We start from the raw sequence: 57,671 nt of genomic DNA on the forward strand, positions 1-57,671 counted from the left end.
CCGAACTCCACGACGCCTTCGTCTCCCTCGCCTGCAGCCTCATCTGCTACAGACGCCTCAAGAAAGCCCGCTCATGATCGTGTTACGAGCTCTTACGATCAACTGTTGTCCCACACAGATCCGCTCGGCCACATCAGTCGCTTCACGTATGACGAGAACGGTCGGCTGACCGTGGTGGAACGACCGGACGGACGCCAGGCGACAGCGGAGCATAACGAGCTCGGGCTGCCGGCGAGGATCATTGGCACCGATGGAACCGTGATCCGTCAGACCTTCGACGAGCGAGGCAACCGTACGTCCGTCATTGACGGGGCGGGTGCAAAGACGACGTTCTCCTACGATCAGGCAGGGAATCTCTGCTCCATGACGGATGCCCTTGGTCACATCTCCGTCATGGGGTCTGACCGAGCGGGGCTCACTGCCGAGATCACTGATCCTCTTGGGGCGACCACGCGGTGCGAGCGAGATATGTTCGGCCGCCTCGTGTCGCTCATCGCCCCCTTCGGAACAGTCACCCATTTCGAGTGGACTGTCGAGGGTAAGATCGCCCGTCACGTCGAACCGGACGGAAGTAAGCAATCCTGGGTCTACGACGGAGAGGGCAATTGTCTTGCCCACACCGATGCCATGGGTGGTGTCTCCACATTCGAGTACGCGGATTTCGATCTGTTGGTGGCGCGCACCGGTCCGGACGGTGCGCGCTACGAGTTTAGTCACGACACAAACCTCGAGCTCACTCAAGTCACCAACCCTCAAGGCCTGACCTGGAACTACGAGTACGACCCGACAGGGCGGGTGGTCGCGGAGAGAGATTTCGACAATCGAGTAATCAGGTACACCTATGACTTGGCTGGTCGCCTCTCGTCCCGAACGAATGGCATCGGGCAGACGATTCGATATGACCACAATTCCCTGGGTCAGCTGATTAGCAAGGACGTGGATGGCAACAGGTCCACGTTCGAGTACGACATCTTCGACGAGTTGGCCATCGCATCCGGTCCAGAGTCGGTCTTGACTCGCCTCCGTGACCGGTTCGGTCGCCTCAGGTCTGAGACTGTGAACGAGCGCACGCTTTCCTTCGAGTATGACGCCCTTGGTCGCCATGTCGGGAGGCGAACGCCAAGTGGGGCCATTAGTTCATGGGCCTATGATGCGGCAGGTCGTCGCAGCGAGCTCACGACCTCCGGTCGCTCGCTCACATTCGAACGCGACGTTGCTGGGCAAGAAACGGCGCGGCACATCGGCGGGACGGTCACGCTCAGGCACGCATTCGACGTGATGGGGCGGATGACCGATCAGTGGGTCACGGGGCAGGGGTGCACTCTTCAGCACCGCGCCTTCACGTACCGGCCCGACGGAAACGTGGTAAGAATCGATGACCAACTCGCCGGCAGCAGAAGCTTTGAGCTCGACCCGCTGGGCCGAGTCACGGCCGTCAAGGCCGTGAACTGGGCCGAGCGGTACACGTACGATGCGGCAGGCAACCAGACCTCGGCGTCATGGCCTGCTGCGCACCCTTGGCAGGAAGCAACCGGCGCGCGTACCTATTCCGGTACACACATCACCAGGGCCGGCAACATGCGGTACCGGCACGACGGGCAAGGGCGGGTGGTGTTCCGGCAGAAGACGTACTTGTCCCGCAGGCCGGATACTTGGCGGTATGAGTGGGATGCTGAGGACCGACTCGCCTCCGTCATCACACCGAATGGTGCGATATGGCGTTACCAATATGACGCGCTGGGTCGCCGGACAGCGAAAAAAAGGTTGACCCCCGACGGTCAAACCGTCCTGGAACAGGTCGTTTTTTCTTGGGACGACACTACTCTCTGCGAACAGGTGGCCAGTGGTGGGGACCTGCCTTTTCCTGTCACGATCACTTGGGATCACGATGGCTTGAATCCGATTTCGCAGACGGAACGGGTTCGCGTAGCCGAGGCGTCGCAAGAAGAAATCGAGGAACGATTCTTCTCCATAGTCACCGACCTGGTCGGAACTCCAAGTGAGCTCATCGACGAGTCAGGCAATGTGGCTTGGAGAGCGAGGGCCACTCTATGGGGCACGACCAGCTGGGCGACTGCAAGTAGTACATACACGCCGCTTCGCTTCCCCGGCCAATATTTCGACCCAGAAACCGCCCTCAACTACAACTATTTTCGCTATTATGATCCCGAGACCGCCCGGTATCTGACGCCGGACCCGTTGGGACTTGCACCCGCCCCCACCTCCCATTCGTACGTATCCAACCCTCACGCCTGGACGGACCCGCTCGGGCTCAAGCGGTGCAAGACGAAGAAGGCGACCGAGGACCTCAATTGGAACGAGAAGAGTCGTCCGACTTTTGGTCATACTTTCAGTGAACATGGAGCGGGTGCCAAGAACACTCAGAGCCTGATCGACCGCGCTCGCAGCACTGGCAACGAGCAGGGGCAGTGGTTGGACAACCCCGAGGTCGTAGAGTTTTTGAAATCCCACCATGACCCTAACGGGGGTGTCCGGGAGGTCCCCATACCCAAGGGCTTGGGGCAAGTTATCAAGCCAGATGGGAAGATCGTGGAGCCAACTCACGTCCGCTTGGTTCCCATGCCTGATGGATCATATAGGTCAGCATTCCCCATCGTGAAAGAAGGGTAAATGAAGCTTCGCATGTCTGTCACTCCCCCTGCAGGGAGATTGCGCCCAACTCCTGATCTTGAAATCGCGGACGACTATGAATCCTTGGTCATGGAAGTTTGTAAAATCTTGTCCGAGACCGACTGTCATTTCTTGATCAGCGGATTCGGGCAAGATGATTGGCCGGTGGATATTTCCTATGACCTTTCTTCTGTGATCGAACAGTTGCCAGCGGCAATTGTGGACCTGCAGCGAGGATCGCAGGCTGAAATCGATCTGTACGGACAGGGGGTTGAGCGCCGATTGAGCTTCATCCCATCCGGTGGTCTGGTAGAGATCCGATGCGTATCAGGGACAAAGTGGAGCCCGGACCCAGAAATGGAGACTGCGTCCCGCAGTGACGTTCTGGAACTCCTTACGGGATTGGCGCGAGACTTCAGAATCGCTGTGCAGAAGGCTCTCCCTGATCTCGTGGCGCAGAGTCCATTTGCCACCTGGTAGGAGTGGCTCGTGAATCTGACAACCCCAGGCTCCTACCCCCCCGTTACCGTCTTCATTGGCTCCGAAATGGGGCCTCCGACCTTCGGGTCCGGCATGACTTCCCCCTTGTTGTTGATGATCCGGGGGGTGGTGTCACCGGGCCCGGAGGCATCGACGGACCGCTGATGAGGGGCTTGAGCACCGGCTTCACCCGAGCCAGAAGAGCTCTCCGTAACGTGGGTGTGGCAGCTCGGTGCCGAGGCAAGGCCGGACGAAAGCGTGAGCGGAGGGGCCTGCATGTGATCGACGCCGGCGGCATCGACGTCTTCCTCGGCCTGGACGTCGGCAAAGGCGAACACCACGCCACCGCCGTCACGTCGGCCGGAACGAAAGCCTTCGACAAGCGCCTGCCCAACACCGAACCCAAGCTCCGCGAGCTGTTCGCGATGCTCCAGGCCAAGCACGGAACCGTGCTCGTCGTGGTCGACCAGCCGGCCTCGATCGGCGCCCTGCCGCTGGCGGTCGCGAAGGACATGGGCTGCTCGGTCGCCTATCTGCCGGGGCTGACGATGCGGCGGATCGCCGACCTCTACTCGGGTGAGGTCAAGACGGACGCGAAGGACGCGTTCATCATCGCCGATGCGGCCGCGCGATGCCCCTCACGCTGCTGGAGCGGTTCGGGTCACCGGCCCAAATACGCAAAGCAGGCCGGCGGCGGCTGGTCACGTTGCTACGGCCGAAGGCGCCGAGGATGGCCGAACGGCTCGTCGAGGACATCTTCGCTGCCGTGGACGAGCAGACTGTCACCGTTCCGGGCACCGAGGCGGCCGCACTGATCGTCCCGAGCCTCGCCGCCTCACTGGCGGCGGTCCTCGGCCAGCGCAAACTGCTGGCGGGGCGGATCGAGGAACTCCTGGAAGCTCACCCTCTTTCGAAGGTCCTGACGTCGATGCCGGGAGTCGGCGGCAGGACCGGTGCCCGCACCTGATCGAGGTCGGCGACGGCAGCACCTTCCCGACCGCCGGCCACCTCGCCGCCTACGCGGGCCTCGCCCCGGCGACCCGGAGCTCGGGCTCCTCGATCCGCGGCGAACAGCCTTCCAGGAGAGGAAACATACAGCTCAAACCGGCCTTCTTCCTCTCCGCGTTCGCCGCCCTGGGCGACCCGGCATCGCGGGCCTACTACGACAAGAAGATCGCCCAGGGTAAGCACCACACCCAGGCCCTGCTCTGCCTCGCCCGACGACGGGCCGACGTTCTCTTCGCGATGCTCCGCGAGGAACCTTCTACGAACCCCGACCCGTCCGAGCGACTTGAGACCTGCTTGCCTTCCGCCCAAGCCCATGGTCGGCTTCGGGCATGGGGGACGAGAATTCCGAGCACCTGGCACTCATTCGTCGCTGGCTCGCGGGTGGAATCGTCAACAACACCGTCGGCATCAAGATCGTCGGCGGCCCTTTCAACGGGCGGACCAAAATCGTCGAGCTCAGCCAGGCAGGACTGCCGCCCGCTGGCTTCCGAGGCCGCCCCGGCCGAGCATCAGGACCCTGGAATCCCGCAGCCAAACACACCTACCCGGCAGTCCGAGCCCCAGACACCTCTGCGGGCTGGATCTACGAATACGCCGAGGCCGACACCACCGCAGAAGGCTGACGCCGCCGAGTCTCCACCACCCCGCAGAGACTTGCCCGAACCCATAGGGGCACCCCCCCGCAAGCCGCTGCGCGACGAGGACACGTCCGTACACATCGGCCCCGGCCACCCGCACAGACTGGTCGACGACCCGGCAGTGCGGCACGCTTCAGCGGTGGCTGGCGCGCGGAGGCGACCGCCGACTGGTGCTTCCGCGCGTCTGCCGCTCCTGTCTCCAGCAGTGTGCAGGTCTGCCGCCGGCACCTGTCGAGCAGGGCTGACCCACCGCGGCCGTGACGCTCGTTTGGCACTCCGGGAGCATGGATGCTGCTCCTCGGGAGCGGTCAAACCCCGTCTGACCTGCATGTTCTCTTACTGTCACTTCCGGTGGCGTGTTTCCGATGACGCACCATGTGGAGTGCGTGGCCATTCTGGAGCCTGCCGAGAAGGGCGTCTGACCCGCTGCTTTGTGTTTCAGGTGGCCGATTCGACTTGTTTTCGCTCGTGAGATGAGTCGGCTGGGGTTCGCTTGTGCAGAATGGTCTGAGCTGCAGTTTCAAGGGCTGACGCGGGTCTCGCGGGCGATGTGGCGATGCGGAATGCAGAATTTTGACGCTCCGAGGACGCTCGAATCGGAAGTCCTCACGGCTCTCTGTGGCCCGGGCCGTCGGAACGGAGGCAGGACTCCGGCTCAGGCGTCCTCCTGCACCTCCCAGCGGCGGCGCGGGCTGGTCGCACGCACCTTGGAACCGAGGGGACGGCCTGACCGGGCCACAAAGGGCCGCGCCGTGGTCCGGGGTCTTGAGCGGCTGGTATCACCTCGCCGCATAGATACCAGTCAGGTATCATCGCTGTATGGCGATGACACTCCGACTCCCCGACGACCTTGACGCGAAGCTTACCGAGCGTGCTCGTCGGGAGCGCCGCAGCAAGCAGGAGCTTGCCATTGAGGCCATCCGTGAGGCCCAGAATCGGGCCGAACTGAAGGTCGACGACGTCCTGGCCGAGCTCATGGACAGCGATGCGGAGATCCTGGACTACCTGAAGTGACCGAAGTGCGCTACATCCAGATCGACGAGATTCTGGCCATCGCCCGCACGGTCAACGGTACCGAGCACAGCGTGCGTGACATGGGGCTTCTGGTGTCAGCTGTCGAACGGCCCCGGACCAACGTGTTCGGGGCCGAGCTGTATCCCACGCTGCACGAGAAGGCGGCGGCACTGCTGCACTCCGTTGCCCGCAATCACGCGCTGATCGACGGCAACAAGCGCACGGCCTGGCTCGCCATGCGCGTCTTCCTGCGATTCAACGGCGTCAGCGCCAGCACCGTCCCGCCACCCGTCTCCGTTGCCGGCCCGTTCGTCGAGGAAGTCGCACAGGACAACATCGATGTACCGGTCATCGCCAAGCGCCTGGCGACCTGGTTCCCCGTTTCCTGACGTTTCACGTCGTGCTGGTCCGGGGTGGAACGAGGTTTTGCGTGCGGTGCTGACTCCTGGCAGTCCGCCGGGCGTGCTGGTCGGGATCCCATCCTGGGGGCGTCCGTTCAGCGGGTTGATGCGTATGGCGGCAAGCATCTGCAGGATTTTCGAGGAGGCAGAGGGTCCGCTCGCCTTCGGTGGTTCGCACACCGTGCATCGCTGCGATGACGGAATGAAGGAGGGAGTCCAGCACGTCGGTAGTAGATCGGAAATGGCGTCCCAGGAACGCCTTCCCGCCTGAGGCGGCGGTCAAGGGAGGCTTTGGCGGTCTCATCCTCACCAACCTCCGCCCCTCCTTTCTCAGCGGTCACGGAACGCGCCGTCCGTGTCCCTCGCGCGCCCCTTGTGCGCACTGAGCCGGTCCTTTGAGAGGGCCATGCTCTTCACGTTCCTGCCCGATGGCGATCCTCTGGTCGAGAACACCCGCAAGGCGGACTGGATCAAGCGCGAGCAGAAGGTCACTGTCATGATCAGCAATCCGCCGGATCGGGAGAGAGCCGAGGGGGAGGGCGGCTGGGTGGAGAAAGGCCGCGAGGGGGATGACAGAGCACCTCTGCTCGATGCCTTCCGCCTCGGGGGTAGGAACGGAGTGCACGAGAACAAGCTCAAGAACTTGTACGTCTACTTCTGGCGCTGGGCCACCTTCAAGGTTTTTGAGCAGCACGGTTCCGAGTCGGACCGCGGAATCATCGCCTTCATCAGTACCGCGGGCTTCCTCAGCGGGCCTGGTTTCGAAGGGATGAGGAAGTATCTGCGTGAGACTTGTTCGGAGGGCTGGATCATCGACCTCAGCCCTGAGGGTATCCAGCCGCCGGCGCGGACACGCCTCTTCGAAGGTGTGCAGCAGCCCTTGGCGATCGCCGTGTTCGTCCGCAGCAGGGCCGAGACCACACCCGCCCACATCAGGTACGTCGCCCTTGACGGCAGCACTCGCGAGGAGAAGTACACGCAGCTCGAAGTCCTTGGGCCGGACAGCGATCAGTGGCGGTCGGTGCGCCAGGCCGCCCGGGCCCCGTTCATGCCCGCGGCTCAGGGAGCCTGGGACACATATCCCGCGTTGGACGATCTGCTGCCGTGGAAAGTGCCTGGCATACTGCCGAAGCGCACATGGGTCTACTCTCCGGACTCCGACACGCTGCGTTCCCGGTGGCGGAGACTGACCGCCGAGACGGATGTCGCCGAGAAGCGCGCCCTGTTCAGGGAAACCCACAGCCGTACCATCGACCGACAGGTCAAACCGCTCCCAGGCTCGGCACAGCCACAGCGGCCGATGCTGGAGGCGGGCCCCGAGTGTCCGGAGCCGGTGCGTTTCGCCTTCCGCCCCTTTGACCGGCACTGGATCATCCCGGACAACAGGGTCCTCGACAGATGCTCGCCACAACTGTGGGAGAGCCAGGCCGAGGGACAGATCCACATCGTGGAGCAGCACTCCGATCGTTTCGGCGACGGCCCCGCCACGCTGTTCACGGCGCTCATGCCGGATATGGATCACTTCGCCGGCTGGGGAGGCGGCAGAGTGATTCCCCTTCTGCAGAGGGACGGCACCCCCAACGTGGCCCCCGGCCTTCTCCAGCACCTTCGCAACTCCTTCGGTGGGCTGCTTGCCACCGCTGAGGACTTGGCCGCGTACGTCGCCGCGATCACGGCTCACCCAGGATTCCGCTCCCGCTTTGACGACGAACTCATGACCAACGGCGTCCGCGTGCCTCTCACGGGCGACGCCGCCCTGTGGTCGGAGGCGCTGCACATCGGGCGGAAGGTGATCTGGGCCTCCACCTTCGGAGAGAGGCTCGTGGACCCGGTGGTGGGGAGGCCCGGCGGACCCCAGGAGGTCTGGACGACCGCTCAGCTGGCGATCACATACCAGAGACAGGTCGGCAGGGACGAACTACCCGAGAGATTTGTCTACGACCCTGACCGTCTGGAACTCCACTTCGGCCAAGGCGTTTTCGGGCCCGTGACTCAACACATGCGGGATTATCAGGTCAGCGGACAGAACGTTCTCGACGGCTGGCTGAAACGCAGGACGGGACCGCCGTCTCGCAGGGCCGTCAGCCAGCTGGACCGCATCCGGCCCGAGCGGTGGCTGCCTGCCTGGAGCGAAGAACTCCAGTACGTGCTGGCCGTCCTGTGGCATCTGGTCGAGCTGCAGTCGGCTCAGAACGAGCTGCTCGACCGTGTTCTCAGGGCACCGCTGGTCAGCATCGGCGAGTTGCAACGCCGGAACGTCCTGCCGGTCCCGGACACCGCCCGTCGTTCCGCGCCCGCACCACTACAGACCGACCTCATCCCCGGGACCGAGGGAATCGAGGCGCGCGAGCCGCACGCCGTAAGGCCACTCACCGCAGAAAGGAGTTCTCCGGCCGGCACTCCCACGCGGCCACGGAGTAGCAGGAATTCCGGCGCCACGCAGTCGTCCCGCAGACAGCGACGAGATCCGTAGAGCCCTTGATGACGGTGACGCGTCTGCTCACGGACTGGACCCTGTTCCTGTTCCTGCTCCTGCACGGAGACGAGGAGCGGACCGTCGTCGCCGTCGAGCCTGAAAGGGCACCGGGCCATGAGACCGCCCGATTCTTGCTGGTTGAACCGCTGTTCCGTGACTCGCCCCTGAATGTCAGCGCTGCCCTCTACGGTGGAGATCCGGATGCCGCCGAGGCAGCGGGGGAAGGGCGACAGGCGTGCGCAGGGTGCCACCGGAGATGTTCCGGTTCACGACAGTGGAGAGGTCTGACCTGTACGGGGCGGTGCTGGACGTCTTCGGCATGGCCGGCGAGCACCTGGAGACGGCGCTCGGGCTCGACGCGGTGCGAGAGCGGCTACGCGGGGTCGGCTGGGTGGCGGCGGTCGAGAATGAGGATCTGCATGAGGCGCTCAGGAGACTCGTGCAGTGGGAGCTCCTGGATGTGGTGCACAACCACGCGGAGAACTACCGCACGGCCGAGGAATATGAACGGCGCAACCTGCAATATTCGCTGACCCGCCAGGGCGAGGCCGCTCTCGCTGGCCTGCGGCACGCACTTGAGGTGCTCGCCTCCACGGGCGCGCTGCAGACGGCCGTACTGGAGGCGATCGCCGACCGGCTCGACGAACTGTGCCTGCTCTCCGGCGAACCCGCGTCGGCTGATCGACGGATCTTCAGCACGCTGCGGGAGCTGGAGGGGCATCTGGACGCTCTGGTGGAGAACACCAAGGCGTTCAACGGCGAACTGCAGCGCCTCTTGCGCGCCGAGGGCGCGGATCTGGAGGTGTTCCGCGAGGTCAAGGCTGCCACGGTCGCATATCTGCAGGAGTTCCTGGTCAACCTCGACCGGCGCGGGCAGGCGGTCGCCGCTGCCGTGGCCAGGGTGGAGGAGCGAGGGACCGCCGTACTGCGCGAGCGGGCCCTGCGCGGGGCAGAGCTCCCGCCGGTGGCCGGTGAGGATCCCGCGGCCGGCTGGCTGGAGAGCAGGCGGGCGCGCTGGGCGGGCCTGCGTGCGTGGTTCCTGGCGGACGACGGTGCCCGACCTCGGATCGAGCAGCTGCACGACATTGCCCGGCGGGCCATCGTCTCGCTCCTGCAGGTTCTGGAGCGGATCAATGAGTCGAGGCGCCGCTCGTCCAGCGCCGTGCAGGACTTTCGGGAACTGGCACGCTGGTTCGCGGCGGCCCCCGCGGAAGAGGACCTGCACCGGCTGTGGTCGGCGGCCTTCGGGCTCGGTTCGGCCCGCCATGCTCATCTCGCCCACTCCGACCCCGAGTTGATCCCGTCGTCCCATTCCTGGTCCGAGGCCCCACCGGTGGAGGTGTCGGCGCTGCTGCGGACCAGCGGACGGACAGAGCGGTTCACACGCACGGCCAAGGTGCGGGACGTTGCGGCTGTCAGGGCGGACCGCGCCGAGCGGGCTCGCCTGGAGCGAGCCGAACTCGTACTCGCCTGGCAGGTGCTGGAGACAGACGGACCTGTTCGTCTGTCCTCCTTCGGCACGTTGGACCCCGCTGTCTTCGACCGTTTGCTCGATCTGTTTGGCCGTGCCCTGGCCGCCCGGCCGGACACGAGCGGCTTGAGGCGCGCCACGACGGGAGACGGCCGGGTGGAGATCGCCCTGGCACCGCCTTCGGATGAGCGCACCGCCGTACTGCACACCGCGAAGGGCTCGCTGACTGGACCGGACTACGTCGTCCACATCACAGCGGCGGGTGGAGCGAGGGTCTCCTCGGCCCTTTGTGCCACGCCGCAGGAGGCCGCAGGATGAGCACCCTTGCCAACCAACTGGCCGCCGCGGAACGGGAGGAGGTCGCCTGCGCCGTACGGCTCCTCCTGGCCCGCCCCCTGCTTACCGAGACCGCCGACCCGACTGGCTTCGAACTGGTACGGCGCCGTCGCGAGTCGCTTGCCCAGTGGTTCGACTACACCTGCGGCTGGAGCCTGGTGGTGGAGCCCCGCCGCGGTTACGCCCGCCTCACCAAGGTGCGCGCCAACCCGGACGGCTCCCGCCCGGTTCGTAGGGCGCGTTCCGGACGCGCTCCGTTCGACCGTCTGCGTTACGTACTGCTGTGCGTGACCGCGGCCGAGTTGCTGTCGATGCCGACGACCACTATTGGCATGCTCGCCGACCGCGTCGTGCAGGCCACGGCGGCCGACCGGGCACTGGGCGCGTTCGACCCGGTCCACAAGCCGGAGCGGATGGCATTCGTCGATGTCCTGAAGTTGCTGGAGTCGTACGACGTGCTGCGCGCGGTGGATGGTACGACCGAGGCGTACGTCGAGTCCGCGGAGGCCAAGGTCCTCTACCGCGTGGACACCACCCTGCTGATGCGATTGCCCGCCGCGCCCATCGGCGCCTCCCGACTCGCCGTGCCCCCGGACGAGGTGCCCGCGCGGTTCGAGGAACTCCTCACCGGCCTGACACGGGAGCGCCGCTATGGCGGCGCGGTCGGCGACGGGACGCACAGCGAGAGCGCCGCCACTGATGCACAACGCAATCTGAGGCTACGCCACTCGGTACTGCGTCGCCTCTTCGATGACCCCGTGCTGTACCGGGCCGACCTCGCCGAGGACGAGCTGGCCTACGTCTCGTCTCTCACTGGACGTCAGATCCTGCGTCGCTCGGTCGAACAAGCCGGCTTCCTCTTGGAGGAACGCGCGGAGGGCTTCCTGCTCGTGGACCCGGATGGGATCGCCACGGATGTCCGCTTCCCCGACGACACCTCCACTGCCAGGGTTGCCGCACTGCTCCTTCTGGAGCCGCTCTGCGCCGCCCCCGCCGGACTGCTGCCCGAACAGCTCGCCGAGGCCGGAGCGGCTCTGCTGCGCCGCTTCCCACGCTGGGCCAAGGCGTATCAGTCCGAGGACGGCGCGGCCCGGCTCTCCGATGATGCGGTACGCGTCCTGCGTGACGTCGGGCTCGTCTGCGCGGCTGGGGGGCGTGTCGTGGCATGCCCGGCCGCGTACCGCTATCGCTTGACGAAGACGACGAGTACGGATCCGGATGACAAGCTCGGACCGGGGTGGAACGTGAGCCGGCGCGAGAGGGCAGGCGCCGTGGTTTCCGGTGGAGATACGGCAGAAGGGGATCAGCAGTGAGTGTGACGGAGCTTCCGGTCCCGCGGCGGCCCGAGTCTGCTGAGTCGCCTGCGACACCGGCAACGGCGGTGGATGCGGCCCGCAGCCGCTGGCAGCCGCACCGCGCGGGCATCCTCAACGTCTGGCGCTACTACGACGAGACCTTCACTTTCCATCAGGGCCGCCTGCTGCTCCGCGGCCAGAACGGTTCGGGCAAGTCCAAGGCCCTTGAGCTTCTGCTGCCTTTCCTCTTCGACGCCAGCCTGCGCCCCAACCGCTTGTCCACGTTCGGTGGTTCGGAACGCACCATGCACTGGAACCTGCTCGGCGAAGGCGCCTCCGGCAAGACTCGTGTCGGGTATGTGTGGATGGAGTTCCGCCGCGTCGGCGACGATGGCGCCGAGCGGTGGTTCGGTTGCGGTGCGCGTCTGCAGGCCAGTGTGCACACCAGCGGGGTCCACGCTGACTACTTCACCACCGGCTCCAGGATCGCCCACCCCGCCGGCTTGCTTCTTGTCAACGAGGCGGGACAGCCGCTGACACGCGCAGCGCTGGTCGAGGCCGTGCGCGACCGCGGCGACGTCCATGCCTCGGCCACCGACTACCGCACTGCCGTACGACGTGAGTTGTTCGCCGGCATGGGGGAGCAGCGTTATGAGTCGTTGTTGTCCGCCTTGCTCCAGTTGCGCCAGCCCAAACTGTCCGAACGGCTCGATCCCTCCCTGCTCTCCACCCTGTTGTCACGCGCCCTTCCCCCATTGGACGAAGGAGAGATCGCTGAACTCGCCGAAGGCTTCGAGCGGCTGGACCGCCAGCGCGAACACCTCAAACGGCTCGACGACGAGGTGACAGCGGCACAGACCGTTGCATCCCGGCAGCGCGCCTACGCACGACGTGTCCTGCGTGCCGGCTCGGCCGCGCTGATCTCGGCGACCACGGAGATGGACGACCTCACCCGCGCCGCCCGCCAGAGCGCCGAGGAACTCGAACAGGCGCTGACAGAAAGGGACTTCGCTCAAGTCCAGCGCGAGGAACAGGAACTGCGCGTGCACGCCCTGGAGGAGACCGTCGAGGGGCTGCGCGAGCGCGACGCGTACAAGCAGGGCGAGGAACTCGACCGGCTCCGCCGTCGTACGGAAGAAGCGGCAGCTGTCGCCGGGCGACAGCGTGCCACTGCGCAGGCCACTCAGATCAGCGCGGAGGAGGACCAGAGGTACACCGACGAGGCGGCGGCCCAGGCCCGCACCTTCGACGAGCACGCGCGCGAAGCCGCCGAGGAAGCACGCCGGTCGGCCCGGGCGGCCGGTATGGAGTCGATCCATCATGAGGTGAAGACGCTTCTCGACGCGAATTCCATAGTGACCCTTGCAGACAGCCCGGACCACGAGGCCGGTGGGCGTCGGCCCTTGGGTTCCGCAGGTACACGCACGGCGGGCGAGAACGGGGCACGACCGGCCCGCAGGCTGCTGCGGGGCGCGGTCACCGCCCGACGCCGGCAGGTCGCCCTCATCACCGAAGCGATGGACGACCACGACCGCGCGGTACGCGACCGGCGTGCCGCCGAGAGTCTGCTGGACGACGCCCGTACCCGGCTTGCGGAGGCGATCGCCCGGCGGGACGAAGCGTCCCAAACCTGGGACGGTGCCCTTGCCGTACAAGCGGAACGGCTCTTCGCCTGGGCCGACGACTGCGCGGAACTCCGCATTGCCGACGCTGGGGAACTGGCGGCCAGAGCCGCGTTCGAGGCCGAGGTGACGGCACTGGTCGAAGCCGCCGCACGCCCGCTGGAACAAGAGATCGCCACAGCGGAGGCCACCGCGCGAGCGGCATGCAGGGAGCTGCGGGACGAGCGGAGCCGACTTGAGGAGGAAGTTCGACGGCTGAGCGACGAGACCGACCTGCCGCCTTTGCCCCCTCCCACCCGCACCGCCGTCCGCACTGCGACGGCGGGCGCACCCTTGTGGCGACTGGTCGCCTTCCACGAAGGTGTTCCGCTTCCCGTTCAGGCTGCGGTGGAGGCGGCACTGGAGGCATCGGGCCTCCTGGATGCCTGGGTCAACCCCTACGACGGGATCACGCTGTCGGGGCACGACACCCGAGCCGAGGCGGCCCTGGCCAGGGCCGCATCGGGGCCCAGTCTACTGAAGGTGCTGAAACCCGAGGAGGACATCCCCGTCCCGGTCGACACCGTGACCCGTATCCTCGCCGGTGTCGCGTACGGCACTTCACTGCCCGGCGGTCACCCCGCTGCCGTCTCTGCCGACGGTGCCTGGCGTCTCGCGCTCGCCACCGGAACGTGGAGCAAGCAGGAACCTGCCTACATCGGTGCCCCCGCGCGGCAACGGGCCCGGCAGCGCAGGATCGGTGAACTGACCGAGCACATCAGCGAGACGAACGCCTCCCTCGTCGCGCTCGACGACCAACTGCGCGGCCTCGGCGCTCGCCGCGCCCGGCTGGACGCGGACCGCGCGGCGCGACCCGACCACCGGGAACTTGACGCCCTTCGACGCGACTGGGACCGAGCCGAGGAGAAGGTGGCTGCCCGGGACGATGCCGTGCGCGACGCGGCAGCCCATTTGGCCTGGTGCGAGACCGAGGTGGCAGGCGCCCTGCGCACGCTCAGCCGTCGGGCCGCGGAACACGGACTACCCACCGATCGCGACCGGTTGCATGAGCTCTCCTCCGATATCGACAGGTTCAGGGACACCGCCGACAGTTGGGTGGACGCCCGTCTCACCGCGACCGCTGCCGCTGACAGGGCTCGTCAGATCACCGCGCAGGCAGACCGCTCGCGCCGAGCCGCCGAGGAACAGTCCGAGAGCGCCGCTGCCGCCGAAGCCGAGGCTGCGGGGCTGAAGGCGCGCCTGGAGGCGGTGGAGGCCACCGTCGGCGAGGACTACCGGCAGATCGTGGCACGCGTCGCCGAGGCGCGTGCCGAACTGCGGCGCTGCCGTGAGGAGGTGGGCCGGGCGGCCGATCTCCTCCTGCGCCTCGAAGGCCGTATCGGAGGACTGCGGGCAACCAGCGGCCAGGACGCCGAACGACGGGAACAAGCCGTCGCCACCCGGGACCGCGCGGCGCACCGGTTCCGGCACCTGTGTCTGGTGGGGTTCGCGGAGGATGCGGGTATCGCACCGAATCTCGAATCCGGAGACGGCGCGAAGGCCACTTTGGAGGCCGCCCGTGCCACAGCGGCGAACTGGCCCGGCATCCCGCATGCCCCACGCAACCTGGGCGATGCCGCGACCCGCCTTTCCGAAGCGGTCCACGAAGCCCGCCAGCGCCTCGGTGCCCGTGCCGACCTGGATCTGGAGCCCGACGACGACATCCAGCTGTTCACCGCCACCCTGGACGGTATGCGGGTGGGGGCGACGGGCCTCCTCACCACGCTCGCCCAGGAGCGCGATCGCAGTAGTGACGACATCACCACCGCCGAGCGGAGCCTCTTCGACCAGATCCTCACCGGCGACATCCGTCGTCACCTCGCCGCCCGCATCCGTCAGGCCGCGGAACTCGTCGACCGCATGAACGGGCACCTGGAGGGGGTTCGTACCGCCTCCAACGTCGCCGTCCAGCTCGTCTGGGACGTCCGTCCGGATCTCCCGGAGGGTACCCGCACCGCCCGTCAGCTGCTGCTCAAGGACCCCGGCCGGGTCAACGAGACCGACCGGGAAGCCCTTCACGCTTTCTTCCGGGCCCGTATCGAGGAGGCCAAGGGCAGCGACACGGCCGCGAGCTGGGAGGAGCAGCTCGGCGAGGTGCTCGACTACACCGCTTGGCACCGCTTCACCGTGCGCCTCGATCGGGCGAACGGAACCGGCTGGCAGCCGTTGACGAAGAAGCTGCACGGCGCGCTCTCCGGAGGAGAGAAGGCCATCGCGCTGCACCTGCCGCTCTTTGCCGCCGTCGCGGCCCACTACGAGGCCGTGCCGCTGGCACCCCGCCCCATCCTGCTCGACGAGGTCTTCGTCGGCGTCGACGCCGTCAACCGCGGACAGGTCTTCGCCCTGCTCACCGCACTCGACCTTGATCTCATGGTCACCTCCGACCACGAGTGGTGCACCTACGGCGAACTACCTGGCATCGCTGTCCACCAACTCCTCACCGACGGGGACGACGACGCTGTCACCAGCGCTCGCTTCGTCTGGAACGGCACCGATTTGGAGGCGGGATGACCCACACCGAACCGGCCCTGGGTGAACGCACCCTGCGCCGTCCCGAGCTCCGCTCGCTCTGGCAGACGGTCCACAGCCGACTGTCCTCCGGCCGCCCCGTCACACGGGTGCGCCTCGGACCGCTTGATGAAGCTCAGCGCGAGGCTCTCGCCGACCTTCTGGGGCTGGACCGCCTGCCGGATCCTCACCCTTCCGTCTCGCTGGCCCGCCTGGAAGAGGCTGTCACCGAGCTGTCCGGCTTCTCGGTGCGTGAAACCGTCACCGAACTCGTAGGCCCCCTCGACGACCGCGCGACAGAACGACGCCGTAAGGAAGACGAACGTGCCGAGCTGTGGGCATGGTTGGACGGTCATGCCACCGTGCGGGCCCAGCCCGCGCTTGCCGACTGGACCGCGTCGTGCCGAGCCTCCGGTATGGTCGGTGGCTCACCGGAACTGACCCGAAACCTGCTCGCAGACGCGTTGACGGTGCTCGCGGAACTCCCGGCCCAGGCCGAGCCCCTGCCCGTCTTCGCTGCCCGGGTCCTGAAGGGCGACTCCCACGCACTCGACGACGGTACCCGCCTGTCCACACTCGTCCTTCGTGCTCTGGCGACTCTTCACGACACCGCCGCTCCGGAGTCCGCGGCGGACCGGCGCGCTCTGTGGACTCGCGCGGGCGTCGCCGACGACGACCTGTCGTCCACCGTTCTTGTCGCTGGACTACGCCCGGCCGGTGAAGGTCCGCTTGCCCGTGTGGCCCGTGTCTGTGCCGAGGCCGGTCAGGCCGTCAGCCTCACCCTCGCCCAACTACGGTCCCCGGGCGAGTTGACCCTCGCCTCCGATCCCGCACCTGTCGTCCACTCCGTTGAGAACCCCAGCATCCTGGCTCTGGCCGTGCGCCGCTTCGGCCCGGACTGTCCGCCGCTCGTGTGCACATCCGGCTGGCCCAACAGCGCGGCCATCCACCTCATCCGCCTTCTCTCGGATCAGGGCGCCATCCTCCGCTACCACGGCGACTTCGATGGCGAAGGCATCCGCATCGCCGCTTATCTTCTGGACAAGACGCCGGCTCGCCCCTGGCGCATGACGGCGGCGGACTACCGGTCCGCAGTCGCCCGCACACCACACGGACCTGAGCCCGGCCGACTCACCGAGGCTCCCTGGGATCCAGAGCTGACCCGTGCGATGGCCGAACACGGTACTGCCGTGGTCGAGGAACTGGTGGCCGGCGTCCTGTTGGCGGATCTGGCCGATGCGACTGGTTGAGGGAGCTGGTCCGGCCAGTCGTGACGCCCATTTGACGCTCTGGGCGCCCCCATGCTGCTCGGCGAGCTGAGAAAGCTGCTCTGATAGGAGGCATACATCGGCGAGCAGCGCCTCGTCGCCGAGCTGATGCACGGTCCCGTCGCGGTGCCGGGAGGGTGCCCGGCGCCCCGAGGCGAACAGGTACGCCGGTGCGGCCCCCGGCCCGCTGTTCGAGGAGTCGGGCCACCTCGAAGGCGAGCGTGGCACCCATGCTGTGCCCGAACAGCGCCAACGGCCGGTCGGCCAGCGGAGCGATCGACTCGTAGACCTGCCGGGCCAGTTCGTCGAGGCTCTCCACACCCTTTTCCTGCCAACGGTCCTGACGTCCCGGATACTGCACGGCGAGTACGTCGAGGTCCGCCGAGAGCGCCCGGGAGAGCGGGAAGAAGAAGCTGGCCGCCCCGCCCGCGTGGGGCAGGCAGACCGGCCGGACCGCCCGGTCGGGCGCCGGGTGGAAGCGCCGCAGCCACAGCGCGTGATACCGGCCCTCGTGCGGTTCGGGCGTCGTCATGCCGGATCGGCCCCCTTCGTTGTTCGGCGATCGCGCGGCGGCGGGCGGGCCCTGTGTGCAGGACAGCTGACGGGGCGTTACGGGCGCGCCGCGACGGCTATCGAGGGCAGGGCCCCGGTGCCCTGGACGCTGATGAGGCCGTCCCGGCCCGGGGGCAGGTAGCGGACCAGGCAGCCGGCGGGCCGGTCGTCGAAGAGGTAAGGGCTGAAGAGGGGGAAGACGTCGTCCTCGTAGGTTCCGGAGCCGTCCCCGGCCGCGAGCTCCATCCGGTGGGGGACGGAGTCGAGGTGTTCCTGGGCGATATAGCCTCCAGTGCGCACGGCATGGGCGACCGCGTCGTGCCACGTGGTCTCGTCGCTGGAGCGGCCGAACACCACTCCGTGACCGCCGAGGCCGAGGCCGGGCTTGAGGACGAACTTCTCAGGATGGGCCAGGAGCAGGTCGGGGATCGACTTGGTGATGCCCCGCCACTCGGTGGGCTGGTCGCCCACGATCCTCGTCCAGGGCACATAGCGGTCGACCACGGCCCGGTCGTCCTCGGTCATCCAGGGCCGGCCTTCGGAAATCCAGCCGAGGACCTGCTTGTTGGCGATGAGGTAGGCACTCTGCGGGGCGAGGAGCACACACCCCTCGTCGAGGGCCGTACGGATCGGGGAGAGGTCGAGGCCGAGGCGGGTCCAGTCGTAGACGGTGAGGTGGCGCAGCCCGAGTGCGTAGCGCTGTGTGCCCGGAAGGCCCAGGCCGTCGAGCAGATCCTCGGGTTCGAAGAACTCGGCTTGCAGCCCGTGGCGTTGGAGGGACGCCACCTGCAGATCGAAGTAGCGCGTGGTCCGGACCGAGCCCAGATCGCGCAGGGTGCCAACCACCGCGACGGCCGGCGTGACGCCGAACTCCCGTGCCGCGCGGGCGAAGAGTTCGGCGCGGGCCGACAGCGGGTCATATCCGGTGAAGGGGGCCTGGTCGGCCCCGCCGAATGCGGTCTGCCAGGCAAGGGAGTTGACGTGTGTTTCGACCACGCCGCCGATACCGGAACCGACGTTCATCTCCAGGAACTTGGGGCCGTCGACGGTCACGGAGATGTCCGGGCGGGCCATGCATGTCGCGTATTCCTCTTCCCACGGGCTGTCCACCCAGAGTGGGTAGTGTTCCTCCGACATGCCGAGCGCCGCCATTCGGCTCGGGGCATCGGGGGCGCTGTCGAGCAGTGCCCTTCGCAGGAGGCCCAGAATGCGTCGGGTCGCGGTGAAGAGTTCCTGGTACGACGACTGCGGCAGGACCACGGGCCGCATCGACCGGAGATTCACCGGATAGTCCAGGTCGTCCAGGGCCCGGCGCAGGTGGTCGGTGAGTTCGGGCACCGGCATCCGGGTGGAGAGGGGGACTTCATTGGTTCCGTTCCAGCGGCGGAGTGCCATGGGTTACGCACCCTTCTCGAATGTGCGCTTGATCCAGCCGAAGAATGCCTCGACGACCTGGGTGCGTTGGGGTTCCGGCAGCACGGTGAAGCCGGCGCTGGCCGTGCTCCACTCGTTGAGGACTGGGCCCTGCTCGGTCATCAGCCAGTCGATGCAGATGTACTCCGCTCCGAGGGTCTCGGCGATGCGGCGGCACATGTCCGCCACTAGACGGTGGTCGTCCGTGGCGGCCGCGCTGCCGCCCTGGCTGATATTGGCGAGGTAGTCGCCGGGCTTGGGCCTGCGGGTCAGGGAGGTGACCACCTCCCCGTCGGCCACGTACACCCGCATATCACCGGAGTGCAGGATGAAGGGCTGAACGATATATCCGCCGGTGGTCTGCGCGACGATGTCGATGGTGGCGGTGAGTTGCCGCTCGGAGTCGACCTTGAGGACACCGACGCCCATGCCCATCTCGCGGGGCTTGACGATGTAGGGCCCGTCGCCGATTTCTCGTACGGCCTCGGTGACCACGCTGCGGGCGTACCGGCCGAAGGGCACTGCGATGGTCCTGGGCGTGGGAATTCCGAGCCCGGCGGCATGCTGGAGGAGCGCAAGCTTGTCCCGCTCCAGATAGTCCGGACCGGTCAACGAGCGGTTGAGCAGCACGGAATCGCTGGCCTGGATCGTGCGGTAGATCGCGCGCAATCCTTGCAGGCCCTGCGGGTCCTGGCTCTGGTCCTCGACGATGAAGCATTGCCGCTGCTCGAGAATATCTGTGCCCTGGTAACGCAGTACCGGTTTCTCGAGGCATGACGGTATGAGCTCACCCGCCCTGAGTACCCGGAAATCGAAGTCGATGGTCGCGGCTGCTGCGGAGTAACGCTCGTAGAGGCTCTTCTCGAACTCCACGGTCTCCCCGGGGTCCAGATCCTCGGCCTGATAAATCCATGTAATGAGGCCGGATCCGGAACGGCCCTCCGTTGCTTTCCGCAGCCCTGAAGATTTCTCGCCCGAGAATGCCATGGTGCCTCTTCCTGACGCCGGCCGTGAAGTGGTGGAGAGGTGGGGACGTGGGGAGTCATGCGACCGAAGGCATACAACGCCAGGGGCTATCGGGTGGGCAAGTCCGTAAGGCAATTCGTCTGGATGGGCTGTCTTGCCGCCGCGCACCCTCTTGTGCTAAAAGCGCCGTAGGTCCTGCCGGATATGGGTCGGCCTGCGCTAAATTGACCTGCTGATCGGCCAGTGGGGAACAGCTCTTATCAGTCGATGTGCAACCCGTGGCTAGTTTTTTCATGAGTGGCCCATGCATCATGGGCCCGGATGCATTTGCAGGGGGCAACTCACAGAATCGGCAGCCACTGGGCGGCGTATGACCAGTAGGTGGCGCATGAAAAGGGATTCGCATGCTTCTTGAGAACGCCATCTCCCACTATTACGAGCGCCTTGGGCCGGTACTGCGCCGGCTGCTTCCGGAATCGAGAAACGATTCCGGATCCGCGTTCTCACCGGGCATCGAACTGCCGGAGCTCACTCCAGAGGTCCGGGAGTACTTCGCCGTCTCCGATCTGGCGCACACACCCCTGCGCGACTACCAGGGCAGGAGTCTCGCGCTCCTCGACCTGATGCGCAATCCGGCGACGCTCACCACCAAGACCTTCGCCTCACTGGTCATCGTGGCCCGCGCCATCCGCTTCATCCAGGACACGGGGGAGCGGGTCACGATCGTTACCCCCTCGTCGGCCAACAAGGCCACCGCCCTGCGCGACGCGGTGCTGCGCGCGATCAAACTCGGGCTCGTGACCCCGCAGCAGCTGAACGTGGTCGTCGTCGTGCCCGCCGGATCGGTCCTGAAGATGCGCGACTCCGAGCTGTTCACGGACTCCGAGCTGCGGGCCCGCAACCCCATCGCCGTCTACGCGGGAGACGAGCCCGGCACGGTGAAGGCCCTCGCGCAGAACGTCGTCGAGGAGCACGGCCCGCACATACGGAAGGCCGTGGGCACCAACCTCTGGTACACGCTGCAGCTGGAGAACTACATCGCGGCCGATGTGGTGCGCGCCTTCGCCGAGGCGGACTTCTTCGCGCCCGCCGCCGACGAACCCCGCCTCCATGTGCACGCGGTGTCCAGCGCGTACGGCCTGCTCGGCCATGCCCACGGTCACGGCCTCCTGGAGGAGTCGCATCCCCAACGCGGCCTGCCGCCACGGTACTTCCTCGTTCAGCACCTCGGCGCCCCGGACATGGTGCTCAGCCTCTACCACGGGTCGACCGACCCCGAGCACGCGCCCGCCTACGTCTACGACCCGGACTCGGGCCTCTACAGCCAGCAGCGGGACAAGCGCTTCCCGGCGCTGACGTTCGACCCCCAGGAAGTCCTCGACACGACCTTCTACACGCGCAAGCCGGTCACCTCGCCGAGCATGAACGAGCTCATCCGCGAACAGGGCGGCGGCGGCATCGTCGTCTCGCTCCGCGAGTGCCTTGAGCGCTACCCCTACATCCGCGCCGTGCTCGGCGACGCCGGAGTGGAGCTGCCGGCCGACCCTCGCGCGGTGCGCGAATGGTCACTGGTCATGGCGATGACCGGAATCCTCAACGCCATCGACCGCGACCTCGTCCAAGAGCGGGACATCCTCGTGCACGGCTCCGGCAGCTATGCGGCCACCGCCTATGACCCGCTCTCGGTCCAGGACATGTGGCCCGTCGAGGACGGGTCCTCGCTCAAGGACGTCGTACTCAAGGCCTCGGGCCTGTGACCGCCCCGGTATCCCGGCCGACGGCCCTCGTCATCGATCGGTTCGAGGCGCAGACCGCTCGCACGCCGGACAGCCTCGCGGTGGTCTCGGGCAGCGCCGAGTACGACTATGCCGAGCTGAACACACGCGCCAACCGGCTGGCCCGGCTGCTGATTTCCCGCGGCGTCGGGCCCGAGGACATCGTGGCCGTGGCGCTGGAGCGGACCGCCGGACTGCTGGTGGCCCTGTATGCGGTGATGAAGGCCGGAGCCGCCTGTCTGCCCGTGGATCCGCAGTATCCGGCCGACCGTATCGTGACGATCCTGGACGATGCGCAGCCGGTCTGCGTGATCACCGATGAGTCGCTCGGCGAGCGCCTCGACGCGTACGCGGCGGCCTCCGGTGCCGAACTCCTGCGCCCCGAATCCCCGGTCACCCGCGCCACGCTCGCGGAGCTGCCCGCCGGGAACCTCACGGACTCGGACCGGCGCAGCCCGTTGCGGCCGGGGAACGCGGCGTACGTCATCTACACCTCCGGATCGACCGGCCGGCCCAAGGGCGTGGTGGTCGGCCACCACGCGCTCAGCGGCTATCTCCGCTGGGCCCGAGAGGTCTACCCGGGCCTGGGCGGAGGCGCGATCCTGCACTCCTCGGTCTCCTTCGACCTCACCGTGACCACGCTCTTCGGGCCGCTCACGGCCGGCGGAACCCTCTACCTGGGCGACCTGAGCGACCTCGACCCGGGGCTGTGGCGCGCCGAACGGCCCGCTCCCACCTTCCTCAAAGTCACGCCGAGCCATCTGCCGTTGCTCGAAGCGCTGCCCCAAGACGCTCTGACCACAGGCGAGTTGGTCGTCGGCGGCGAGCAGCTGTGGGGCGAGTCCCTGGCGCGGTTCCGCCTTCGGCACCCGCAGGTCTCGATCGTCAACGAGTACGGGCCTACCGAGGCCACCGTCGGCTGTGTGGTGCACCGGGTGGTGCCGGGGGAGAAGCCCGGCACCGGCGCGGTGCCGATCGGCGTGCCCTGTGGGGACACGCGCACCCATGTGCTGGACGACCGGCTCCGCCCCGTGGCCACCGGTACACCCGGAGAGCTGTACATCGCGGGTGAGCAGCTCGCCCGCGGCTATCTGGGGCGGCCCGACCTGACGGCTGAGCGATTCGTGGCCGACCCGTACGGGCCGGCCGGAGCGCGGATGTACCGCACGGGCGATCTCGTACGGCAGACCTCCGACGGGCTCCTTGAATTCCTCGGCCGGACCGACGACCAGCTCAAGATCCGCTCCTACCGGATCGAACCCGGCGAGGTGGAGAGCTGCCTGGTCGGCGGGCCGGGCGTGGGCCAGGCCTGCGTCATCGCCGCCGACGGACCCGGGGGCGTGCGCCTCGTCGCCTACGTGGCCCCGGACCCGGACACCGCCATGCCCGATGTCCACCGGCTCCGCGAGCACGTGGAGGACCGGCTTCCGCGGTACATGTGCCCTGCGGACATCGTCGTCCTGGACCGGCTGCCGCTGACCGTCAACGGCAAGGTGGACCGCGAGGCGCTGCCGCCTCCCGGGTCCGTCAGCGGCCCGGCCGCGGGAGCCCCCGAAGCACCGCCGGAGGTGGCCGTGCCGGCCACGGAACCGGAACGGGTGCTCGCCGGAATCTGCCGCGAGCTCCTGGAGCTCGACGCGGTATCCGTCACGGACAACTTCTTCACCGTGGGGGGCGATTCCATCCTCGCCATCCGGCTCGCCGCGCGGGCCCGGCGTGCCGGATACGCCCTGACCCCCACCGATGTCCACCGCAGCGAGAACATCCGCGCCCTTGCCGCCATGGCCGAAGAGCCGACGACACCCGTGCGTGCCAACCACTGAGCGCCAAAGGGAGACAAGGGCCATGCAAACGGAACCACCGCCGTATCCAGCCGCGCTCGGAGAGTGCTCCGGCTATGTGGAGAGCAGCGCGCACACCCGTGTCATCGTGTACGAACCCGGTCCGGCCGGACTGCGCACGACCCAGTGGGTGGCGGAACACCGGTCGCACCTCATCGACGCCCTCGACCAGTCCGGGGCCGTGCTCGTGCGGCGCGCCATCGACAGTGCGGAGACGCTCGACAGGGTGGCCGCGTGCGTGGGCGGTGAACTACTCGACTACACCGAGCGATCCACGCCGCGCAGCCGGGTCGGCGGCCACGTCTACACGTCCACCGAATATCCAGCCGCCCAGACGATCGCGCAGCACAACGAGAACGCATACGCCCTCAGTTACCCCCGATGGCTGTTCTTCGCCGCACTGGAGACCGCCACGACCGGAGGCGAGACGCCGCTGGCCGACAGCCGGGCCCTGGCCCGACACCTGCCGCGGGAGCTGGTGGACCGCTTCCGGGACAAGGGCGTCCGCTATGCCCGTACCTATCGCGAGGGAATGGGCCTGACTTGGCAGGAGACCTTCCAGACCGACGATCCGCAGGAGGTGGAGAGGTACTGCGGGGCGCACGGCATCGACCTCGAATGGACCGCGGACGGACTGCGCACCCAGCAGCACGGACCGGCCCTGGTCGCGGACCCGCGCAGCGGAGAGGAGTCCTGGTTCAACCAGGCCCACCTCTTCCATTCCTCCAATCTTCCGCCCGATGTCCGGGAAACCCTCGCCGAGTTGTACACGGAGGAGGACATGCCGCGCGCCGCCCACTACGGGGACGGCACGACAATCCCGGACGAGGATATGGACCTGATCCGGGCGGCGTACGACGCGTGTTCCTTCGCTTTTCCCTGGGAGCGCGGCGACTTGCTGCTCGTCAACAATCTGCTCGTATCGCACGGCCGACGCCCCTACACCGGAAGCCGCCGGACACTGGTCGCGATGGCGGAAAAGGTCTCGACACGTCGTACGGGCCCGGGGGCCTACGTCTTTGACCTGTGATCTCTTGCGCTTTTGACAGACAGGGGTGCGATATGTGTACAACTTCTCATGACTACATCACCAGCTGATCCGGCGGGCAGCCAGTCTGTGACCGTAAGGCCTCCGCTGCGCAAAATGCACAACTTCCGGAACCTCTGGCTGTCCCGGGTGCTTTCCGTATTAGGCTCGTCCGTCACGCTCGTGGCGATGCCAGTACTGGTTTATCAGGAGACGAAATCTCCCATTCTCGTTTCCCTGGTTGCCGCAGGCGAGGCTCTTCCCTACGTTTTCTTCGGGCTGATTGCCGGAGCCATCGCCGACCGTGTGCACCGCCGCCGTCTCATGGTCGCCGCCGACCTGCTCAACTGCGCCTGCCTCGGCAGCATGCCCCTCGCCGCCGCCCTGGGCGTGCTGACGCCCGCCCATATCCTCACGGCCGCGTTCCTGTCGTCCACGCTGTACATCTTCTTCGACGCCGCCGGCTACGGACTGATTCCGGCAGCCGTGGGCCGCGACCGGCTCTCCGAGGCCAACAGCGTGCTGTGGGGCGGCGAAACGGCCGTGCGGATCGCGGGCACGGCGATGGCCGGCACCCTGATCGCGGTCACCAGCGCCTCCGGCGCGCTCGCCCTGGACGCACTGTCCTTTCTCGCCTCGGCGCTGTTGATCCGGGGCATCGTCTACACGCCGGCCCACCTGGGCGACGGCACGGGGGACCGGCCCGGCCTGATGGCGTCCATTCGCGAGGGGCTGCGCTTCCTGTGGGGGCACCCCGTGCTGCGGATCATGACCCTTGCTGGCAGCCTCCAGTCCTTCGCGGGCGGCGCCTTCATCGGCCAGTTGGTCATCTTCGCCGACCGTGCGCTCGGCATCGACGCGTCGGATGCCCGGATCGGCCTGCTGTTCACGTCGTGGAGCGCCGGCGGCATCATCGGATCGCTGCTGCTGCCAAGGCTGCGGCGCCGGGTCAGCGCCCTGCGGATCATGCTGATCGCGCTGCCGGCGAGTACGGTGCTCGGCCTCGCGGCCGTGATGGCCACCGACTGGCGCGTCGCGCTGGTCGCGATCACCGCATGGGGCTCGACCTATCTGATGGTCATCGTCAACACCATGACCTACGCCCAGGAAGTCACCCCCGAGGACCTCCAGGGCCGGGTGAACACGACCCGGCGGATGCTCTCGTCGGGCCTCGGGGTCCCGCTGGGAGCGCTGGTCGCGAGTTCGGTGACGGTCGCCGTCCATGTGCGTGCGGGGCTGCTCCTGGCGGTGGCCGCGATCGCCCTGGCTTCGGTGATCGTTTGGGGCGCATATCCCTGGACGAGTGCCGCGAACAGGGAAACGGTGGCCTGACGCCGACGGCCCGCCGACAGCGAAAGCCGGCCCATTTCACGAAGGGAGCAAAGCACGATGGAGGTATGGCACAACGTCCCCTGCCCGACCAGTCAGCGCATTCGGGAAAGCCTGGACCAGGCGGGTCTTGGGTACCGGACCCGCGAGTACATGGTGAATTCGCCGAGCGCCGCCGAAACCGAAATCGACGACCTGCTGAAGCGAATTCAGGCGGAGCCGTGGGGCGTGGCGCGCATGCACGACCCCGTGGCGGCTCGGCTCGTCCCCCTCGGCAACCAGTCGATCACCCATGACGTCGTTCTCGACTACGGCACTCAGGACCGGCTGCTCTACCGGCTCACCTACGAGGGCGCACCGATCGCGGGGTCGTCCGATGCCTGAGCCCGGAGCGATACCCGAGTCCGGCGCACCGGCCCTGACCGGAGTCCGCGGCGCGGCCGACGGCGGGATCGCCGTGAGCCAGGTGAACCCGCTGCGCCGACTGCGCCTGCACGCGGGATACCAGTGGCGCAACAGCGGCAACCCGCTCCTCACGGGCCTGCGCACGCAGTGGGAGAGCCGCGACGGCGCCGAGTTTCCCGCGGTGGTCTCCCGTATGAGAGGCATGTCCGTCGCCTACGCCGGACTCCCTGAAGGGCTGCGGTACACCCTGGAGTTCACGGAGCTGCAGCGGGAGAAATGGGGCGGCCCGGCAGCGGAACGGGCCGACGGGACAGTGCGCGGGCACCAATTGGCCGATCCGGCGCAACTACCGGACGCGGACATCGTGATCGTCGGCACCAGCGCGGCCAAGGCGAGGCAACTGCCCTCCGCGGCCTCCCTGGTGTTCCCCATGCGGTTCCACTTCGTGGTGGACATCGACGAGGACGCAGAGTCCCTCCACAAACGCATCTCGAAACGAGAACGCGCGCAGTATCTGCGCAACCAGCGCTTGGCGCAATGGACGTGGGAGACGGAGGACGACCCAGGACTGTTCGACTTCTTCTACGACCGCATCTACCGGCCGACCATGTGGCAGAGCCACGGCGACCGGGAGCGGGTCGAAGAGAAGGAGGCGTCCTATGAATGCCTCTTCCGAACCGGCCGGCTGTTCTTCCTCTCCCAGGGCGGCGAGCGCATCGGCGGAGCGCTCTGCCACTGGAACGCGTCGGCCAAGGTCATGACGCTCCGGCTCTTCGGCGTGCTGGACGGCGACAAGAAACACTACAACAGCGGTGCCCTCGGCGCGATCTTCCACTTCCTCATCATGTGGTCCGCGGACAACGGCGTGCGGCGCCTGGACTTTGGCGGCACGGAACCCTTTCTCAGCAAGGGAACCTTCCAGTGGAAACGCCGATTCGGCACCCGCATCGTGCTGCCCCCGAACCACTTCGGAGAAAAGCGGCTCTGGCTCCAGGTGAAGCGTGACTCCCCGGCCGTACGCGACTTCCTGGTGGCCAACCCGATCCTCGCCGAGGCCGATGACGGGTCCATGGAAGCGGTCTACTTCCACGACCAGGACCGCCCCGCCCGAGTGGAACTGTCGGCGAAGTCGCCGGACGGGTACCGCGTACGCCATGTCGAGCTGGACGAGTTCCTGCGCTGAGGGCCGTCCCGGACGGCGTGTTCCGAGAGCGCCATCCGTTCGCAGAGAGGGTGAATCTTGAGCAATCCATTCGAGGACGAGAACGGCGCGTGCACGGTCCTGGTCAATGCGGAAGGGCAGCACTCGCTGTTCCCCGAATTCGCCAGTGTGCCGACGGGCTGGCAACCGGTCTTCGCCGCACCCCGGCAAGCGTGCATGGACTACATCAACGAGAACTGGACCGATACGCCTGGCCCGGCCCTGATGGCAGAGGGAGAGACTGCGATGTCGTACCGCCATGTCACCTTCGGAGACATCCGGGTGTCGTACACCCGCGAACTCGACGGCGGCGGAAAGACATTCGGACAGGCATACGTGCCGTTCGTGCGGAAGCACCTCGGCCCGGTCGACCGGCTCCTGGAGTGGTGCGCCGGCCCGGGGTTCATCGGTTTCTCCCTGCTCGCCGGTGGGCTGTGCGAATCCCTCGACCTGGCGGACATCAACGAACACACCGAACCGGTCGTCCGGGACACGGTGCTGGCGAACGGCCTGGACGGGCGGGCAGCGGCCCACGTATCGGACTGCTTCGCGCAGATACCGCCGGAGCTGCGATGGGACCTGATCATCGGGAACCCACCGCACGTCAACTCCGATGACGCACAGACCGATTACCGGCGCCGGCACTCCCCGCTGATCTGGCAAGACAGCGACTGGGCCGTCCACCGGCGCTTCTACCGGCAGGTGCGCGACCGCTTGCGGCCCGGCGGCAACGTCATCCTCCAGGAGAACCACCGGTTCTCCTCCCCGGAGGACTTCACCGTCCTCGCCGGGGAGGCCGGGCTCGACCACGTCGGCGTCTTCGACTGCGGCCCGGGCCTCCAGGACTACTACTTCCTGTGGTCCAGGCTGCCCGCCGCCGGCACCGGATCATGAACGCCGCGCGGTGGCCCTCCACGGCACATCCGCCCGGGGCCTGTTGCCCCAGGGACAGGAGGGAGGGACAGTGGCAGAGCAGAGCACCACCACCGCCGTCAGTACCGTCCAGGACACCCATGAGGAGCTGGTCCGGCACGGCTTCGGACCCTACTTCGCCACCCCGTGCGGCATCCTCGCGCCGCTCCTGGACCGGCTGGAGGCCGAACCCGACTATCGCGTCGTGACCCGCGAGGACAACGCCATCGGCCAAGCAGCGGGAGCCGCACTCGCCGGCGCGGCGCCGGTGGCACTGATGCAGAACTCCGAGGCGTACCTCGCCGACTGCCGGAGCCCGGCCTTCCCACGCTGCGTCCTCAGCGCGCCCGACCTCCCGCCGCCGCCCCGCATCGCCGCGCCCCTCGGCCGGCACGCGCGCCGGTTCGGCGCGTACGCCGTCGCCGCGGCCGACCGCAGGCGATCCCCCATGTCGAGTTGAGACGAGGAACCCATGCGCACGGCATCTTCGAACGGCTTCCCCCACGACCTGGAACTCGACTACATAGAGATGTACGTGAGCGACCTCGATGTCGCCGCGGCCGAATGGATCGAGCGCTACACCTTCACCCGAGTGGCCACGGCGGGCTCGGCGGAGCAGGGATTCCGCAGCGCGGAGCTGCGCCAGGGAAACATCTCCCTGGTGCTGACCGAGGGCACAGCGCCCGGACATCCGGCCGCCGTCTACGTCGACGCGCACGGCGACGGAGTCGCGGACATCGCCCTGCGCTGCGCCGATGTCCGCACCGCCTTCGCGGCCGCCGTCCGGCGGGGCGCCAGGCCGGTCGCCGAACCCGCGCTGCGCCCGGGCCCGGTCGTGACGGCGGCTGTCGGCACCTTCGGCGACGTCGTGCACACCCTCGTGGAGCGCGCCCCAGGCGAGGGGCCGGGCCGGCCTGTGGGATTCCGGCCCCTGCCGGAGACAGCGGAGGCCCGGCACCGTACCGCGGACGACCCGGCACTCCTCGACGTCGATCACTTCGCGGTGTGCGTCGGGGTCGGTGAACTCGACCGCACCATCGAGTTCTACGAGCGAGCCCTGGGCTTCCACGAGGCGTTCGAGGAGCACATCGTCGTCGGAAACCAGGCGATGGTCTCCAAAGTCGTACGCAGCGCGGCGGGCGGAGTCACCTTCACGGTGATCGCGCCGGATCCCACCGCAGAGCCGGGCCAGATCGACGAGTTCATCGCGAACCATGCGGGGGCCGGAATCCAACACGTCGCCTTCCGGACCGACGACGCGGTACGGGCCGTGCGCGCCCTGGGCCGGCGGGGCGTCGACTTCCTGAACACCCCGGGCGCCTACTACGACGCACTGGCGGACCGGATTGCGCCCCGGGGACACACCGGGGCCGAACTCCGCGAGCTCGGGCTCCTGGTGGACGAGGACCACGCCGGCCAGCTGTTCCAGATCTTCACCCGGTCGGAACACCCCCGGCGGACGCTGTTCTTCGAGGTGATCGAACGGATCGGCGCCCGCACCTTCGGCAGCTCGAACATCAAGGCCCTGTACGAGGCCGTCGAAGTGGAGCGCCTGCGCGAGCTCAGCGGGGAGCGCCGATGACGGGTGGCGCCGCGCACACCGACCCACCCGTGCCCGCGGACGAGGCGCGCGAGCGGTGGCAGGACGCGGTGTGCCTGGACGACATCGAACGCATCGCAGCGGCGGAACTGCCCACGGCAGTACGCGACTTCGTAGCCGGGGGAAGCGGCGCCGAGCTGACCCTCGCGGCCAACCGCGCCGCGCTCGACCGCGTCCACCTGCTGCCCCGCGTGCTGCGGGATGTCTCCCGGTGCCGGAGCTCGACCACCCTGCTGGGCAGGGCGGTGTCGATGCCGGTGGTGGTCGCCCCCATGGGCTACCACCGGCTCGTCCACCCCGACGGGGAGATCGCCGCGGCGAAGGCCGCCACACAGGCAGGTGTTCCCTTCGCCGCGGCCATGCTGAGCAGCCGGCCAGTGGAGCAGATCTCCGGCACCGGCGCCGAGACCTGGTTCCAGCTCTACTGGCTGCGCGACGGCGAAGAGTCCCTTCGACTGGTCCGCCGGGCAGAGGAAGCGGGCTGCACGGCGATCGTGCTCACGGTCGACGTGCCGTGGATGGGGCGCCGACTGCGAGATGTGCGCAACCAGTTCGCCCTTCCCGCGGATGTCATCGCGGCGAACCTCACCGAGTCCGCCGGAACCGCCGCACATCGCACCGGCTCCGGCGACTCGGCGCTGGTGGCGCACACGAGGGAGGCGTTCTCATCGGCCGTGAGCTGGGCCGAACTGGAGCGGCTGCGGGCGTTCACCCGGCTGCCGCTGGTCGTCAAGGGGGTGCTCGACCCGGCCGACGCCCGCCGCGCCGAGGAGTGCGGCGCCGATGCCGTGGTGGTCTCCAACCACGGCGGGCGCCAGCTCGACGGCGCCGTGCCCAGCATCGACGCGCTGCACCCTGTCCGCCTGGCGGTCGGCCCCGGCTGTCAGGTGCTGTTTGACAGCGGGATCCGCTCGGGCCTCGACATCCTGAGAGCCCTCGCCCTGGGCGCGGACGGTGTGCTCGTCGGCCGCCCGGTGCTCTGGGGCCTGGCGGCCGGCGGGGCGGCCGGTGCGGAGCACGTCCTGCGCTTGCTCGCCACCGAACTGCACACTGCCCTGGGGCTCGCAGGCTGTGCCTCCGTCGCCGACGCGGCACGGTTGGGCACGGTCGGCACTCCGGCGCAGCCACGGCAGACCGCCCCCGAACACGAGGAAAACGATCACCGATGACCGCAACACCGCCATCCGGAACCGGACACGTACAGCTCGACCTCGCGGACCTGCACGCCGGACTGCGGGATCCCGCCATGGAGTCCATGAACTTCCTCAACGAGGTCGCGGGACGATACCCCGACGCGATCTCGTTCGCCCCCGGCCGGCCGTACGAGGAGTTCTTCGAAGTCGAGCAGATCCACGACCACCTGCGCCGCTACGAGCGCTATCTGGCGGACGAACGGAAGCAGTCGCCCGACCAGGTGCGGCGAACGCTGTTCCAGTACGGCCGGACCAAAGGCATCGTGCACGAGGTCGTCGCCCGCTACCTGGAGGTGGACGAGGGCATCAGCACGGACCCGGAGGCGCTCGTCATCACCGTGGGCTGCCAGGAGGCGATGTACCTGGTGCTCCGAGCGCTGCGCGCCGACGACAGGGACGCCGTCCTGGCCGTCGCTCCGACGTACGTGGGACTCGCGGGCGCCGCACGCCTGGTGGACATGGAGGTGCTGCCCGTCGCCTCGGGACCACAAGGGGTGGACCTCGACGACCTGACGGCCACACTGCACCGCGCCCGGCGCGAAGGGCTGCGGCCCAGGGCCTGCTACGTGGTTCCGGACTTCTCGAACCCGACCGGCGTCAGCCTGGACCTCCCGACCCGGCGCGCCCTCCTCGAACTCGCGGGCCAGGAAGACCTGTTGCTCTTGGAGGACAACCCTTACGGAGTGTTCAACGCCACCGCCGAGCGCCTGCCGACCCTGAAGGCCCTGGACACCACAGGGCAGGTGGTCTACCTCGGATCCTTCGCGAAGACCGGCTTCCCCGGAGCGAGGGTGGGCTTCGCCGTCGCCGACCAGCTCGTCCGGACCGCCGACGGGCGGACCGTGCTCTTCGCCGACGAACTCTCGAAACTCAAGAGCATGGTGACCGTGAACACCCCGCCCCTCTCCCAGGCAGTGATCGCGGGCAAACTGCTGGAACACGGGTACAGCCTGGAGAAGGCCAACCAGCGCGAGATCGAGGTGTACCGGGACAACCTCCGCCTCATGCTCGACGGCCTGACCAGGCGCTTCCCCCCGGGCAGCGAACCCCGGGTCGGCTGGAATACTCCCGGCGGAGGCTTCTTCCTGGTCGTCACAGTGCCGTTCCGAGCCGACGACGCCCTCCTTGAGCACTCCGCCAGAGAGCACGGCGTGCTCTGGACACCCATGCGCCACTTCTACGAGGGCGAGTCGGCCGCCACGCAGATCCGGCTCTCCTACAGCCTGCTCACACCGGAACGGATCGAACTGGGGCTTGACCGGCTGGCGGCCCTGATCCGTGAACAGCACGACTGACAGTGAGGATGTGACGTGGTGACGCTGCGGGTGGGTCTGACCCTCCGGCTGACTGACGTCTCGACTGTCCTGTGTGGGATGTGTCGGCCCGCCGGGCGTCGCCACGCACGCGGCCGTGATCGACCCGGTCGGCCGGCACCTGGCCGACCGGGAGTTCCCCGCCACCATCCGAAACTGCCGTGATCTCGTGGAGCAAGTCGACCTGGGGCTCCGTTAGGGCGTACTTCACCACGTCAGCTCCTCGACGGTCCGTGGACGGGAAGGCCGACCTAGGGGCGCTACAGGCGCCTGGCGTGCAGTGGTCCTCCATACGGGTGCATCAGGCTGTAAACGACTGTGGCCGTGATGACGGCGGTGTAGGACCTCGCAGCGATCTACCCCCGGTGTCGTCAATCCAAAGAAGGACGCCTGACCTACGGTTATATCGGTGTGCATGATGTGTGCTGTGGGTGTTACGGGCGATATCTTGACGCTGCAATGACGCTCGTGCGCCCATGTGACGCTCGTTCTGATGGAGCGTCATGTGATTGACCATGCAGGTCATGCGGGGCGGACGGTGCGCGAGGCTTTCTCCGGTCCCGGCGTTTTCCTCTCGGGACCGGGCGGTGGGCTCTCTGTCGTGGCGGCGGAACCGAGCATGGCACCCCCACCGCGCTCAGGCCTCTCGGCATGTTGCACAAACTCCGACGTCGCTGGTTGCCGCGATTGCGCAGAGACGGGTCTCGAACCGTGCTTCAGGATGTGCGATCAGACAAGGCGTGAGCCGGATGAAACATCCAGTTCACCGTGACGACATCGGGAGTCCGCTGTGCTCTGGAGAAAACTGCTCGTCCCCCTGACCTCGCTCCTGCTCCTGCTGACGGCTTCTGCCGGCGCGGGAGCGGCAGCGGCGTCCACCGGTTCCCCCGCCGGTGTCAGTGCCGAGGTGGCCGCGGCCGACTACGGCGCTCCCGGCCCCTACGCCACCGCGGTGGAGGTCGGGGCGGTGACCACCCTGTACTACCCGCGTGACATCGCGACCAGCGACCGCCGCCACCCCGTGATCGTGTGGGGAAACGGCACCTTCGCCTTCCCGGTCGTCTACCGCGACCTGTTGCTCCACTGGGCCAGTCATGGCTTCATCGTCGCCGCCGCCAACACTCCGCAGTCCAACCTCGGCATCTCCATGCGCGCCGGGATCGACCTGCTCACCCGTCGCAACGCCGACCAGGGCAGCCCCTTCCACGACCGTGTCGACCTGGAGCACATCGGCGCGTCCGGTCACTCGCAGGGTGGCGCCGCCGCCATCGTCGTCGGCGCGGACCCGCGCATCGACACCATCCTGCCCATCCAGCCCGGGCCGCTCGCCGACATCGACGACGTACACGTACCCGCGCTCCTCCTGGCCGGGCAGAAGGACAGCATCGTCTTCCCCTTCCTGGTCAAGGCCTTCTACAACGACGCCGACCACATACCGGCCATCTACGGGGAACTGCGCGGCGCCGATCACTTCACGGTCGTGGGCGACCCCGGCCCGTTCGCCGCGCCCACCACCGCCTGGTTCAAGGCGCACCTGATGGGGGACCAGACGGCGAGTGCACAGTTCTTCGGGGCCGACTGCGGGATCTGCACCGACAGCGGCACCTGGTCCGACGTCCGCCGCAATGCCCTCGCGAACCCGTGACCCGATCCCGGAGATCCCTTCCGCCGTGACCGGCGGCCGTCCCGATCCCCGCCGCCCGCCCCTGACGCTCCCGCGACCAGGGGCGGCCGGCTCCCGTTCGTACATGGAAGGACCGCCATGGACCTCATCGCGACCACCGGGCAGGGCAAGGTCCGAGGCCGTTTCCACCACGGGATCGCCACCTTTCTCGGCATCCCCTACGCCGCCCCGCCCTTCGGTGCCCACCGCTTCCGCGCTCCCGCCCCGGTCGAGTCCTGGGAAGGGGTACGAGACGCTCTGGAGTACGGGCCGACCGCCCCCAAACGCCCCTACCGCCCGCCCCTCGACCGGCTGATACCCGATCCGAGCATCGCCGGGGACGGCTGTCTCAACCTCAACGTCTGGACCCCATCCGTCGGCGAGGGCCGGCTGCCCGTCATGGTCTGGATCCACGGGGGTTCCCTGCGCAACGGCTCGGCGAACCTGCCGCTCTACGACGGGGGCGCCTTCGCGCGCGACGGGGTGGTCCTCGTCTCCGTCAACTACCGGCTCGGCGTCGAGGGGTTCGGGGTCTTCCCCGACGCCCCCGTCAACCGGGGCCTCCTCGACCAGATCGCAGCCCTGATCTGGGTCCGCGACAACATCGCCGCCTTCGGCGGAGATCCGGCGAACGTCACCGTGTGCGGGGAGTCCGCCGGCGCGATCAGCGTCGCGGCCCTCATGACCAGCCCCGGCGCGGCCGGGCTGTTCCACCGGGCGATCCTGCAGAGCGGCCCGCCGCACACGGTGTCGCGCCGCGAGGGCGCGAAGACCGTACGGTCGATGGCGAAGCGGCTGCGGATCCCGGCCACCGCCGAGGCGTTCGCAGCGGTGGACCGAGACCTGCTGCTGGACGCGCAGGCCGCCGTCGTCGACCGGTCCGACCCCATCGGCGGCGGTCCGGGCTTCCACATCGTGGTCGACGGCGACGTGGTGCCCGCCGCCCCGCCCCTTCCCGAGGCCGACCTGCTGCTGGGCTGCAACCGGGAGGAGTACCGGCTGCGGTTCGTACCCGGCGGAACCGTGGACCGGATCAGCCGGCTCACCCTGCGGCTGGCACTGCTGAAGATCCGTGTCCCGCAACGCGTGGCACGCCTGTACCGAGCCACCCGGCCGCACGCCAAACCCGGTGAGATCCTGGGAGAGATGGCCACCGACCTGCTGCTGCGGGGGCCGCTCAACCGCCTCGCCGACTCCCGGCCCGCCCGCACCTTCGTCTACGAATTCTGCTGGCGCTCGCCCGTGATGGGACTCGGCGCGTGCCATGCGCTGGAACTCGGCTTCGTCTTCGACAACCTGCGCGCCGCCGAGGACCTGACCGGGACCGGCGCGCCCCAGCCACTGGCCGACGCCATGCACCGGGCCTGGGTCGCCTTCGCCACTACCGGACAGCCGGGCTGGTCCGGCTGGAACGCGGACCGGCCCGTCATGGTCTTCGACCACCCCGGCGCGGGCCCGGTCCTCGCACCCCGGCACGAGGAACTCGGCTTCTGGCTCTGACAGATGACAGGCCGAGCGCTCCCCGACGCCGGCCGTGGTTCATCCGCTTCGCGCTGCTCCTGAGGATCCCTGCCATCAGGTGACCCCGCGGTGATCCGCGGGCCCGGCCAGGTCCCTGGCGACGAGCGCCGCCTGGATCAGCCGCGCCTGCGCGGGAACCGCGAGGTCGAGGCCCGTCAGCGCGCTCACTCGCTGCAACCGGTAGTCCAGGGTGTTGCGGTGGATGCACAGCTCCAACGCCGTCTGGCGGCGGTTGAGCCCCCGCTCCACGAACACGCGCAGCGTCTCAAGCAGGTACGGATGCTCCTCCAAGGGGTCGAGTTTGGACGCCAGCCGCACCAGGCCGTCCCCGGGGCGCGCCAGCTGGTGCTCCAGCAGCACGTCGTCGAGGCGGTAGCACCCGGGCGGGCGTCCCAGGCGCCGGACGAGATCCAGCACGCGGCCGGCCTCCTGCGCCGCCGAGGAGATGGCAGCCGGTACGGAGGAGCGGGCGGCGGCGGCGCGCACGGGCTGCCCCACGTCCTTCTCCAGCCGGGCCACCAGGCCGGGCACGTCGGACCTGCCCGGCAACAGGGCGATCCGAGCGACGTGGTCCATCAGCACAGGGATCCCGGTGAAGGCGTCGAGCGAGGACTGCACCAATCTGCTCGGCGGTTCGGACTCGAACGCGAAGGCAACCACCTCGTACTCACCCACCACGGCCACCCGTGCCACGCCCGCCAGCTCCTCGTACGGCCGTCCTGCCAGCAGGGCGCCGAGCAGGGCCCGCCGTACGCGCTTGTCCTCGCTGTGGAGGTCCTCCTGGGCGTTCTGGTGGGCGAGGACGACCGCGGGCAGCGCGGCGTGCAGGCAGGCGAGCAGCTTGCCGCCCGCCCCGGCCAGCTCACCGGGCTCCGCGACCTCGGTCAGCGTCTGCCACCACACCTCGGCGCCGATCAGGTACGCGGCGATCACCGCCTCCAGGGGGACGCGCTCCTCGGCCCGGCGCGCCGACCACTCGATGAGCCGGGTCAGATCGCCCGGCCCCATCGGACTTCCGCTGCCGCCGTCGCGCAGTGCCCTGAGCAACAGCGCGTGCACCGCCGCGATGGACCGCGCCACCTCGCCCTGGAGGGTGGCGCGGGGCAGCGCCCCGTAGAACGGCGCCTCTGCCGCGCAGCGCGCGACCACGACGGCCGTGAGGTCACCGACCCGGACAGCCATCCGGGCGTGCAGGTCCGACATCGGCGCATCGTCACACCGCCCCGGCCGGGCCGTCAATCGGAGCCCCGGATCCGGCGGCGCGGGCAAGTGACGGCCCGCAGCCTACGAGGGAATGGTGCACGGTCGGATCAACCCCCTCCCGCCAGTGATCCGCGAGATCCGCCCGCTGCTCGCCGCTCAGTGGTGACGGAAGACGAGCAGATAGCGCCAGAAGAGGAGCCTGCGAATGTGGCAGCCGGGCAGCAGCGCCGCGGCTTCCCGGCGGATCTCGACCAGGGGGACGGCCGGCCGGCTCACCGGCGCCTTCACCCGTTCCCGACCAGTCGCAGCGGAGACGGGGCGGAGCCTGTCCCTCACGGCGACGGCCAGCCTGGCGGCGGCGTTGACGGGCACAGCTGCCAGGCTCCAGGCCCAGTCGAGCCGGGTCCTCTCCGGATAGCAGCCCAAGATCACGAGGACCCCGCCGGGCGCAAGCGCGTCTCGCAATGCGGCGACGGTGCCGAACGGCATGTGGTGGATGCTGGCCAGGCATGAGATGAAGTCGTAGTACTCCTTGGGGAGTTCGACCTCAGTCACGTCCGCGTGCTGGAAGCGCGGGCTCCGGTGACCGGTTGTCCGGCCGGACAGCGCGCGGGCCTCCGCGATGGCCTCCTTCGACGGGTCGATCGCATCGACCTCTGTACCCAGGTCAACGAGCCGACGTGCGAACTGGCCGGTCCCGCACCCGACATCCAGTGCCGCACCGCAGTTCCGCGGTACCTGGCGCAACAGCAGAGGGCGATAGTGGTCGTTGTGACCAAAAGGCATGGCCCTGACCCTGCCACAGCGGACACACTTGGCCTGGCCCTCTGTCACCAAGAGCCTTGCGGCGATCCGCGTCGTACCGGCCGGTGGGACGGAACTCGCGCCATCCCCGGAGCTGGAGGGCTGGGGTCCGGCCCGCCCTGCGTCCGTCTGTCAGAATCGCCGGATGGCCGACCACGACGCCGCCCGGGGCTACCTGCTGGACAACAGCCAGTCGGAGGCGGGTATCCGCTTCGAGGCCCTCGCCGAGCTGTTCGACCCGGTGACGTTCCGGCACGTCGACCGACTCGGCATCGGTGCCGGCATGCGGTGCTGGGAGGTCGGTGCCGGCGGTCCCTCCGTACCCCTCGGTCTGGCCGAGCGAGTCGCCCCGGGAGGTCGGGTGATCGCCACCGATATCGATGTGTCGTGGACCCGGGACATCGGCGGGGGAGTGATCGACGTGCTGCGGCACGACGTGTCGGCCGACGCGCCGCCGTCCGGCGGTTTCGACCTTGTGCACGCCCGGCTGGTCCTGGTGCACGTCAACGATCGCGCCGGGGCGCTGCGCCGGATGGTTCAGGCCCTGCGGCCCGGCGGTCGGCTGCTCCTGGAGGATGCCGACCCGGGGCTGCAGCCGCTGTTGTGTCCGGACGAGTCCGGTCCCGAACAGCAGCTCGCGAACCGGCTGCGATCCGGCTTCCGTGCCTTGATGGCGGCACGCGGCGCGGACCTCGCGTACGGTCGAACCCTGCCCCGGCTGCTGCGTGAGGCCGGGCTCAAGGACGTTCAGGCCGACGCGTACTTCCCCATCACCTCGCCGGCCTGTGCCGTTCTTGAGACTGCGACCGTGCGACAGATCCGCCGCCGTCTGGTGGCGGAAGGGCTGGCCACGGACGGGGAGATCGACCGCCACCTGGCGAACGTCGCCGGCGGACGCCTCGATCTTGCCACCGCCCCCATGGTCTCCGCCTGGGGACGCCGCCCGTAGCACGTCTCCGACCGTACGTCAGATGGCCCCGGGCGGCCGCCCTTCCGTCAGCCGCTCACCGCTGTCGTCCTGAAGAGCCCGCCACAGATGAGGGGTTGAGAGGTGCTCAGGGTCAGGGCCCTCCGGGAACCGGGTGGGTAGACCCGGAGATAGTCGGGCCGGTCCCAGCATCCCGAGCCCTTGATCCCGCGGTTGAGGGTGTGCAGGGTGACCTCGGCCGAGCCTCCGGCCCCGATGACGGTGACCCGGCCGGCGGCGCCCTCCCGGTCGGCGGGTTCGCCGATCACGCTGCCGTCGCGCCTGATCAGGGACACCCCGGGGAAGCCGGTCAGGGTGCAGGAGCCCGAGGACTTGTTCACCAGCGTGAGCCGGTAGTGGATCTGTCCCGCGCCCGCGTCGCCCTGCCGCAGGCTCATGGCCAGTGCCTCGGTCGTGCAGCGCCCCGGACCGCTGCCGGTGGCCGGGGCGGACGTGGCAGCCGAGGCGCGCGGGGTGGCGGCCCCGCCGGGAGCCGGCTCGCCCGGCGCGACGGGAGCATCCGGGGCGGTGCTGTCGGGGGCCGGCCTGCTTGATCCCGCGGAGACGGCCGAGGGGGAGGCGCCGTCGTTGCAGCCGGCGAGGCCCACGGCAAGGGACACGACCGCCACCGGGACGAGGGCGTACCGGCGGAGCCCGCACCTGCTCCCGGCAGGTCCGCGCTCGCGTGGAAGGAAGGACCGTGCGGATGGTGAAGTGATGGTTCGCGGAGTGGAGTCCATGGTTCTCGCCTGCTCGCTTCCGTGCCTCCTGAATCATCCACTCCGGCACGGGAGTACGGTCCGGCACGGGAGTACGGTCCGGCACGGGAGTACGGTCCGGACCATGCCCGGCGGGAGCGGTGGCCGGAACCGGCGGCGGACGGCACGGGTACAGACGGTGAACCCGCGCGGGTCGGGGCGTGGGCCCGAGGGACGAGGCGAGCCGGGCATCGGGTCCGTCCACGGTTCGATCGGTTTCACGCCCTGGTCCGCCTCACGCAGCGCTGCTGCCCTGAGCTCAAGGTCAAAGATCAAGTCGAGTGCATGTACCGGCCATGGTGTGCCACGGACGCACGACGGGAGTCGTTCGAGTGAACCGTCCCGGTGTACTGCGTTCGCAGTACACACGCGCCGCTGACCGATGTGACGATCAGCGTATGACCTGGCCACAAGCGGAGGGAAAGCCCCCCGAGGTTCCGGCGCCGCTGCGCAGACCGCGGATCTGGGAGGTGACGGCCCTGACCGTGTTGTGCATCGGCGTGATCGTCGATGCCCTCACCATCCCGTGGAGCGGTGACCCGCTGGGCAGCCGTTACGCCGCGCTCGCCCTGTTCCTCGGCGGTGTGGCTCTTGCCCGGCGGCATCCATGGCCCGGCCTCGTCCTGATCGCAGGGAGCCCGGTACTCGCCGCGGCGCTCGACGCGGAGCCGCTGCCCTACTGGTCCTTCGTGGTCTTCGCGGCGTTCCTGGTCGCCCTGCGCGGCCTGCCGGGGCTGCCCGTCGGGCTGCTCACGGGACTGGGGAACTACACGGCTCTCTCCTTGGCCATGGGCACCGGCGGATGGAGTCAGTTGGGTTCGATCGCGGCGGCGCTGTGCCTGGCCGCCGCCGCTGCCGGAAGCGCCATTCGCCAGCACAGCCGCTACTGGGACGAGCTGTGCCGACGGGCCCGCGACGCCGTCGTGACGCGCGAGGCCGTCGCTGAGCGGCGTGTCGCCGAGGAACGACTCCGGATCGCGCGCGATCTGCACGACGGCATGGGGCACGAGATCGCCGTGATCAACATGCATCTCGGCGCAGCGGAGGTGCATCTGCCGGCCGGGGCCCAGGGTGACGCCGCGAGGACGGACCTCGCCGCCGCCCGGGCCGGAGTACAAGGAGTGCTGCGCGAGACCCAGAACCTGCTCGGTGCGCTGCGGCTGGGCGGCGACGGCACGCCCGTAGCCGACTACCGCGGCATCCCCGCGCTCATCGAGTCCGCGAGGGCCGCCGGTCTGGCGGTCGACGCGGAGATCGCTCCCGTCCCTGAAGGGCTGCCGTTGACGGTGGGCGCCGCGGCGTACCGCATCATGCAGGAGGCGCTCACCAACGCGAGGCGCCACGGTTCGGGGGGCGTGTCGGTGCGGGTGGGGCAGACCGACGGCGTCGTGATCGTGGAGACGGTGAACGTGCGCGCGGAGTCGGAGGGCCGGCAGAGCCAGGCCGGCAGCGGTTTCGGGCTTGTCGGGATGAGGGAGCGGGCCGAGTCGGTGGGCGGCAGTCTGCAGGCCGCCGCAGAAGGCCGATTGTTCAAGCTGCGCGCTGTGTTGGGGCCGTCCCCGCAAGACGGGGGCGACGAGCAGGGCGTACCGAATCCGGGCAGGGGCCCGGCGGGAGAGGAGGCCCAGTGATCCGCGTGATGATCGTGGACGACCAGCCGATGATCCGCATGGGGCTGCGGACCATGCTGGAGGCGCATCAGGACATCGAGGTGTGCGCCGAGGCGGGCGACGGACTGGCGGCGCTGGCCGAACTGGCCGAACTGGCAGAGTTGGAGCAGTCCCGGCCCGATGTGGTGCTGATGGACATTCGGATGCCCGGCATCGACGGTGTGGAGACCACCCGTCGGATCCGCGCCGCCCATTCCCCCGAGTCCCTGCGGATCGTCGTTCTGACGACGTTCGATCACGACGCCAATGTTCTGGCGGCGCTGCGTGCCGGGGCCAACGGATTCCTCAGCAAGGGAGTGGGACCGACCGAACTCACCGATGCGGTCCTGGAGGTAGCCGCGGGCGGCGGGGCGCTCACTCCGGCCGCGGCCGCCGCGCTCATCGGGCATGTCGCCGACGCGACCGAGGCCCCGCCGGACGAGGAGGCGCAGGCGCTCTTCGCGGGACTGACCCCGCGGGAGCGCGAAGTGGTCGAGGCCATCGTCTCCGGTCAGGACAACGCGGAGATCGCACGCCGCATGTACGTCTCGCCCTACACGGTGAAGACGCACGCCAACCGGGCCATGTCGAAGGTGGGGGTTCGCGACCGAGCGCAGTTGGTCTCGCTCGCGGTCAGGGCCGGATTCCGTCCCTGACCGCGAGCCCTCTGTGGCGCGGACGCCTCACCGAAGCAGCTCCGCCGCCTGTTCGGCGGTGCTGTACAGCTCCTCGTAGGCACGGTCCAGCTGGGGTGCGGCCTTGGCGGTGGCTCGGTTGCGCACGGCGGGGTGGACGACGAAGGGGACGACCCACAGCAGCAGGCCGATGGCGCCCAGGACGACGGAGAGGGGCGTCATGCCGGCGTCGAGACTGAACACCGAACCGGCGAGCAGACCGGAGCCGGCGACCCCGAAGCCCCAGGCGGAGGCCCTCGCGGTCGCGGCCTTGTTCCGCTCAAGTCGCTCGATCCTCGTCAGGGCCTCCTCGGCCGTCCGCTGCAGTTCGTCGGCCACGGTGCGGTTGCCGATGTGGCGGTCGCGCTTGAACTTCAGGGTGATGCCGCCGGTCGGGCGCACCGAGTTCAGGTAGCCGTCGAACGTCCAGCCGAAGCTCTGGTGGATGTCGCGGTACAGGGACTCCTTGTGCCGCGAGGTCTGCACCGTCAGATAGTCGTACGTGGTGTGTGCGGACGGTGCGGACTGCTCAGGGACGGACGCGATCATGGTGATCGACCTCCAGACGATTCGTGATCCTCCGCTCGGTGCGGGGGCGTACGGCCATCCTGCGGGCGGGAGGCGACCCGTACGTCGTCCGGCTGAAGCGTCCTTCTGTACTGCGTTCGCACTACGTGCTGAGCATCATTCAGGGGCCGTGCCGACGACGTCTCTTGCTCGCGGGCAGGGGAGATCGATCGCGGTGCGACTGAGCTTCGCGGAGCACGCCGCGTGCGGTACGCCCGCACGACGGCCTCCGCCCGATTCCGTGGCGGAAGAAGCCGGGCACGTACCGCGAGCGCAGTACACGCAGTGACGGCGGTTGAACGACGACCGAAACGCCTGTTCCCGAGACGGTTGTGAGGACCGAAGAACAGGACGTGGAAGGCGCGATCGCTTTGGCTACTCTCCTTTATCATCTGGGCCGCGGAGCCTTCCGTCGGCGTCGATGGGTCATGCTCCTGTGGGGACTGATCCTTGTCGGAGTCGGGGTCGGCGCTGTTGTGGCGCCTTCCGCCGAGGACGAGACCACGACGATGCCCGGAATCGAATCCCAGCGGGCTTTCGACCTCATGGACCAGCGCTTCCCGGAAGCGGCCTCGGACGGGGCGACCGCACGCATCGTGTTCGTCGCCCCCGACGGGCAGAAGGTCACCGCTGCCCAGAACCGCACGGTGATCGACACGGCGGTGAAGGACTCCGCCGCCGCACAGGGCGTCGCCTCCGCCGTGGGCCCGTTCCAGGCGAACGCTGTGAGCAAGGACGCGACCACCGCCTACGCCACGGTGACCTTCAAAGAAGCGGCGAACGAACTGACCGACACGGACAAGGAACCGGTGCAGGCCGCCGTCGACCGGGCCCGCGCGAGCGGCATGACCGTCGAGGTGGGCGGTGACGCGCTGGCGGATCAGGTGGAGGCAGGAGGTCCGGCGGAGGGCATCGGTGTCATCGTGGCTGCCTTGGTGCTGCTGGTCACCTTCGGGTCATTGGTCGCGGCCGGCCTTCCCCTGCTGACCGCGGTGATCGGCGTCGGCGTGTCCGTCCTGGCCGTCGGCGCCCTGGCCAGCACCCTGGGACTGTCGTCCTCGACCAGTTCGCTGGCCTCCATGCTCGGCCTGGCCGTCGGCATCGACTACGCGCTGTTCATCACCTCCCGCTACCGCGAGGAGCGCGGTAAGGGGCGCACGGCCCGGGAGGCCGCCGGCATCGCTGTGGGTACTGCGGGCTCGGCTGTGGTGTTCGCGGGACTGACGGTGATCATCGCGCTGGCCGGGCTGTTCGTCGTCGGGATCCCGACGCTGACCACCATGGGCTTCGCCGCCGCAGGTGCCGTCGCCGTCGGGGTGCTCGTGGCCCTCACGGCAGTGCCCGCGCTTCTCGGCTTCTGGCCCAACGCGGTGCTGCCGCGCAAGCTGCGCAAGGTCGCCAAGAACGCGAGGGCCCGTGTGGTGGTGCCGGGCAAGGGGCGCAAGGCCCGCCGGCGCGCCGCCGCCGACGCCGCGGACGCCGCGGTGGTGTCCGCGGCCCTCCAGGGAGTCGGCGCACCACGCCGCAACAACGGCGGGAGCCTGTGGGCACGCTTCGTCATACGTCGGCCTCTGCCGGTGCTGATTGCCGCGGTGATCGGTCTGGGCGTGGTCGCCCTTCCGGTGCTGGGACTCCAATTGGGCATGCCGGGCGATGAGTCGAAGTCTGTCTCCACCACCGAGCGGCGTGCCTATGACGCGCTGGCCGATGCATTCGGCCCCGGCTTCAACGGCCCTCTCACCGTGGTCGTCGACGCCCAGGGTGCGGAAGACCCCCAGGGCGCGGTCACCCGGATCAGCGAGGACCTGTCCGACACGGACGGTGTGGTGTCGGTGTCCACGGCGGGGTTCAACGAGGCGGGCGACACGGCAGTCCTGTCGGTGGTCCCCTCGACGAGCCCGACCGATGAGGCCACCGTCGATCTGGTCCATACGATTCGCGATCACCGCGCCTCGATCGTGAGGGGCACCGATGCCACCTTCGAGGTCACCGGCGCCACCGCGCTGAACATCGATGTCGCCCAGAAGATCCAGGACGCCCTGGTGCCGTACCTGATCCTCATCGTCGGCCTGGCGATCGTGCTGCTGATGATCGTGTTCCGCTCGGTGCTGGTCCCCCTCAAGGCCGCCCTCGGCTACCTCCTGTCGGTGCTGGCCGCCCTGGGCGCAGTGGTTGCCGTGTTCCAGTGGGGCTGGGGGGCCGATCTGCTGGGCGTGGAACAGCCCGGCCCCATCATGAGCATGATGCCGATCTTCCTGGTGGGCATCGTCTTCGGACTCGCCATGGACTACGAGGTCTTTCTCGTCTCCCGGATCAGGGAGTCCTTCGTCCAGGGAGAGAGCCCGAAGTCGGCAGTCGTCAGCGGCTTCAGGGCCAGCGCCCGGGTCGTCGTGGCAGCCGCACTGATCATGATGTCGGTCTTCGCCGGTTTCGTCACCGCGGACGAGTCGATGGTCAAGACGATCGGGTTCGGCCTCGCCATCGCCGTCCTTTTCGACGCCCTTGTGGTCAGGATGGCGTTCGTACCGGCCGTGCACGCTCTGCTCGGCCGCTGGGCCTGGTGGCTGCCGCGCCCTCTGGCCAAGGTCCTTCCGAAGGTGGACGTCGAGGGAGAGTCTCTCGCCCGTCGTTCGCCGGCCCCGTCGGCAGTTGGCCCGGCCCGACCGGCCGAACGCGAACGCATGGGCGTCTGACACAGCGGTGAGCATCGGGCCGCCTGTGTCCCCGGACCGACACAGGCGGCCCTTTCGGTCGGTGCGATGGGGGTGGTGACCGGTGCGATGGGGGCGGTGAGCTGAACAAGTGGTGTGCGCGTGCTTGACCACATCGCGCCGGGTTGCCCGTGGGATTCCACTCCGGCATCCCTGCATTCCGGGTGCGTCCACGGGTGGCGCGGCGATCCGAGCGAAGCGTGCCGGCTGGCCCGGGCATGACGTCATGCGCCGCATGGGCCGTCTGTTCAGGCCCGGCGCAGCGGTGCGAGTGCCGAGGTCAGGGTGACGACCTCGGTGAGCATCTGCTGCAGCGCGCTCTCGTGGCGTTCGTTGGGCGCGAACGTCCTGTATTGCTCGAAGTCGCTCTGCAGCGACAGATGGACCTGGGTGTGCACGGTCGTCAGCTGGACCGCTCCTGCGATGTGGCGCAGATGGTCGAGCGCGCGGGCGCCAGCATGTTGTCGATGAGGTCGGCAGCGCGTGGGGTGCCGCCCTCGGCCCGGGCGGCGGCCTGCAACCGCCGGGATCGGTGGCGGCGTTCCGGGTCCGTGACCAGGTCGTTCAGCGCCACGCGAAGGGTCTCGGCGGTGGCGTTCGCGGTGTCCACACGGCGGGCGACGCCGAGTTCCACGAGCTGGTCGGCGTTCATGAACTGGTCGGCCCCCTGCGGCACGGCAATCATGGGAACGCCGGCGAGAAGCCCCTCGCCGCAGCCGCCCATGCCGGCGTGGGTGACGAAGGCGTCCGCCTGTTCCAGGATCGCCCGCTGCGGGATCCAGGAGTGCACTTCGACGTTGGCCGGGATGTCGCCGAGACCCCCGGGGTCGGTGTACTTGCCGATCTGGAGGACGACGTGCCAGCCGGGCAGGTCACCGAAGGCGGCGAGGCACTGGCGGTAGAACTCCGGTCGGTGCGTGTACGCGGAGCCCAGGGAGATCACGAGCACGTGGTCGGCGGCGACGGGGCGGGTCCAGCCGTCCGTGTCCGCACGGGTGTCGAAGCAGGGGCCGACGAAGGTCACCGCGTCGGTGTCGACCCGGTCGGCGTGCGGTTGCATCGCCCGCGGGATCAGGGCGAGGGCCCGTGCGGGCGAACCGGAGAAGGCGTCCACGTCCAGGGTGGTCGCCCCGGAGCCGGCGAGCCACTGCGCGAATCCGGCTCGATACGTGTCGGCGCCCGGCAACTTCTTCAGATGCGCCGCGACGTCCTCTTCGTAGCCGTCCCAGCCGACGAACGTCGGGGACAGTTGCACGAGGGGACGCCCCTGCGACTCGGCGAGGGCGCGTGCGGCGTAGGCGCCGATGTCGTAGAGGTAGAGGTCGGCCGGGTCGTCGTCGTAGGCGGCGCGCAGTTGTGGGAGCGCCTGGACGGCGTCGTCGAGGAAGAGGCTCGCCGCGGCGATGGGGTCGTCGGGCCAGTTGTTGTCGGCGAACGGCAGAGTGGAGGTGCAGGGCACCAGTTCCGCGCCGACGGACGTGATCCGGTCGGCCACGAACGGGTCATTGGCATAGGTGACCCGATGGCCGCGGGCCACCAGCTCGCGGATGACCGCCAGGCTGGGCAGGACGTGGCTGACGACGGGTACGCCGGCCATCGCGATGTGGGCACGAGGGCGGGGCATGGTCGATCACTCGTTTCCATGGGCGGGTGGCGATCAAAGGGTGCTGCGGGCGGGGCGTGTCCGCCGGTAAAGGGTGCTGCGGGCGGGGCGTGTCCGCCGGTAAAGGGCGCTGCGGCCGGGGCGTGTCCGCCGGTAAAGGGCGCTGCGGCCGGGGCGTGTCCGCCGGTACGACGACACCTCCCGGATGTCAGGGCCGGCCGGTCTGCGAGGCGACCGCCTCCAGTTCCGCGATCGACCCCGACATGATCGTCCGTACGTGCTCGGTGATGTGCTGCACGGGCCAGTCCCACCACGCCACGGCGAGGAGGCGGGCAACGTCCGCGGCCTCGTAGCGGGTGCGGATGAGCCGGGCGGGATTGCCGCCGACGATGCCGTAGTCGGGGACGTCGCCGGTGACCACGGCGCCGGAGGCGATGATCGCGCCGTGGCCGATGCGTACACCGGGCATGACCGTGGTGCCGTGGCCGAACCAGACGTCGTTGCCGACGATCGTGTCGCCCCGGCCGGGCAGGTCCGTGATCAGGTCGAAGTGCTCCGCCCAGGAGCCGCCCATGGTGGGGAACGGGAAGGTGGACGGGCCGTCCATGCGGTGGTTGGCGCCGTTCATGATGAACCGGGTGCCCGTGCCCAGCGCGCAGTACTTGCCGATGACGAGCCGTTCGGGCCCGTAGTGGTACAGGACGTTGCGCGTCTCGAACGCGGTCGGGTCGTCGGGATCGTCGTAGTAGGAGAAGTCACCGACCTCGATCAGCGGCGACTTCACCAACGGCTTGAGCAGGACGACGCGCGGGTGCTCGGGCATCGGATGGAGTGCGGTCGGGTCGGCCGGGACGGGCTGCATCGTGGAGGCGGTTCCTCTCAAGCGGACAGTTAGAGCGACATCTGTCGCGTTAAGATGCTGGCACACCCCAGTCACGTTGATCAACCGGATACTGGATTCCCGATGACAGATCTGCCGGCCACGACGCCGGATCGCCGTCCCGGCGGTCGCACCGCCCGCATTCGCGCCCAGGTTCTCGACGCGGTGCGCGCCGAACTCACTGAAGGCGGTCACGAAGGACTCACCGTGGAGGGTGTCGCGACGCGCGCGGGCGTGCACCGCACCACGGTCTACCGGCGCTGGCGGGATGTCGGCGGTCTGCTCATCGACGTCATCGATGCCGCCGGCGAGATCGACTGGCAGCCGCCGGACACCGGCTCCCTGCGCGGCGATCTGACGGCTCTCAACCAGGAGATCCAGGAATCCTTGACCGTACAGCCGTCGTTCGCCGTCGCTCTGATGGCCGTCTCGTTCCACTCCGAGCAGGCCGCGCGGGCGCAGAAGAAGTTGTGGGCGGACCGGTACGCCCAGTGCGAAGTCCTCGTCGACCGCGCGGTCGAGCGGGGCGAACTCCCCTCGCGGCACACGGACGCGCGAACCCTGCTGATCGTCGCCACGGCGCCGGTCTACCACCAACTGGTGCTCCTGCGTGCCGATCCCGACCCGCAGCTCCCGGAGCGATCCGCCGCGGCGGCGGTGTCGGCAGCTGCCGCGGGTGCCTTTTCCGTCCTTCGGGAAGAGGATCCGGCCGGTCGTGACGCTCGTTGAGTCGACGACCACGGACCGGAACGCGTACGTGGCAGCCCGCGCCCGGGTACTCCTTGTTCGCCCAGCGGTTGATCCCGGCCCCGGCCCTGGCCAGGGGGCACGGCCCCGCCCCTCCCGGCAGTGGCGTCAGGAGGCCGACTTGCGTGGGCCGTCGGAGTGGTGGCTGCTGAACAGCCGCTGCGGCCGGTGCCCGTGCCTGCCGACCCGGCCGCCTGTCCTTGAGGTCACAGCCGGGTGGCCGCCAGCCATACGGTCACGGCCGCGGTGAGGATGAGCGTGATGTTGAGGGCGATCCGGTGGTCCCCGATGCGCAGGTGGACCACGGTCGCGCCGATCTGCAGGATCACGAAGCCGGTGGCCGCGGCGAGGGCCGTCCAGGGACCGATGTTGCTCAGTGGCGGGAGGAGGAGCCCTATCGCGCCGAGCACTTCGATCAGCCCGAGGCCCCTGACGGCCGGCATGGGCACGGCGTCCACCCAGGCCATCATCGGCCGGAGCCGGTCACGACTGTGGACCAGCTTCACCCCGCCCGCGTAGAGGTAGAAGAGGGCAAGCAGGCCGGCGACGATCCAGTATGCGGCGTTCACGGATGTCCCTTCATATCGAGCAGTTGCAGGTGAGCGCGCGGGCGTGGCCGGTGTTGCTGCCGTTTTCGAGGACGCGCGGGCGTGTGGTGCCCCGAAGGACGGTCCCGCCGTCGCCCGGGCCGACCGCCGATACGGCGGGGGCGGAGTCCGGGAGCGGCGCACCGGCCCTCTCTTCGTCGGTCATGCCTCGATTCCACGGCCCGGGCACCGCGCTGTCCAGGACTCGTTCCGCGACGTCGATACCGTATGGGTATCGTTCCTGTATGGAGCTACGGATGCTGCGCTATTTCGTGGCGGTGGCCGAGGAACTGCACTTCGGCCGGGCTGCCGCCCGGCTGCACATGAGCCAGCCGCCGCTGAGCCGGGCGATCAGACAGCTGGAGACGGACGTCGGCGCCACTCTGTTCCACCGGTCGTCCACCGGTGTTTCGCTCACCGCGGTGGGGGCGGTGCTGCTCCAGGAGGCGCGCGGTCTGCTCGACCAGGCCGACCGGGTACGCGAACGCGTGGCCGCAGCGGCCGGTGCCGCATCCCTCACCGTCGGCCTTCTGGGCGACAGTACCGATCCCGGCGTCCGCCGGCTGGCTGACGACTTCCGCCGGCGGCACCCGCATGTCGAAGTCCGCATCCGCGAGACCGGCCTGGACGACCCCACCTGCGGACTGCACGCCGGGCGGGTCGACATCGCCCTGACCCGTGCGCCGTTCGACGAAACGGGCCTGACCGTACGCGAGTTGTGTGCCGACCGAGTAGGAGCGCTGCTGCGCGCCGACGATCCGCTGGCCGGCCGTGACGCTGTGCACCTGGCAGACCTGGCCGATCGCCGCTGGTTCGTCTTCCCGGAGGGCACCGACCCCCTCTGGCAGTCGTACTGGAACGGCGGAGAACCCCGCGAAGGACCGGTCGTGCACGCGGTCCAGGAGTGCCGTCAAGCCGTGCTCTGGAACGGCACGGTCGGGATGACGCTCTTGACCCACGAGCCGGGAGCGGGGCTCGCTGTCGTGCCGCTGGTCGACATGGAGCCGAGCCGCGCGGTGGTGGCATGGAGCGACGGCGACACGAATCCGCTGGTCCGCTCGTTCGCCGCGGTCGCGATCGCCGCCCATGACCGCAGTGCGTCGCACCGCCGCACCGGCACGGTCAGCTGAGTCGCGGTAACGCCCAGTGCTTTTCGGGGGCCACCTGAAGTGGCGCGGCGGAGACCATGACTCCGGTGACGTGCGTCCGGTCCGACGGTGACGATGTGGCGGACGCGGGCCTCCCCACCGGACAGCGGCCGTGCCCCGGCGCCCGGGTACCGCGTCATCAGCCCATCTGATCCTGTGCCGACAGGTGCTCCACCGTCACGCCGGTCTCGGTGAACGTACGCGTCACCGTCCCCGACGAGTAGACCCACAGGATGCGGAGTGGGCCGTCGCCGATGTTCCTGAAGAGATGAGGGATGGGCGAGGGGACGTACGTGGTGTCGAACTGCTCAAGCTTCGTGACCACACCGTCGACGACCACCTCCGCCACCCCCTCGATGATCGTCACGTGCTCGTCGCAGTTGTGCGAGTGCAGTGGCGCACCCGAGCCGACCGGATACACGCTCATCCCGCTGGTGATCCGGTTTTCGCCACCGGCCGAGGACGTCGTGATCAGTGGTGTCGTCACCACCGCTCCGCCTCGGTCGAGCAGGGGTACGGACGCGGTCTTGATGATGGTGGTCATCCGGGAGTTCCTCTCCGCCGAACGGTGATGCGTCGAACGACGGTAGGTGGTGACCCCCAAAAACGGGGGCCCTCCGGCATGCAGCTTTACCTTGCAATCCACGAGGGGTGAGCTCTCTGAACCTGGTTGTACCGTCGGCTCGCATCGCACGGCGTTCCGTTCCGTGCCTGAAACGCTCGGGAAAGAGAAGGCAGGTACCGGACCGATGAGGCTATCCGTTCTCAGCGATGAGGAAATGAGTCCGCGGCAGCAGGAGTTGGCTGCTCGCATCGCCGGCCGCCGGGGTGCGGTCCGAGGCCCGTTCCGGGTCTGGCTGCACAGCCCGGAGATGTGCGAGCGTGCTGAGTCTCTCGGCGCCTTCGCCCGGTTCGACTGCGGCCTGCCCAAGCATCTGCGTGAGTTGGCGCTGCTGATGGCGGCCCGCAACTGGGACGCGCAGTATTCGTGGAACGCGCATGTGCGGCAGGCGATCGACGCCGGTGTTCCGGAGGCTGCCGTGCAGGCCATCGCCGAGAACCGTGAGGCCGTCTTCGACGACGAGGCGGACGTGGCTTTCTACCGGTTCTGCCGGGAGGTTCTCAGGGATCACTTCGTGTCCGACGAGACCTTCGCCCGCGCTCATGCGTGCTTCGGTTCCAAGGGACTGGTCGATACGATCGGCGCGCTCGGGAACTTCACCATGCTCGGCATGTGCCTGAACACCTTCCAGGTGGACCTCCAGCCCGACCGGACCCCGCCCTTCCCGGACATCCGCGGCTACGGCCGGGTCGTCCCGGGTGGCGATCAGGCACAGCCGTGACTTCCCTCAGGACGTCCGAGGCCGTGGTTCGGGTGCGGGGCATCAGCAAGAGCTTCGGCGGGGCGGCGGCGCTCAAGGAAGTCGACCTCGATCTGTACCCGGGCGAGGTGCACGCGCTGATGGGTATGAACGGTGCCGGGAAGTCGACCCTGGTGCAGATCCTTTCCGGGGTGTACCAGAGCGACAGCGGCACCATCGAGGTGAACGGTGACCGACAGGCCGGGCTGACCGTGCGCAGGGCACGCCGCCTCGGTGTTTCCTGCGTGCCGCAGCGCCGGGAACTGGCCATGGGGCTGACCGTCGCCGAGAACGTCATGCTGGGCGACCTGCCGACCCGCCGCGGCAGCGTCCGCTGGAAGACGGTCAGGGCCGAGGCGCGCAAGGCGCTGTCGCACCTCGGTATCCGGATCGACGTCGACCGGATCGCGGGCTCGCTCACCGTCGCCGAACAGACCATGGTGGAGGTCACCCGAGAGGTCCGCAGGGGTGGCCGCGTCCTCATACTCGACGAGCCGACCGCCTGCCTGAGCGCGGGGGCCGCGGGCCAGATCAGGGATCTGGTGCGCACCCTGCGCGACGAGGGCGTCGCCATCGTCTACATCTCGCACTACATCGACGAGGTCATGGCGATCGCGGATCGCATCACGGTTCTGCGGGACGGCGCCCGGGTGGGCAGCGCACCCGCCTCGGAGATGGATCCCGCGGGACTGGTGCGGAGCATGGTCGGCCGGGACGTCGTCTCGCAGCGCCCGGAGCGGCCCGCCCCGAGGGCCGAAAGGGGTCTGGCCGTACGTGGTCTGAGTCATGGGCGGGCCATCCAGGACTTCACCGTCGACGTGCGCAAGGGCGAGATCGTCGCCGTCCTGGGCCCCGCCGGGGATGCGCAGTCGCACCTGTTCGACCTGCTCTCCGGACGGCGGCGACCGGACGCCGGCCACCTGTCCGTCGACGGCCGCCCCGTGCCGTTCGGCCGGGTCTCGGCCTCGCTCGCCAGCGGTCTTCGCTGCGTGACGGGTGACCGAAGGGCTCTGGGACTGGTTGCGGGACTGTCCCTGGACGAGAACCTGATGCTGGCCGACGACCGGTTCTCGCGCCGCAGGGTGCACCGCCGCAGTGAACTCGCGGCCCGCGCGGCGCCCGTGCGCCGCAGCTACGGCGTGGTCGCCCTCACCGGCAACCCTCCGGTGGGCACGCTGTCCGGGGGCAATCAGCAGAAGGTCCTGCTGGGCAAGTGGCTGGAGACCGAGCCGGTCGCCTGCTTCCTCGAAGACCCCACCAACGGTGTGGATGTCGCGGCCATGGCCGACATCCACGCCCTCGTCGACGACCTCGCCTCGCGGGGCGTGGCCGTGCTGCTCGCCTCTTCGTCCGCCGAGGAAGTCATGCGTCTGGCCGACCGCGTCGTCGTTGTCAGTGCCGGCCGCACGGTCGCCGCACACGACATCGACGCCGTCACCCGCGACGAGCTCGTCGCCACAGCTCTGGGAGGTCAACCGCAGTGAGTCTCAAAACCCCCACCACCGTCCCCGATGCCGTGGCCGGGCCGTCCGAGCCGACAGGATCCCGCCTTACCCCGCGGGCCCTCTTGGCGATTCCGCACGGCGGACTGATCCTCGTCCTCTTCCTGGTGGTGCTCTTCACCGCTCTTCAGGCGGACTCGTTCACCACCTCGCAGAACCTGCTCAACGTGCTGCGCCAGGTCAGTGTCACCGCCGTGATCGCGGCCGGGCTCACTCTGCTGATGACCGCCGGCGGCATGGACTTCTCCATGGGCAGCAACGCGGCCGTCACCGTGGCCGTCGCCGCGCAGATGGTGTCCCACGGCTGGTCCACCGCCGTCACCGTTGTCCTCACGCTGCTCCTGGCCACTCTCATAGGACTGGTGAACGGCCTGGTCGTGACCTTCACCGGGGTCGCTCCGTTCGTGGCCACACTGGCCTCGGCGCTGCTGCTGGACGGCGTTGCCCTGCTCGTACTCAACGGCATGAGCATCTCCATCGGTGAGAAGATGTCCGCCCTCGGCGGCTCCAGCATCCTCGGCATCCCGTATCTGCTGGTCGTGGCGGTGCTGGTGTTCGTCGTGATCGGCCTGGCCATGCGGTTCACCACCTTCGGCCGTGACGCCTTCGCCATGGGAGGCAACGAGCATGTGGCCCGGCTGAGCGGCATCAACGTCTCCGGGCGCAAGCTCGCCCTGTACGCGCTCGCCGGCGGCCTCGGGGGACTGGCCGGGCTGATGCTCCTCTCCCGGCTCGGGGCGGCCGCACCCAACACCGGCGGCCTGCAACTCCAACTGACCGCCGTCGCCGCGGTGGTCATCGGAGGCACCTCCCTGGCCGGCGGTCGCGGAACCGCCGTGGGCACCGTCTTCGGCGTGGTCCTGCTGGGCGTCGTCGCCAACGCCCTCAACCTGCTCCAGGTCAACAGCTATTACCAGTACGTGGTGACCGGCGGTGTGCTCCTCGTCGCGGCCGTCATCAACGAGTTCCAGCGAAAGCCCGAGCCGGGGCGCTGAAGCCCTCGGGCCGGCGGCGCTGCTCCTCGTACTCCCTTCTCTTCAAAGACGCAGGAATGGACACCTCATGAAGCCCACTGCCCTGTCCCGCCGCGCCGTCGCGGCCTCGTTCGCCGGTACCGTCCTGGTGCTCTCCGGCTGCGGTACGGGCTCCGACACCGGCGGTGCCGAGAACGGTTCGGTCACCCTCGGGTTCGTCAACGGCGCCAACACACACTTCCACACCTGTCTGCTGAAGTCCGTCGAGCAGACGGCGAAGGAGGCCGGAGCCACGATCTACTCGGCCAACTCCAAGCAGGACGCGGGGACGGAGCTGTCCAACATCGAGGACATGATCGCCCGGAACGTGGACGCCCTGATTGTCCAGACGGTCAACGTCGACGCCCTGGAGGGCGACATAGCCAAAGCCAAGGCTTCGGACATCCCGATCTATCTGACCTCGGTGCCCACGGACGACATGTCGGACGTCCTGGGCGCCGCCGTGGTCGACCTCAAGAAGGTCGGCGGCCTGGACGCCGACTGGATCGAGAAGGACGCCGCGGGCAAGCAGGTCGACGTCGGAGTGATCGCGGGCGCTCCCGGAGCCGCGTCCGACCTCCTGGTCACCGGCTTCACCAGCGGCCTTCCCGCCACCGCGAAGGTGGTCGCCAACCAGCCCGCCATGTTCAACCCGGCCAAGGCGCAGGACGTCGCCGAGAACATGATCCAGGCCCACCCCGGCCTGGACTACGCCTTCGTCGCCAATGAGGAGATGGCCCTCGCCGTGCGCAAGGCATTCGACACCGCCAACGCCAAGGACGTCAAGATCGTGACCGTCAACGGCACCGAGGAGGGTGTGGCCGCCGTCAAGGACGGTCGCTTCTCCGCCACCGTCGCCAACTCGGCCATGACGCTGGGCCGGACCGCGGTCAACAACACCATGGGTCTGCTCGACCACGACAAGACTGTTGACAAGATCGCCAACATTCCTCTTGTCTTGGTCACCAAGGACAATCTGAGCGAGGCACCTCAGTACTGCCCGAAGTAGCAGATGCCCACCGGGCCGCGGTGTCTGCTGTGCCATGTCCCAGCGGCATGTTCGCCTGTCACCGGAATGTTCTGCGCAAGCCGCGCCACAGAGCGCTCCGGTGAAGGCGGTCCCACGTACCCCCGGTCTCGGTGTCGTCCGAGCGCGAGGGAACCTCCGGAGGAACCATGGATCGCTTGCTCCTCATGCACAGTTTCGTGACCGTCGCGCAGTCCGGAAGTTTCAGTGGGGCCGCCAAGAAGCTGGGTTCGTCCGGCTCGCTGGTGTCACGTCACGTCGCCGAGCTCGAACGACAGGTGGGAGTCCGCCTGGTCAATCGCACCGCCCGGTCGGTGAGTCTCACGGAACCGGGGCAGCGGTACGCCGAGTTCGCCGCGCGGATTCTGGAGGAGATAGAGGCCGAGGACGCCGGCATCGCGCACCTGCACGACCGCGCGGAGGGCACGCTCAGCGTCATCTGCCCCAAATGGATCGGCAGTCTGGATCTGGGCGACGCCATAGCCGCCTTTTCAGCGGCGCATCCGAAAATTCTGATCCGCTTCGAGCTCGGCGGCATGTCCGACCGGACCTACGATTTCCTGGACAGCGGATTCGATGTCGCCTTTCACACACGGGATCTGCGGGATTCCAGCGTCCGGCTCAAGAAGATCGCCTCGCTCCCCTTCGTGCTGTGTGCGTCGAAGGCGTACCTGGACCGGCACGGGCCGCTCGCCGAACCCAACGAGATCGCCGCGCACGCCTGCCTCGTGCACGTCAACGACCCCGTGTGGCGCATCGGTCACGGACACGCCTCCACGCTGCACAAGATCCGCAACGTGGCCTTCTCGTCCAACTCCTACATCGCCCTGCAGAAGGCGGCCGTGCACGGCCGCGGCATCGCCCTCCTGCCGCAGCGTCCGGCCTATGACGACCTGATCTCCGGTGCGCTGGAGGTCCTGCTCCCCGAGCTCGCGGTCCCCGACCGCCCGCTCTTCGCGATCTACGGCCCCGGACAGGCCACCCCGCGAAAAATATCCGTATTTCTCGACTTTCTCGCCGAATGGTTCTCGGGCAATCCCATTCCGACGATCGGCAGATGACCCGGCCCTGACCGGGCATCGGCCGGGCCGACCGGACGCGCAAGAAACGCTTGCGATACCTGCGCGACCAGGCTGTTGATGCGGCCGAGCAGCCGTTCCTACGATCGCCGGTATCCGGTGGCCGCTCACGTCCCGCAGGTGAGACCCGTCAAGTGAGGAACCATGGGAATCCAGAGAATCGAATCGGTCACCTACAGCATCGACGACCTCGCCGCATGCGGACGGTTCTTCGACGACTTCGGTCTCTTCCTGGTGGAGAGGACCGACGAGCACGCGGTGTTCGAGACGCTGACCGGACAGACGCTCCGGCTCGACACCCGACCGCACGCGCTGCTCCCGGCGCCGGTCGAGTCCGGACCCACCCTGCGCGAGGTGGTGTGGGGCGTCGACACCGGCGAGGAGCTGGACCGGCTGGTGAGGGAGGCCGGCCGTGACCGCGAGGTACGGGCGGACGCCGCCGGTGTGCATCACACGGTCGACGAGAGCGGATTCGGGGTCGGACTCACTCTCGCCCGGCCCCGGTCCGCGGACGCCACCCCCCGGCCCGCCAACGCGCTCGGCAGCGTCAGCCGCTGGAACAGCGCCCTGGACGCCATCACCCGGGTACGCCCGCTGCGGATGTGCCATGTGGCACTCAACATCCGCAAGCAGGGCAAGGAGGAGGCCGTCGCCTTCTACGTGGAGCGACTCGGCTTCCGCCCCACCGACGTGGTCGAACCCATGGGCGTCTTCATGCAGGCCCCCGGCGACGACGACCAGCACACCATGCTGCTCTGCCACCGCCCCGACCGGGCAGGCGTCAACCACATCGCCTACGAGGTTCCGGGCTTCGACGACGTCATCGAGGGCGGCAACCACATGATCCAGCAGGGGTGGCGAGAGGCGCGCCGGCTCGGCCGGCACACCGTCGGCTCGAACATCTTCCGCTTCGTGCACGCGCCCTGCGGAGGACGCGTCGAGTACGCCGCCGATATGGACCGGGTCGACGACACCTACGAGACCCGGGTGCACGAGACGACCCCGCCGCACCACATCTGGACGCTGCGCACCAACCGTGAAGCGCCGGACGCATCGGCCTCCTGACCACCAACACGCCAGCCTGGAAGGGCACTTCATGACCACCGACCACGGCTACCCCACCGTCCGCATGTACATCGCCGGCGAGTGGTGCCAGGGCGGAACCGGCCGCACCGCCCCCGTAGTGAACCCGGCCACCGAGACGGCGGTCGGAGAAGTACCGCTCGCCACCACCGAAGACCTGGACCGCGCTCTCGACGCCGCCACCGAAGGCTTCACGGTGTGGCGGAGGACGCCCATAGCCGAGCGCACCGCCCTTCTGCATGCCGCCGCCGACCTGCTCACCGAGCGCAGCGCGACGATCGGCCGGATCATGACCCTGGAGCAGGGCAAGCCCCTCGCGGAGGCCACGGGGGAGGCCCGTCGCGTCGCGGACACCCTGCGCTGGCACGCCGACGACGCGCGCCGCGCCTACGGCCGCATCATTCCCTCCG

The 57,671-nt window shown here is 68.6% G+C and carries 49 protein-coding genes and 1 pseudogene (1 of these 50 running past the window's edge); 37 read left to right on the forward strand and 13 right to left on the reverse strand.

Going from position 1 to position 57,671, the window contains the following annotated elements:
* Positions 1–105: 105 nt before the first annotated feature.
* From ACFVUT_RS30970 to ACFVUT_RS31020, 11 genes and pseudogenes are all read left to right on the forward strand, one after another.
* On the forward strand, positions 106–2,631 hold the full coding sequence (locus ACFVUT_RS30970) for an RHS repeat-associated core domain-containing protein (RefSeq protein ID WP_389656377.1): 2,526 nt from the start codon (positions 106–108) through the stop codon (positions 2,629–2,631).
* Positions 2,632–3,111 (forward strand): hypothetical protein, encoded by a 480-nt coding sequence (locus ACFVUT_RS30975; protein ID WP_389656374.1) that lies wholly within the window; start codon positions 2,632–2,634, stop codon positions 3,109–3,111.
* A 278-nt stretch (positions 3,112–3,389) separates the two neighbouring features.
* Positions 3,390–4,406 (forward strand): annotated as a pseudogene (locus tag ACFVUT_RS30980) (IS110 family transposase).
* Positions 4,407–4,448: 42 nt separating this feature from the next.
* Complete coding sequence (locus tag ACFVUT_RS30985; RefSeq protein WP_389656371.1) at positions 4,449–4,742, forward strand: hypothetical protein; 294 nt, start codon at positions 4,449–4,451, stop codon at positions 4,740–4,742.
* An 834-nt stretch (positions 4,743–5,576) separates the two neighbouring features.
* Positions 5,577–5,771 carry a ribbon-helix-helix protein, CopG family gene (locus ACFVUT_RS30990; protein ID WP_389656368.1) on the forward strand — a complete coding sequence of 65 codons (195 nt, stop codon included), beginning with the start codon at positions 5,577–5,579 and terminating at the stop codon, positions 5,769–5,771.
* The gene (locus ACFVUT_RS30995; protein WP_389656365.1) at positions 5,768–6,160 is read left to right on the forward strand and encodes a type II toxin-antitoxin system death-on-curing family toxin; all 393 of its coding nucleotides are present in this window, start codon (positions 5,768–5,770) and stop codon (positions 6,158–6,160) included. Before ACFVUT_RS30990 ends, ACFVUT_RS30995 begins: the two co-directional genes overlap by 4 nt.
* A 418-nt stretch (positions 6,161–6,578) precedes the next feature.
* On the forward strand, positions 6,579–8,645 hold the full coding sequence (locus tag ACFVUT_RS31000; protein ID WP_389656361.1) for a type ISP restriction/modification enzyme: 2,067 nt from the start codon (positions 6,579–6,581) through the stop codon (positions 8,643–8,645).
* 259 nt (positions 8,646–8,904) lie between these two features.
* Positions 8,905–10,437, forward strand: coding sequence for a TIGR02677 family protein (locus ACFVUT_RS31005; protein ID WP_389656358.1), 1,533 nt, complete (start codon positions 8,905–8,907; stop codon positions 10,435–10,437).
* Positions 10,434–11,768, forward strand: a complete 1,335-nt coding sequence (locus ACFVUT_RS31010) for a TIGR02678 family protein (RefSeq protein WP_389656355.1) — start codon at positions 10,434–10,436, stop codon at positions 11,766–11,768. The genes ACFVUT_RS31005 and ACFVUT_RS31010 overlap by 4 nt, the downstream gene beginning before the upstream one ends.
* Positions 11,765–15,922, forward strand: coding sequence for a TIGR02680 family protein (locus ACFVUT_RS31015; RefSeq protein WP_389656352.1), 4,158 nt, complete (start codon positions 11,765–11,767; stop codon positions 15,920–15,922). The genes ACFVUT_RS31010 and ACFVUT_RS31015 overlap by 4 nt, the downstream gene beginning before the upstream one ends.
* Positions 15,919–17,169: a TIGR02679 family protein gene (locus ACFVUT_RS31020; RefSeq protein ID WP_389656349.1), complete on the forward strand. Its 1,251-nt coding sequence runs from the start codon at positions 15,919–15,921 to the stop codon at positions 17,167–17,169. The genes ACFVUT_RS31015 and ACFVUT_RS31020 overlap by 4 nt, the downstream gene beginning before the upstream one ends.
* On the opposite strand, the gene ACFVUT_RS31025 is transcribed toward ACFVUT_RS31020, so the two are convergent.
* From ACFVUT_RS31025 to ACFVUT_RS31035, 3 genes are all read right to left on the reverse strand, one after another.
* A complete protein-coding gene (locus ACFVUT_RS31025; protein WP_389656346.1) occupies positions 17,051–17,719 on the reverse strand; it encodes a thioesterase II family protein in 669 nt (222 codons plus the stop codon). The two genes, ACFVUT_RS31020 and ACFVUT_RS31025, sit on opposite strands and share 119 nt — an antisense overlap.
* A gap of 77 nt (positions 17,720–17,796) precedes the next feature.
* Positions 17,797–19,134 carry a hypothetical protein gene (locus tag ACFVUT_RS31030; protein ID WP_389656343.1) on the reverse strand — a complete coding sequence of 446 codons (1,338 nt, stop codon included), beginning with the start codon at positions 19,132–19,134 and terminating at the stop codon, positions 17,797–17,799.
* A 3-nt stretch (positions 19,135–19,137) separates the two neighbouring features.
* Entirely contained in the window at positions 19,138–20,139 is a 1,002-nt protein-coding gene (locus ACFVUT_RS31035) for a RimK family alpha-L-glutamate ligase (protein WP_389656340.1), read from the reverse strand.
* A 383-nt stretch (positions 20,140–20,522) separates the two neighbouring features.
* Here ACFVUT_RS31035 and ACFVUT_RS31040 point away from each other — a divergent pair, with 383 nt between their 5' ends.
* The 13 genes from ACFVUT_RS31040 to ACFVUT_RS31100 all read left to right on the forward strand — a co-directional run bounded on the left by ACFVUT_RS31040 (position 20,523) and on the right by ACFVUT_RS31100 (position 35,877).
* The gene (locus ACFVUT_RS31040) at positions 20,523–21,875 is read left to right on the forward strand and encodes a DUF6002 family protein (protein ID WP_389656337.1); all 1,353 of its coding nucleotides are present in this window, start codon (positions 20,523–20,525) and stop codon (positions 21,873–21,875) included.
* Positions 21,872–23,716, forward strand: a complete 1,845-nt coding sequence (locus ACFVUT_RS31045; RefSeq protein ID WP_389656334.1) for an amino acid adenylation domain-containing protein — start codon at positions 21,872–21,874, stop codon at positions 23,714–23,716. The genes ACFVUT_RS31040 and ACFVUT_RS31045 overlap by 4 nt, the downstream gene beginning before the upstream one ends.
* Before the next feature lie 22 nt (positions 23,717–23,738).
* On the forward strand, positions 23,739–24,764 hold the full coding sequence (locus tag ACFVUT_RS31050) for a TauD/TfdA family dioxygenase (RefSeq protein WP_389656331.1): 1,026 nt from the start codon (positions 23,739–23,741) through the stop codon (positions 24,762–24,764).
* Positions 24,765–24,878: 114 nt separating this feature from the next.
* Entirely contained in the window at positions 24,879–26,093 is a 1,215-nt protein-coding gene (locus tag ACFVUT_RS31055) for an MFS transporter (RefSeq protein ID WP_389656328.1), read from the forward strand.
* Positions 26,094–26,150: 57 nt separating this feature from the next.
* Positions 26,151–26,474: a hypothetical protein gene (locus ACFVUT_RS31060; RefSeq protein ID WP_389656325.1), complete on the forward strand. Its 324-nt coding sequence runs from the start codon at positions 26,151–26,153 to the stop codon at positions 26,472–26,474.
* Entirely contained in the window at positions 26,467–27,678 is a 1,212-nt protein-coding gene (locus tag ACFVUT_RS31065; RefSeq protein WP_389656322.1) for a hypothetical protein, read from the forward strand. The genes ACFVUT_RS31060 and ACFVUT_RS31065 overlap by 8 nt, the downstream gene beginning before the upstream one ends.
* A gap of 57 nt (positions 27,679–27,735) precedes the next feature.
* On the forward strand, positions 27,736–28,590 hold the full coding sequence (locus ACFVUT_RS31070; protein WP_389656319.1) for an MbtH family NRPS accessory protein: 855 nt from the start codon (positions 27,736–27,738) through the stop codon (positions 28,588–28,590).
* A 70-nt stretch (positions 28,591–28,660) separates the two neighbouring features.
* Entirely contained in the window at positions 28,661–29,068 is a 408-nt protein-coding gene (locus tag ACFVUT_RS31075; RefSeq protein WP_389656316.1) for a hypothetical protein, read from the forward strand.
* A gap of 12 nt (positions 29,069–29,080) precedes the next feature.
* Complete coding sequence (gene hppD / locus ACFVUT_RS31080; RefSeq protein WP_389656313.1) at positions 29,081–30,190, forward strand: 4-hydroxyphenylpyruvate dioxygenase; 1,110 nt, start codon at positions 29,081–29,083, stop codon at positions 30,188–30,190.
* A complete protein-coding gene (locus tag ACFVUT_RS31085) occupies positions 30,187–31,377 on the forward strand; it encodes an alpha-hydroxy acid oxidase (RefSeq protein ID WP_389656310.1) in 1,191 nt (396 codons plus the stop codon). The genes hppD and ACFVUT_RS31085 overlap by 4 nt, the downstream gene beginning before the upstream one ends.
* Positions 31,374–32,696, forward strand: a complete 1,323-nt coding sequence (locus ACFVUT_RS31090) for a PLP-dependent aminotransferase family protein (protein ID WP_389656307.1) — start codon at positions 31,374–31,376, stop codon at positions 32,694–32,696. The genes ACFVUT_RS31085 and ACFVUT_RS31090 overlap by 4 nt, the downstream gene beginning before the upstream one ends.
* Before the next feature lie 808 nt (positions 32,697–33,504).
* Complete coding sequence (locus ACFVUT_RS31095; RefSeq protein WP_389656304.1) at positions 33,505–34,359, forward strand: alpha/beta hydrolase family protein; 855 nt, start codon at positions 33,505–33,507, stop codon at positions 34,357–34,359.
* A 117-nt stretch (positions 34,360–34,476) separates the two neighbouring features.
* A complete protein-coding gene (locus ACFVUT_RS31100) occupies positions 34,477–35,877 on the forward strand; it encodes a carboxylesterase/lipase family protein (RefSeq protein WP_389656301.1) in 1,401 nt (466 codons plus the stop codon).
* Between the two features lie 75 nt (positions 35,878–35,952).
* On the opposite strand, the gene ACFVUT_RS31105 is transcribed toward ACFVUT_RS31100, so the two are convergent.
* The gene (locus tag ACFVUT_RS31105; RefSeq protein ID WP_389656298.1) at positions 35,953–37,101 is read right to left on the reverse strand and encodes a PucR family transcriptional regulator; all 1,149 of its coding nucleotides are present in this window, start codon (positions 37,099–37,101) and stop codon (positions 35,953–35,955) included.
* Between the two features lie 156 nt (positions 37,102–37,257).
* Positions 37,258–37,887, reverse strand: coding sequence for a class I SAM-dependent methyltransferase (locus ACFVUT_RS31110; RefSeq protein WP_389656295.1), 630 nt, complete (start codon positions 37,885–37,887; stop codon positions 37,258–37,260).
* 163 nt (positions 37,888–38,050) lie between these two features.
* Between ACFVUT_RS31110 and ACFVUT_RS31115 the strand changes: the two genes are divergently transcribed.
* Entirely contained in the window at positions 38,051–38,854 is an 804-nt protein-coding gene (locus tag ACFVUT_RS31115) for a methyltransferase domain-containing protein (protein ID WP_389656292.1), read from the forward strand.
* Positions 38,855–38,901: 47 nt separating this feature from the next.
* On the opposite strand, the gene ACFVUT_RS31120 is transcribed toward ACFVUT_RS31115, so the two are convergent.
* Positions 38,902–39,492 carry a DUF4232 domain-containing protein gene (locus ACFVUT_RS31120; RefSeq protein ID WP_389656289.1) on the reverse strand — a complete coding sequence of 197 codons (591 nt, stop codon included), beginning with the start codon at positions 39,490–39,492 and terminating at the stop codon, positions 38,902–38,904.
* 536 nt (positions 39,493–40,028) lie between these two features.
* Between ACFVUT_RS31120 and ACFVUT_RS31125 the strand changes: the two genes are divergently transcribed.
* Positions 40,029–41,261, forward strand: coding sequence for a sensor histidine kinase (locus tag ACFVUT_RS31125; RefSeq protein WP_389656286.1), 1,233 nt, complete (start codon positions 40,029–40,031; stop codon positions 41,259–41,261).
* Positions 41,258–41,935, forward strand: coding sequence for a response regulator (locus ACFVUT_RS31130; RefSeq protein WP_389656283.1), 678 nt, complete (start codon positions 41,258–41,260; stop codon positions 41,933–41,935). Before ACFVUT_RS31125 ends, ACFVUT_RS31130 begins: the two co-directional genes overlap by 4 nt.
* A 27-nt stretch (positions 41,936–41,962) precedes the next feature.
* Here the strand turns inward: ACFVUT_RS31130 and ACFVUT_RS31135 are convergent, their stop codons facing one another.
* The gene (locus ACFVUT_RS31135; protein WP_389656280.1) at positions 41,963–42,502 is read right to left on the reverse strand and encodes a hypothetical protein; all 540 of its coding nucleotides are present in this window, start codon (positions 42,500–42,502) and stop codon (positions 41,963–41,965) included.
* Between the two features lie 389 nt (positions 42,503–42,891).
* Between ACFVUT_RS31135 and ACFVUT_RS31140 the strand changes: the two genes are divergently transcribed.
* On the forward strand, positions 42,892–45,213 hold the full coding sequence (locus tag ACFVUT_RS31140; RefSeq protein ID WP_389656277.1) for an MMPL family transporter: 2,322 nt from the start codon (positions 42,892–42,894) through the stop codon (positions 45,211–45,213).
* A gap of 266 nt (positions 45,214–45,479) precedes the next feature.
* Here ACFVUT_RS31140 and ACFVUT_RS31145 read toward each other — a convergent pair whose 3' ends face one another.
* From ACFVUT_RS31145 to ACFVUT_RS31155, 3 genes are all read right to left on the reverse strand, one after another.
* Positions 45,480–45,629 carry a hypothetical protein gene (locus ACFVUT_RS31145; protein ID WP_389656274.1) on the reverse strand — a complete coding sequence of 50 codons (150 nt, stop codon included), beginning with the start codon at positions 45,627–45,629 and terminating at the stop codon, positions 45,480–45,482.
* Positions 45,630–45,634: 5 nt separating this feature from the next.
* A complete protein-coding gene (locus tag ACFVUT_RS31150; RefSeq protein ID WP_389656271.1) occupies positions 45,635–46,855 on the reverse strand; it encodes a macrolide family glycosyltransferase in 1,221 nt (406 codons plus the stop codon).
* Between the two features lie 187 nt (positions 46,856–47,042).
* Positions 47,043–47,696 (reverse strand): CatB-related O-acetyltransferase, encoded by a 654-nt coding sequence (locus ACFVUT_RS31155; RefSeq protein ID WP_389656268.1) that lies wholly within the window; start codon positions 47,694–47,696, stop codon positions 47,043–47,045.
* Between the two features lie 102 nt (positions 47,697–47,798).
* Here ACFVUT_RS31155 and ACFVUT_RS31160 point away from each other — a divergent pair, with 102 nt between their 5' ends.
* Positions 47,799–48,443 carry a TetR/AcrR family transcriptional regulator gene (locus tag ACFVUT_RS31160; protein ID WP_389656265.1) on the forward strand — a complete coding sequence of 215 codons (645 nt, stop codon included), beginning with the start codon at positions 47,799–47,801 and terminating at the stop codon, positions 48,441–48,443.
* A gap of 224 nt (positions 48,444–48,667) precedes the next feature.
* Here the strand turns inward: ACFVUT_RS31160 and ACFVUT_RS31165 are convergent, their stop codons facing one another.
* Together ACFVUT_RS31165 and ACFVUT_RS31170 are read right to left on the reverse strand one after the other, a co-directional pair.
* On the reverse strand, positions 48,668–49,030 hold the full coding sequence (locus tag ACFVUT_RS31165) for a DoxX family protein (protein WP_389656262.1): 363 nt from the start codon (positions 49,028–49,030) through the stop codon (positions 48,668–48,670).
* 10 nt (positions 49,031–49,040) lie between these two features.
* Positions 49,041–49,214, reverse strand: a complete 174-nt coding sequence (locus ACFVUT_RS31170) for a hypothetical protein (RefSeq protein WP_389656259.1) — start codon at positions 49,212–49,214, stop codon at positions 49,041–49,043.
* A 79-nt stretch (positions 49,215–49,293) separates the two neighbouring features.
* On the opposite strand from ACFVUT_RS31170, the gene ACFVUT_RS31175 reads away from it, so the two are divergent.
* Positions 49,294–50,178 carry a LysR substrate-binding domain-containing protein gene (locus ACFVUT_RS31175; protein ID WP_389656256.1) on the forward strand — a complete coding sequence of 295 codons (885 nt, stop codon included), beginning with the start codon at positions 49,294–49,296 and terminating at the stop codon, positions 50,176–50,178.
* A 157-nt stretch (positions 50,179–50,335) separates the two neighbouring features.
* On the opposite strand, the gene ACFVUT_RS31180 is transcribed toward ACFVUT_RS31175, so the two are convergent.
* Entirely contained in the window at positions 50,336–50,740 is a 405-nt protein-coding gene (locus ACFVUT_RS31180) for a cupin domain-containing protein (RefSeq protein ID WP_389656253.1), read from the reverse strand.
* 235 nt (positions 50,741–50,975) lie between these two features.
* Here ACFVUT_RS31180 and ACFVUT_RS31185 point away from each other — a divergent pair, with 235 nt between their 5' ends.
* The 7 genes from ACFVUT_RS31185 to ACFVUT_RS31215 all read left to right on the forward strand — a co-directional run.
* Entirely contained in the window at positions 50,976–51,539 is a 564-nt protein-coding gene (locus tag ACFVUT_RS31185; protein WP_389656249.1) for a carboxymuconolactone decarboxylase family protein, read from the forward strand.
* A complete protein-coding gene (locus ACFVUT_RS31190) occupies positions 51,536–53,041 on the forward strand; it encodes a sugar ABC transporter ATP-binding protein (RefSeq protein WP_389656246.1) in 1,506 nt (501 codons plus the stop codon). The genes ACFVUT_RS31185 and ACFVUT_RS31190 overlap by 4 nt, the downstream gene beginning before the upstream one ends.
* Positions 53,038–54,054 (forward strand): ABC transporter permease, encoded by a 1,017-nt coding sequence (locus tag ACFVUT_RS31195; protein WP_389656243.1) that lies wholly within the window; start codon positions 53,038–53,040, stop codon positions 54,052–54,054. Before ACFVUT_RS31190 ends, ACFVUT_RS31195 begins: the two co-directional genes overlap by 4 nt.
* Positions 54,055–54,121: 67 nt before the next feature.
* Entirely contained in the window at positions 54,122–55,081 is a 960-nt protein-coding gene (locus ACFVUT_RS31200; RefSeq protein WP_389656240.1) for a sugar ABC transporter substrate-binding protein, read from the forward strand.
* Positions 55,082–55,248: 167 nt separating this feature from the next.
* Entirely contained in the window at positions 55,249–56,160 is a 912-nt protein-coding gene (locus ACFVUT_RS31205) for a LysR family transcriptional regulator (RefSeq protein ID WP_389656237.1), read from the forward strand.
* Positions 56,161–56,322: 162 nt separating this feature from the next.
* Entirely contained in the window at positions 56,323–57,243 is a 921-nt protein-coding gene (locus tag ACFVUT_RS31210; RefSeq protein ID WP_389656234.1) for a VOC family protein, read from the forward strand.
* A 31-nt stretch (positions 57,244–57,274) separates the two neighbouring features.
* A protein-coding gene (locus ACFVUT_RS31215) for an NAD-dependent succinate-semialdehyde dehydrogenase (protein WP_389656231.1) crosses the window boundary here: on the forward strand, positions 57,275–57,671 show its 5' portion. It continues 1,052 nt past the right edge of the window; the window shows 397 of its 1,449 coding nt (coding positions 1–397); it begins with the start codon at positions 57,275–57,277; the stop codon falls past the right edge of the window.

Origin of the sequence: Streptomyces sp. NPDC058051 (assembly GCF_042885475.1) — a bacterium.
In the GTDB taxonomy this organism is placed as follows: Bacteria; Actinomycetota; Actinomycetes; order Streptomycetales; family Streptomycetaceae; genus Streptomyces.

Excerpts from the sequence above, each read along its gene's own strand:
- ACFVUT_RS30975 (WP_389656374.1), top strand. The coding sequence starts at position 2,632 with ATGAAGCTTCGCATGTCTGTCACTCCCCCTGCAGGGAGATTGCGCCCA.
- ACFVUT_RS30985 (WP_389656371.1), top strand. The coding sequence starts at position 4,449 with ATGGGGGACGAGAATTCCGAGCACCTGGCACTCATTCGTCGCTGGCTC.
- ACFVUT_RS30990 (WP_389656368.1), top strand. The coding sequence starts at position 5,577 with ATGGCGATGACACTCCGACTCCCCGACGACCTTGACGCGAAGCTTACC.
- ACFVUT_RS31000 (WP_389656361.1), top strand. The coding sequence starts at position 6,579 with ATGCTCTTCACGTTCCTGCCCGATGGCGATCCTCTGGTCGAGAACACC.
- ACFVUT_RS31005 (WP_389656358.1), top strand. The coding sequence starts at position 8,905 with ATGTTCCGGTTCACGACAGTGGAGAGGTCTGACCTGTACGGGGCGGTG.
- ACFVUT_RS31010 (WP_389656355.1), top strand. The coding sequence starts at position 10,434 with ATGAGCACCCTTGCCAACCAACTGGCCGCCGCGGAACGGGAGGAGGTC.
- ACFVUT_RS31020 (WP_389656349.1), top strand. The coding sequence starts at position 15,919 with ATGACCCACACCGAACCGGCCCTGGGTGAACGCACCCTGCGCCGTCCC.
- ACFVUT_RS31025 (WP_389656346.1), bottom strand. The coding sequence starts at position 17,719 with ATGACGACGCCCGAACCGCACGAGGGCCGGTATCACGCGCTGTGGCTG.
- ACFVUT_RS31030 (WP_389656343.1), bottom strand. The coding sequence starts at position 19,134 with ATGGCACTCCGCCGCTGGAACGGAACCAATGAAGTCCCCCTCTCCACC.
- ACFVUT_RS31035 (WP_389656340.1), bottom strand. The coding sequence starts at position 20,139 with ATGGCATTCTCGGGCGAGAAATCTTCAGGGCTGCGGAAAGCAACGGAG.
- ACFVUT_RS31040 (WP_389656337.1), top strand. The coding sequence starts at position 20,523 with ATGCTTCTTGAGAACGCCATCTCCCACTATTACGAGCGCCTTGGGCCG.
- ACFVUT_RS31050 (WP_389656331.1), top strand. The coding sequence starts at position 23,739 with ATGCAAACGGAACCACCGCCGTATCCAGCCGCGCTCGGAGAGTGCTCC.
- ACFVUT_RS31055 (WP_389656328.1), top strand. The coding sequence starts at position 24,879 with ATGCACAACTTCCGGAACCTCTGGCTGTCCCGGGTGCTTTCCGTATTA.
- ACFVUT_RS31060 (WP_389656325.1), top strand. The coding sequence starts at position 26,151 with ATGGAGGTATGGCACAACGTCCCCTGCCCGACCAGTCAGCGCATTCGG.
- ACFVUT_RS31065 (WP_389656322.1), top strand. The coding sequence starts at position 26,467 with ATGCCTGAGCCCGGAGCGATACCCGAGTCCGGCGCACCGGCCCTGACC.
- hppD (WP_389656313.1), top strand. The coding sequence starts at position 29,081 with ATGCGCACGGCATCTTCGAACGGCTTCCCCCACGACCTGGAACTCGAC.
- ACFVUT_RS31085 (WP_389656310.1), top strand. The coding sequence starts at position 30,187 with ATGACGGGTGGCGCCGCGCACACCGACCCACCCGTGCCCGCGGACGAG.
- ACFVUT_RS31090 (WP_389656307.1), top strand. The coding sequence starts at position 31,374 with ATGACCGCAACACCGCCATCCGGAACCGGACACGTACAGCTCGACCTC.
- ACFVUT_RS31100 (WP_389656301.1), top strand. The coding sequence starts at position 34,477 with ATGGACCTCATCGCGACCACCGGGCAGGGCAAGGTCCGAGGCCGTTTC.
- ACFVUT_RS31105 (WP_389656298.1), bottom strand. The coding sequence starts at position 37,101 with ATGTCGGACCTGCACGCCCGGATGGCTGTCCGGGTCGGTGACCTCACG.
- ACFVUT_RS31110 (WP_389656295.1), bottom strand. The coding sequence starts at position 37,887 with ATGCCTTTTGGTCACAACGACCACTATCGCCCTCTGCTGTTGCGCCAG.
- ACFVUT_RS31115 (WP_389656292.1), top strand. The coding sequence starts at position 38,051 with ATGGCCGACCACGACGCCGCCCGGGGCTACCTGCTGGACAACAGCCAG.
- ACFVUT_RS31125 (WP_389656286.1), top strand. The coding sequence starts at position 40,029 with ATGACCTGGCCACAAGCGGAGGGAAAGCCCCCCGAGGTTCCGGCGCCG.
- ACFVUT_RS31135 (WP_389656280.1), bottom strand. The coding sequence starts at position 42,502 with ATGATCGCGTCCGTCCCTGAGCAGTCCGCACCGTCCGCACACACCACG.
- ACFVUT_RS31150 (WP_389656271.1), bottom strand. The coding sequence starts at position 46,855 with ATGCCCCGCCCTCGTGCCCACATCGCGATGGCCGGCGTACCCGTCGTC.
- ACFVUT_RS31155 (WP_389656268.1), bottom strand. The coding sequence starts at position 47,696 with ATGCAGCCCGTCCCGGCCGACCCGACCGCACTCCATCCGATGCCCGAG.
- ACFVUT_RS31160 (WP_389656265.1), top strand. The coding sequence starts at position 47,799 with ATGACAGATCTGCCGGCCACGACGCCGGATCGCCGTCCCGGCGGTCGC.
- ACFVUT_RS31170 (WP_389656259.1), bottom strand. The coding sequence starts at position 49,214 with ATGACCGACGAAGAGAGGGCCGGTGCGCCGCTCCCGGACTCCGCCCCC.
- ACFVUT_RS31175 (WP_389656256.1), top strand. The coding sequence starts at position 49,294 with ATGGAGCTACGGATGCTGCGCTATTTCGTGGCGGTGGCCGAGGAACTG.
- ACFVUT_RS31180 (WP_389656253.1), bottom strand. The coding sequence starts at position 50,740 with ATGACCACCATCATCAAGACCGCGTCCGTACCCCTGCTCGACCGAGGC.
- ACFVUT_RS31185 (WP_389656249.1), top strand. The coding sequence starts at position 50,976 with ATGAGTCCGCGGCAGCAGGAGTTGGCTGCTCGCATCGCCGGCCGCCGG.
- ACFVUT_RS31200 (WP_389656240.1), top strand. The coding sequence starts at position 54,122 with ATGAAGCCCACTGCCCTGTCCCGCCGCGCCGTCGCGGCCTCGTTCGCC.
- ACFVUT_RS31205 (WP_389656237.1), top strand. The coding sequence starts at position 55,249 with ATGGATCGCTTGCTCCTCATGCACAGTTTCGTGACCGTCGCGCAGTCC.
- ACFVUT_RS31210 (WP_389656234.1), top strand. The coding sequence starts at position 56,323 with ATGGGAATCCAGAGAATCGAATCGGTCACCTACAGCATCGACGACCTC.